At 25.3% G+C, this 57,671-nt stretch carries 44 protein-coding genes and 1 CRISPR repeat array (1 of these 45 running past the window's edge); of the genes, 9 read left to right on the forward strand and 35 right to left on the reverse strand.

All coding sequences use genetic code 11. From position 1 onward, the window contains the following. The 5 genes from KYD98_RS05615 to KYD98_RS05635 all read right to left on the reverse strand — a co-directional run. On the reverse strand, nucleotides 1-416 hold the beginning of the coding sequence (locus tag KYD98_RS05615) for a lipase family alpha/beta hydrolase (RefSeq protein ID WP_219778617.1). The gene continues 1,030 nt to the left of window position 1, outside the view; the window shows 416 of its 1,446 coding nt (coding positions 1-416); it begins with the start codon at nucleotides 414-416; its stop codon lies beyond the left edge, outside the window. A gap of 313 nt (nucleotides 417-729) precedes the next feature. Further along, nucleotides 730-2,385: a family 14 glycosylhydrolase gene (locus KYD98_RS05620; RefSeq protein WP_219778618.1), complete on the reverse strand. Its 1,656-nt coding sequence runs from the start codon at nucleotides 2,383-2,385 to the stop codon at nucleotides 730-732. 435 nt (nucleotides 2,386-2,820) lie between these two features. Beyond that, the gene (gene fliB / locus KYD98_RS05625; protein ID WP_219778619.1) at nucleotides 2,821-3,963 is read right to left on the reverse strand and encodes a flagellin lysine-N-methylase; all 1,143 of its coding nucleotides are present in this window, start codon (nucleotides 3,961-3,963) and stop codon (nucleotides 2,821-2,823) included. Between the two features lie 296 nt (nucleotides 3,964-4,259). After that, nucleotides 4,260-6,290, reverse strand: a complete 2,031-nt coding sequence (locus KYD98_RS05630) for a thioredoxin domain-containing protein (protein WP_219778734.1) — start codon at nucleotides 6,288-6,290, stop codon at nucleotides 4,260-4,262. Nucleotides 6,291-6,476: 186 nt separating this feature from the next. After that, nucleotides 6,477-6,866 (reverse strand): zinc ribbon domain-containing protein, encoded by a 390-nt coding sequence (locus KYD98_RS05635; RefSeq protein WP_219778620.1) that lies wholly within the window; start codon nucleotides 6,864-6,866, stop codon nucleotides 6,477-6,479. A gap of 150 nt (nucleotides 6,867-7,016) precedes the next feature. Here KYD98_RS05635 and KYD98_RS05640 point away from each other — a divergent pair, with 150 nt between their 5' ends. The 3 genes from KYD98_RS05640 to KYD98_RS05650 all read left to right on the forward strand — a co-directional run bounded on the left by KYD98_RS05640 (nucleotide 7,017) and on the right by KYD98_RS05650 (nucleotide 11,777). Further along, entirely contained in the window at nucleotides 7,017-8,015 is a 999-nt protein-coding gene (locus KYD98_RS05640; RefSeq protein ID WP_219778621.1) for a hypothetical protein, read from the forward strand. Between the two features lie 230 nt (nucleotides 8,016-8,245). Beyond that, nucleotides 8,246-10,081 carry a S8 family peptidase gene (locus KYD98_RS05645; RefSeq protein ID WP_219778622.1) on the forward strand — a complete coding sequence of 612 codons (1,836 nt, stop codon included), beginning with the start codon at nucleotides 8,246-8,248 and terminating at the stop codon, nucleotides 10,079-10,081. Then, complete coding sequence (locus tag KYD98_RS05650; protein WP_219778623.1) at nucleotides 10,065-11,777, forward strand: S8 family peptidase; 1,713 nt, start codon at nucleotides 10,065-10,067, stop codon at nucleotides 11,775-11,777. Before KYD98_RS05645 ends, KYD98_RS05650 begins: the two co-directional genes overlap by 17 nt. Nucleotides 11,778-11,851: 74 nt before the next feature. On the opposite strand, the gene KYD98_RS18495 is transcribed toward KYD98_RS05650, so the two are convergent. Then, nucleotides 11,852-12,364, reverse strand: a complete 513-nt coding sequence (locus KYD98_RS18495; RefSeq protein WP_219778624.1) for a choline-binding protein — start codon at nucleotides 12,362-12,364, stop codon at nucleotides 11,852-11,854. A 99-nt stretch (nucleotides 12,365-12,463) separates the two neighbouring features. Beyond that, the gene (locus tag KYD98_RS05660; protein WP_219778625.1) at nucleotides 12,464-12,940 is read right to left on the reverse strand and encodes a metal-dependent transcriptional regulator; all 477 of its coding nucleotides are present in this window, start codon (nucleotides 12,938-12,940) and stop codon (nucleotides 12,464-12,466) included. A gap of 228 nt (nucleotides 12,941-13,168) precedes the next feature. Here KYD98_RS05660 and KYD98_RS05665 point away from each other — a divergent pair, with 228 nt between their 5' ends. Both KYD98_RS05665 and feoB read left to right on the forward strand, forming a co-directional pair. Next, a complete protein-coding gene (locus KYD98_RS05665; RefSeq protein WP_219778626.1) occupies nucleotides 13,169-13,420 on the forward strand; it encodes a FeoA family protein in 252 nt (83 codons plus the stop codon). 85 nt (nucleotides 13,421-13,505) lie between these two features. Then, nucleotides 13,506-15,656, forward strand: coding sequence for a ferrous iron transport protein B (gene feoB / locus KYD98_RS05670; RefSeq protein ID WP_219778627.1), 2,151 nt, complete (start codon nucleotides 13,506-13,508; stop codon nucleotides 15,654-15,656). Between the two features lie 157 nt (nucleotides 15,657-15,813). Here feoB and KYD98_RS05675 read toward each other — a convergent pair whose 3' ends face one another. The 8 genes from KYD98_RS05675 to KYD98_RS05710 form a co-directional block, all read right to left on the reverse strand. After that, nucleotides 15,814-16,632 (reverse strand): TraX family protein, encoded by an 819-nt coding sequence (locus KYD98_RS05675; protein ID WP_219778628.1) that lies wholly within the window; start codon nucleotides 16,630-16,632, stop codon nucleotides 15,814-15,816. A gap of 44 nt (nucleotides 16,633-16,676) precedes the next feature. After that, the gene (locus tag KYD98_RS05680; protein WP_219778629.1) at nucleotides 16,677-18,074 is read right to left on the reverse strand and encodes a sensor histidine kinase; all 1,398 of its coding nucleotides are present in this window, start codon (nucleotides 18,072-18,074) and stop codon (nucleotides 16,677-16,679) included. Between the two features lie 2 nt (nucleotides 18,075-18,076). Then, on the reverse strand, nucleotides 18,077-18,787 hold the full coding sequence (locus KYD98_RS05685; RefSeq protein WP_219778630.1) for a response regulator transcription factor: 711 nt from the start codon (nucleotides 18,785-18,787) through the stop codon (nucleotides 18,077-18,079). Nucleotides 18,788-18,996: 209 nt separating this feature from the next. Beyond that, nucleotides 18,997-19,770, reverse strand: coding sequence for an ABC transporter permease (locus tag KYD98_RS05690; protein ID WP_219778631.1), 774 nt, complete (start codon nucleotides 19,768-19,770; stop codon nucleotides 18,997-18,999). A 3-nt stretch (nucleotides 19,771-19,773) separates the two neighbouring features. Beyond that, nucleotides 19,774-20,661 (reverse strand): ABC transporter ATP-binding protein, encoded by an 888-nt coding sequence (locus KYD98_RS05695; protein ID WP_219778632.1) that lies wholly within the window; start codon nucleotides 20,659-20,661, stop codon nucleotides 19,774-19,776. Between the two features lie 15 nt (nucleotides 20,662-20,676). Continuing rightward, entirely contained in the window at nucleotides 20,677-21,702 is a 1,026-nt protein-coding gene (locus KYD98_RS05700) for a hypothetical protein (protein WP_219778633.1), read from the reverse strand. A gap of 280 nt (nucleotides 21,703-21,982) precedes the next feature. Then, nucleotides 21,983-22,597, reverse strand: coding sequence for a superoxide dismutase (locus tag KYD98_RS05705; RefSeq protein WP_219778634.1), 615 nt, complete (start codon nucleotides 22,595-22,597; stop codon nucleotides 21,983-21,985). 472 nt (nucleotides 22,598-23,069) lie between these two features. After that, complete coding sequence (locus KYD98_RS05710; RefSeq protein WP_219778635.1) at nucleotides 23,070-23,630, reverse strand: NUDIX hydrolase; 561 nt, start codon at nucleotides 23,628-23,630, stop codon at nucleotides 23,070-23,072. 367 nt (nucleotides 23,631-23,997) lie between these two features. Here KYD98_RS05710 and KYD98_RS05715 point away from each other — a divergent pair, with 367 nt between their 5' ends. Beyond that, nucleotides 23,998-24,708 (forward strand): DUF434 domain-containing protein, encoded by a 711-nt coding sequence (locus KYD98_RS05715; protein ID WP_219778636.1) that lies wholly within the window; start codon nucleotides 23,998-24,000, stop codon nucleotides 24,706-24,708. Nucleotides 24,709-24,764: 56 nt separating this feature from the next. On the opposite strand, the gene KYD98_RS05720 is transcribed toward KYD98_RS05715, so the two are convergent. The 10 genes from KYD98_RS05720 to KYD98_RS05765 form a co-directional block, all read right to left on the reverse strand. Continuing rightward, nucleotides 24,765-26,399, reverse strand: a complete 1,635-nt coding sequence (locus KYD98_RS05720; RefSeq protein WP_219778637.1) for a bifunctional metallophosphatase/5'-nucleotidase — start codon at nucleotides 26,397-26,399, stop codon at nucleotides 24,765-24,767. A 301-nt stretch (nucleotides 26,400-26,700) separates the two neighbouring features. Next, complete coding sequence (locus tag KYD98_RS05725; RefSeq protein ID WP_219778638.1) at nucleotides 26,701-26,841, reverse strand: hypothetical protein; 141 nt, start codon at nucleotides 26,839-26,841, stop codon at nucleotides 26,701-26,703. Nucleotides 26,842-27,034: 193 nt separating this feature from the next. Further along, nucleotides 27,035-27,967: a glycyl-radical enzyme activating protein gene (locus tag KYD98_RS05730; RefSeq protein ID WP_219778639.1), complete on the reverse strand. Its 933-nt coding sequence runs from the start codon at nucleotides 27,965-27,967 to the stop codon at nucleotides 27,035-27,037. 189 nt (nucleotides 27,968-28,156) lie between these two features. After that, complete coding sequence (locus tag KYD98_RS05735) at nucleotides 28,157-30,568, reverse strand: glycyl radical protein (RefSeq protein WP_219778640.1); 2,412 nt, start codon at nucleotides 30,566-30,568, stop codon at nucleotides 28,157-28,159. A gap of 251 nt (nucleotides 30,569-30,819) precedes the next feature. Further along, nucleotides 30,820-31,548 carry a response regulator transcription factor gene (locus tag KYD98_RS05740; RefSeq protein WP_219778641.1) on the reverse strand — a complete coding sequence of 243 codons (729 nt, stop codon included), beginning with the start codon at nucleotides 31,546-31,548 and terminating at the stop codon, nucleotides 30,820-30,822. A gap of 45 nt (nucleotides 31,549-31,593) precedes the next feature. Further along, nucleotides 31,594-32,880, reverse strand: coding sequence for a PocR ligand-binding domain-containing protein (locus tag KYD98_RS05745; protein ID WP_258049654.1), 1,287 nt, complete (start codon nucleotides 32,878-32,880; stop codon nucleotides 31,594-31,596). Between the two features lie 232 nt (nucleotides 32,881-33,112). Then, nucleotides 33,113-33,742, reverse strand: a complete 630-nt coding sequence (locus tag KYD98_RS05750; RefSeq protein WP_219778642.1) for a DUF305 domain-containing protein — start codon at nucleotides 33,740-33,742, stop codon at nucleotides 33,113-33,115. A 131-nt stretch (nucleotides 33,743-33,873) separates the two neighbouring features. Then, nucleotides 33,874-34,710 (reverse strand): aldo/keto reductase, encoded by an 837-nt coding sequence (locus KYD98_RS05755; protein ID WP_373368725.1) that lies wholly within the window; start codon nucleotides 34,708-34,710, stop codon nucleotides 33,874-33,876. Nucleotides 34,711-35,238: 528 nt separating this feature from the next. Then, nucleotides 35,239-35,676, reverse strand: coding sequence for an Hsp20/alpha crystallin family protein (locus KYD98_RS05760; RefSeq protein WP_219778643.1), 438 nt, complete (start codon nucleotides 35,674-35,676; stop codon nucleotides 35,239-35,241). A 240-nt stretch (nucleotides 35,677-35,916) separates the two neighbouring features. Beyond that, entirely contained in the window at nucleotides 35,917-37,692 is a 1,776-nt protein-coding gene (locus tag KYD98_RS05765; RefSeq protein ID WP_219778644.1) for a M3 family oligoendopeptidase, read from the reverse strand. A gap of 336 nt (nucleotides 37,693-38,028) precedes the next feature. Here KYD98_RS05765 and KYD98_RS05770 point away from each other — a divergent pair, with 336 nt between their 5' ends. Further along, nucleotides 38,029-38,937 (forward strand): DMT family transporter, encoded by a 909-nt coding sequence (locus KYD98_RS05770; protein WP_219778645.1) that lies wholly within the window; start codon nucleotides 38,029-38,031, stop codon nucleotides 38,935-38,937. A 170-nt stretch (nucleotides 38,938-39,107) separates the two neighbouring features. Here KYD98_RS05770 and KYD98_RS05775 read toward each other — a convergent pair whose 3' ends face one another. The 4 genes from KYD98_RS05775 to KYD98_RS05790 form a co-directional block, all read right to left on the reverse strand. Continuing rightward, nucleotides 39,108-39,884, reverse strand: a complete 777-nt coding sequence (locus tag KYD98_RS05775; RefSeq protein WP_219778646.1) for an endonuclease/exonuclease/phosphatase family protein — start codon at nucleotides 39,882-39,884, stop codon at nucleotides 39,108-39,110. 27 nt (nucleotides 39,885-39,911) lie between these two features. Further along, complete coding sequence (locus KYD98_RS05780) at nucleotides 39,912-40,709, reverse strand: tetratricopeptide repeat protein (protein ID WP_258049656.1); 798 nt, start codon at nucleotides 40,707-40,709, stop codon at nucleotides 39,912-39,914. A gap of 439 nt (nucleotides 40,710-41,148) precedes the next feature. Beyond that, entirely contained in the window at nucleotides 41,149-42,024 is an 876-nt protein-coding gene (locus KYD98_RS05785) for a DegV family protein (RefSeq protein WP_219778647.1), read from the reverse strand. A gap of 243 nt (nucleotides 42,025-42,267) precedes the next feature. Further along, nucleotides 42,268-43,874: a CRISPR direct-repeat array (repeat unit 30 nt; unit sequence ATTTAAATACATCTCATGTTAATGTTAATC). 181 nt (nucleotides 43,875-44,055) lie between these two features. Continuing rightward, a complete protein-coding gene (locus tag KYD98_RS05790; RefSeq protein WP_219778648.1) occupies nucleotides 44,056-45,282 on the reverse strand; it encodes an MFS transporter in 1,227 nt (408 codons plus the stop codon). A gap of 173 nt (nucleotides 45,283-45,455) precedes the next feature. Here KYD98_RS05790 and KYD98_RS05795 point away from each other — a divergent pair, with 173 nt between their 5' ends. Next, the gene (locus KYD98_RS05795) at nucleotides 45,456-46,346 is read left to right on the forward strand and encodes a LysR family transcriptional regulator (RefSeq protein ID WP_219778649.1); all 891 of its coding nucleotides are present in this window, start codon (nucleotides 45,456-45,458) and stop codon (nucleotides 46,344-46,346) included. Between the two features lie 39 nt (nucleotides 46,347-46,385). Here KYD98_RS05795 and KYD98_RS05800 read toward each other — a convergent pair whose 3' ends face one another. The 6 genes from KYD98_RS05800 to KYD98_RS05825 all read right to left on the reverse strand — a co-directional run bounded on the left by KYD98_RS05800 (nucleotide 46,386) and on the right by KYD98_RS05825 (nucleotide 55,899). Continuing rightward, nucleotides 46,386-46,847, reverse strand: a complete 462-nt coding sequence (locus tag KYD98_RS05800; protein WP_219778650.1) for a hypothetical protein — start codon at nucleotides 46,845-46,847, stop codon at nucleotides 46,386-46,388. A gap of 140 nt (nucleotides 46,848-46,987) precedes the next feature. Continuing rightward, nucleotides 46,988-48,028: an alpha/beta hydrolase gene (locus tag KYD98_RS05805; RefSeq protein WP_219778651.1), complete on the reverse strand. Its 1,041-nt coding sequence runs from the start codon at nucleotides 48,026-48,028 to the stop codon at nucleotides 46,988-46,990. Nucleotides 48,029-48,287: 259 nt separating this feature from the next. Further along, the gene (locus KYD98_RS05810; protein WP_219778652.1) at nucleotides 48,288-48,938 is read right to left on the reverse strand and encodes an SGNH/GDSL hydrolase family protein; all 651 of its coding nucleotides are present in this window, start codon (nucleotides 48,936-48,938) and stop codon (nucleotides 48,288-48,290) included. Between the two features lie 661 nt (nucleotides 48,939-49,599). Continuing rightward, nucleotides 49,600-51,087 carry a reverse transcriptase family protein gene (locus KYD98_RS05815; protein WP_219778653.1) on the reverse strand — a complete coding sequence of 496 codons (1,488 nt, stop codon included), beginning with the start codon at nucleotides 51,085-51,087 and terminating at the stop codon, nucleotides 49,600-49,602. After that, nucleotides 51,084-52,892, reverse strand: a complete 1,809-nt coding sequence (locus tag KYD98_RS05820) for an SWIM zinc finger family protein (RefSeq protein WP_219778654.1) — start codon at nucleotides 52,890-52,892, stop codon at nucleotides 51,084-51,086. The genes KYD98_RS05815 and KYD98_RS05820 overlap by 4 nt, the downstream gene beginning before the upstream one ends. Further along, nucleotides 52,882-55,899 carry a hypothetical protein gene (locus KYD98_RS05825; RefSeq protein ID WP_219778655.1) on the reverse strand — a complete coding sequence of 1,006 codons (3,018 nt, stop codon included), beginning with the start codon at nucleotides 55,897-55,899 and terminating at the stop codon, nucleotides 52,882-52,884. The genes KYD98_RS05820 and KYD98_RS05825 overlap by 11 nt, the downstream gene beginning before the upstream one ends. A 901-nt stretch (nucleotides 55,900-56,800) precedes the next feature. Here KYD98_RS05825 and zupT point away from each other — a divergent pair. Then, nucleotides 56,801-57,604: a zinc transporter ZupT gene (gene zupT, locus KYD98_RS05830; protein ID WP_219778656.1), complete on the forward strand. Its 804-nt coding sequence runs from the start codon at nucleotides 56,801-56,803 to the stop codon at nucleotides 57,602-57,604. Nucleotides 57,605-57,671: the final 67 nt, after the last annotated feature.

Consider the following 57,671-nt stretch of genomic DNA (forward strand, 5'->3'; position numbering starts at 1 on the left):
AAAATATTATTAGGAATATTTATGTCTTTTATTTCCTTAAAGGCAATTATGTATATTATAGTTTGAATAAACCCTATATATAATCCATAAAAAACAAGACTTCTTCCACTTAACATTATTCTTAGTCTAATACTTATGTCTTTTCTTTTATAATTAGTAATTATGTTTAATTTTAGCCAAATATAAAAAATAAAAAAAATTATCTCAATTAAAATAATCCATTTACATATAAATTTATCTTGTCCAAATTTAGTACGTTCACTAAAAATATATCCTAAAAAAACAATATGTGGTGCAAAAATTAAATATATTATTATTAAATATTTATGTAACAAATATATTTTTTTGATAAGATCTAAGAATATGATGCTAAGTATTATTGTCGTTATAATAAGAGTTATTATAAATCCTGTCATTATTTCAATCAATCCTTTTATTCTTTAGTTATTAAAAAATAGAAAATCTACTTTAATTAAATATAGTATTTTAATTATTACATTCCATACAAACATATCCTATTATAACATATTATTCTATATTAAATCTTCCTCTTTATATAAGTTTAGTATCTTTTTGATCTACATAAATATAATGCACTTTTATATCTATTAATTACTTTTGAGTTTTTACATTACTATTTTCAATAGACATTAAAAAAAGAACCTATTAAAATAGTCTTTTTTAATGTCTATTTCATAGGTTCAATTTTAGTTATTTTTTATTCTATTATTAATTATTCCAGCTCCAGTTATAATTTCCACCATCTTCTGGAACAGTATATGAATGATTATCTCCACTCTCCCAAGTTACATTTCCACTTTTATCTTTCTTTATTGCTTTAAATTCATAATTTTGTCCTTCTCCAAGATATACAGTTACTGTAGCTTTTCCATCTTTACAAGTGAATTCTGAAGGATATAATCCTGTAGTCCAGTTAGCCATTTCCCAATTACTACCTGTTAAATATAATTTTTCTCCATTATTTAAATTAACATTATCTATTGTAAAAGTTACTGGTACTGGTTTTCTTACTAAAGTATCTATAAAAGGTTCAAAATCTGAAGTAAATTTTCCATTATCTGATAAAATATGATTTATTCTTAAAAGTGTAAATCCTGAAAGATCATAATTAAATAATGCTTCAGCTGAATTTTGATATCCTTGATTATTGTTTACAATAGCTAATGCATTTTCACCACACATTGTTATACCTTTAGATTTTGCAAGATTTGCAATCTCTATAACAAGACTTTTTGGTGCTGAATAATAATTATCCTTATAAGCATCTGAATCATTCATTTCAAGACATGTAAAAGTCAAATCTAAGTCTGATTTTTTAAATTGATCAAGTAAATCACTATAATTGTAAAGACCTGCACAATACTCTGCTGCATGTGGCATTGTAGGGCTATTCATTAACCAGTGTATACCTGCCATTTTGGCTCCAATTCTAACATTAAAAACTGAATCAAAATTTTCATGTGCTAAAGATCCTATTTTAGCTAAATGTTTTTCAAGAGTTTCTTGATACCAAGTTAAAAAATCGTTTCCATAAGTTGTTTTATAACCATTTATAAAGAAATTATCACCATCAGTTGGAGGTTGTATTTGTGTAAAATCTGTTAAATTTGTTCCCCATGCAGTATTAACTTCAGAAATACTATTATATTTATTTTGCATAGCATCTTGGAAATCCTTTACAGCAGCTTCACTATAACAATATAATTGTCCACGTTCAGGATAAGTCCAACCTGCTATATTGCTATTGTAAGAAGGATATCTTAATTCACCTGAAGGACCAGCTGAAAGATAAATCTTAGCTATAATATCCTTATAGTCACTGAAATTTTCTGCAAATGAAGCATAAAGTTCATCATATTGTTGTTCAATACCTGACCACCAAGGGCTAAGATATTCATCAATATATTGTCCTTCTTCATTTTTAAATTGCATATTTTCTTTACTATCCTTTGTCCATAACCAGCTTGGTAATGAAACTGTTGTTTCCCCATTTCCAACGTTTCCACCACATTGATGAGTTGATAAAATAGGAACCCATTTTAATCCAGAAGAACGAACAACATCAGCATACTTTTTATAATAACTCCAATCAAACTGATTATCTCCATTTTTTTCTACAGATCCCCACCAAATATCAGTTGTAATTGCATATACACCATTATTTTTAAGAGTTATTAATTTTTCTTTAAATGTGTTCCATTCATTATCTTTTATATCTTCAAGTGGAGCCATAACATAAGTTTTATAATCCTTTTTTATAGTTGACGCAAAAGTTGTAATGCTAGAAGATAGCATTATAGCAAAAGTTAATATTAACGATAATGCAACTTTTGCATATTTCTTAAATAAATTATTATATTTCATAATTTTTATCCCCCTTATTTCTCTTATTATAGTTAAAAAATATATTTATTAATACTAATTAATATAAAATCACCCCTTTGTATAGTTTTAATTGTATTAATTACTTTCTATGATTTAATTTTTTAGTAGATTGTTTATTTAAATTTTCAATACTTGACGCAATCGTTTGCATTAAATTCAAAAAAATAATACTTATTTTTAAAAAACGATTACATTTAAACCAAAAACAAATTTAAATAATTTTATAATCCATAATAATACTATAATGTATTTTTTGAATATCAATACCACTATTTTACTTAAATTAATAATATATTAAAATATATTATTTTTCAAGACAAAATATAAAATTTTTTCAAAAAATTTCTTAACTAAATATTTTTGAAAAAATAATATTTAGTTAAGAATATAAATACAGTTTTAAATTTAATTTCTTTATTCTTCTAAAATACTCACAAATACTTTATTATGCTCCATATCTTTACCTAATGCTTGAATAACCCTTACAATTTCTTTATCAGTTATTTTTTTATTAGAATTTATAGAAATTCCAATAACATATGCTTTAATTAACCTATAAATATTAATTAACACATTAATACTTTTAATTAAACTTTTTCCTTTATTAAAAGGAATTAAATCCTTAAAAATTTGATTTACTATATAATTTTCAAATATATAATCATATTCTTTTAGATCGTTAAAGTATTTAGATTCTTTAGTTAAATATTGGCATATGTTTTTTTTATTTAGAATTCCTTCTCTATACTCATTAACACATTGTTTTAATCTTAAACTTCTTATACTTTTTATAAGATCTTCATCACAAATTTTTATATAAAATTCATTGTTTTCATTAAATGCTAATCCTTTTAATAAATTATAATTCATTGATTCTTCATTAAAATTTTCTAAAATTTCTTCTATCTCAATAAATTTATATTCATTATATGCTTTTTCAATTTGATTATAAAAATTCTTAAGAATACTTAATCTCTCTTCTATAGAAAATTCTCTTAATTGCATAATATTTATAGAAATTACTCTTATATCCCAAAAATATTGAAGAATACTTTCAGTACCTTCAAATGCTTCACTGTCAATAATTCTTCTTATTTCAATATTATCTTCTTCTAACTCTTCTTCAAGTTCAATAAATTCCATTTTGTCTTTATTTAAAAATGCTCTAATACATATTTCTTCACATGAAGATAATCCACTTTTTTCATATATATTATCTATAAGGTTAAATACTCTAGGATAACTTTTACAAGTTATGCAAAGATTTTCTTCTCCTAATTCTCCATGTATATCACAAAGCATATTAGAATTTAAAAATGGACATCTACGTTCATCTTTAAGTATCATGAATCCATGATTAAATGATTCATGTTCATTATTATTTTTAACAAACTTTCCATCTATTAACTCTTTAAAAATCCCATCACTATTAATGTACTTATTATATGTTGCTTCATCTATATTAATATCCCACCCTGCACAGCATGTATCTGTACATTTTGAGTTTATACATTTAAAATCTAACATATATTTAGGCATAAAAATATTTACTTTCATAATTAACTCCCATCTATTTAATTAAATAAAAAAGTAGAAGCTGTATAATTAAAGCTTCTACTTTTTTCAATATAGTAATCAGATCATTCTTAACTTCATATTAAGCTTATTTATTATCTTTCCAAGAATTTATTATACTTTTAATTTTTTCTAAAGTCCAATTAAATTTTATATATTTATTAAAATATTTTTTATATTTTATATAAAGTTAAAGTATAATTTAAGTTGCTTTTAAGGATTAAAAGGATTAAAAAGTAATTTTAATCTAATTCTCAGCATATATTTTAACACTATACTTATAAAAACTCTTTAAGTTCATTAATATCATATACTGGAGTTAGACATGATTTACCCTCACATAAGTAATAACTTGATTTATTGTTTATTAAATTATAATTTTCTATAAATGGAATTATGTCTTCTAAGTCTTTTTTATTTTGTTCGGTTTTAACTACTATAGTTAAATTAAAATCATATTTTTTCTTCAAAAAATTTTTCAGATTATTTATTTCAGATTCATCTTTAACAATACATATTAATTCTTTTGATGAATTTAATGCAAAAGAAGCTGCTATTAAATAAAATGAATGATTTATTTCTTCACTAAATAAAGAGCCTGTTATAAAATCAAGCTGTTTTTCTGCCATACCCTCTAGCTTTGTATCTCCAGTTATTCTAGCAAGTCTTATTAAATTATATGCAGCAACAGAATTTCCAGAAGGTACTGCCCCATCAAATAATTCTTTAGGTCTAGCTATTAGATTTTCTCCATCTTCTCCATAAATGAAAAATCCATTTTGTTCTTTATCATAGAAAAGGTCAATCATATCATTAGTAAGTTTAATAGCTTTTTTTAGATAATCTGTATCAAAAGTGCTTTGATAAATTTCTATAAGTCCAAAACATAAAAATGCATAATCATCTAAGTATGCCTTATGTAATGCTTCACCTTCTCTGTATCTTGCAAGCAACCTTCCCTTACGATCTATTAAATTATTGAATATAAATTCTTCTGATTTTTTAGCATAATTCAAATATTTTTCATCTTCAAATACCATATATGCTTTTCCAAGTGCAGCTATCATAAGACCATTCCATGAAGTTAAAATTTTATCGTCTTTATGAAGCTTCATTCTAGAAGATCTATAATTTAATAGTTTTTTAGTTATATCATTTATTCTTATATTTGTATTATTAAACTTATTGTTTTTTAACAAATTAGGAATACTATTGCCTTCAAAGTTTCCGCTAGAAGTTATATTAAAATATTCATTAAAATATTTTCCATCCTCTTCTCCTAAAACTTCAATAATTTCTGATGGATTAAATACATAAAATTTTCCTTCTTCTCCTTCACTATCTGCATCCTCTGCACAATAAAATCCACCATTTTCATTAGTTAATTCTCTAAATACATAATCTAATGTTTTTTCTGCTACAGTTTTATACAATTCTTTCTTTGTAACTTGATAAGCTTCTAAATATGTAATTATAAGAAGTGCATTATCATAAAGCATTTTTTCAAAATGTGGAACTAACCATTTATTATCTGTAGAGTATCTTGAAAAACCATATCCTATATGATCAAATATTCCTCCTCTATACATAGAATCTAATGTTTTTTCTGCCATATATAAAGCTTCTTTATTATTTTTTAATTGATAATATCTAAGTAAAAACATTATTTTATGTGGAGTTGGAAATTTAGGTGCAGTCCCAAACCCTCCATAAAGTTCATCAAAACTATTTAAAAGTTGATTATATCCATTATCTAAATTCTTAAAACTTAATTTAGAAACATAAGCTTTATTAACAAAATATCTATCAAGTTCAGAAAGTATACTTTCACTTGAAGATACTATTTTGTCTTTATTTTTTTCCCATTCATTAGATACAGCTGTTAAAATATCCATAAGTCCTGGCATATTATATCTTGAATGTTTAGGAAAATAAGTACCTGCATAAAATGGTTTCTGATCTGGAGTCATTAAAATGGTTAAAGGCCATCCTCCATGACCATTAAGAGCCTGACATACTGTCATATACACACTATCAACATCTGGTCTTTCTTCTCTATCTACTTTAATTGCTATAAAATTTTCGTTCATATATTTAGCTACTTCATCATCTTCAAAAGACTCTTTTTCCATTACATGACACCAGTGACATGTGCTATATCCTATACTTAAAAAAATAGGTTTATTTTCTTTTTTAGCTTTATCAAAAGCTTCTTCACTCCATGCATACCAATTGATTGGATTATAAGCATGTTGAAGAAGATATGGACTTTTTTCTTTTATTAAGTTATTTGATTTTCTATTATTGATAAAATCACCTCATTAATTTTATTTTCTTATATATAGTTTTTTCTTAACTTTAATTTATTATGTAAAAAAATAATTAAATCCTATTTATTTTCATATGTTAAATATAAATAAAATCGATGTAGTTAATACTTAATTTAACTACATCGATTTCATTTTATATATCTTATATTTATTTTACTATAATAATTATTTGATTTTTTCTCCGCAATATGGACAATATTGAAAGTTATACTCTAATCTTTTACCACAATTACAACATACCTTTGGTTCATAATAATCATCATAATATATATTATTTGTTTTCTTAAAATCCCAATAAGTTAATTCGATATCTTCTCCATTTTCAATAGCTTTACCTTTCTCCTTTGGTATACTATATATTGAAGCACAATTATTACATACTACATAATAGCTTTCATTCCATTTTAAAAAAGGAATAAAAAAGAAATGAAAATAATCATAATTCTTTACTAATCTTCCTATAACAGTTGTATTACATTTTTCACAAACTATATTATTTAAAACTTTTATTTCTATATCTTTATTTTCTATTCCAAATATACCTATAAAAAACATATTTTCACAATCCTCAATATATATTATTTTTAGCTATTCACTTTCATATATAACCATTAACTTCTATAAAGCGAATTCATTTATATTATAACATATTAAGAATTTATACATATACTATTTTATAATTAATTATTTAGGAGACAAATGTAAATGTTAAATGAAAATGATGATACTTATAAAGATGATAATGAATCTTTAAATTATGAATTTTCCTCTATTCCATATGAATATTTTAGTAATCAAAGAACCCCATTTATTCCTGGAGGCAAATTTCCAGGTGGAGGAAATATGCCTCCAGGAATGCCACAATCACCGCCTCCAAATTATATTCCTAGTAAAAAAGATAATGGAGTACAAAAATTAAGTAAATCTCAAGATAGTCCTCAAGCTAAAGCTGTTAGTCCAAACTCAATACGATTTTGTCTTTTTAAATATACTTATATTTGGGAAACAAATGGTAAAAGCTATTGGGCATTCTTATTTAATGTTGATAAACGTTCTATATCTGGATTTAGATGGTTGGGAAGATATTGGGTTTATTTTGGATTAGATTTAAAAAGAATCGATTCTTTCATATGTTACAGATCTGATTTAATATCTAATTGTGAGAATTGTAGAAATTCTATAAATAATGACATACAATTTCAAAATAATAAGCAAGAATATTCTTTAAATGAAATTAGGCATGTATATACTAAAACTTTAGCTTCTATTGATATCCCTGAAGTTAAAGAGGATTTTAAAAATCAAACTATAGGTTATATAGATGATACCCCAATTACTACAGAAGTACCATGTGTAAAGTTTAGAAATATTAGTTATAGAATTACATTAGAATTATCATATCCTAGTAACTATGATGATGATTTAAAAACTAAAATAAATTTATTAGCTAATGAGGCTAGTAATAATACTTATGAAACAATTTTTTCAACTCGAAATAATGATGAGAGCTCTAATCCACTTGAAGTATTTAATTCATCTATAGGACTAATTCCAGAAGCTCTTAAATCTTTTTCTGATTCATTTAATTCTAAATTTAGAGAATTGAATTTATCTAAAGATCGTTCTAGTGAAATATCTTATTATATTAGAGAAGAAAAAATTAATGATAATTGGAAATATTATTATAAAGATTCTTTCTTTTAATATCATTTGTTAAAAATTAAAATTCAAAAATCTCATGTTAAATTAAAAATATTATGACATGAGATTTTTAATTTAAAATTGAGTATAAACGATGTTTTTCTAAATTATATATTTTATATCATTAACTACATATTATTAAAATATAATAAAATAACTATATTTTAACAAATATCGATATTTTAATATCAATAAAAGTTTAAACTATTATGAATAATTTTTAGGAGTTAAATATGAATAATATACGTGATTGTAATTTATACTATGATCCAACTCCAGCTAACTATTTAATTGAATATAGAGGTAACTTCAAAGAAAAAATTGATAAGATATCATATGCTTGTGGTGATATAATTAATGAAACTCTTGGAGTTATAGCAGTTAATCCTTCTGATTTAACTCGACTTTTAAATGAGGTACCTGAAATTATATTTGTTGATTTTAGATCTATGTTTATACTTCAAGATATTTCTCCAAGTGCTGTTGATAATATAAGTACTATTAAAGTCAATCCTTATTTAAATTTAACTGGTAAAAATGTATTAGTTGGAATTATTGATACCGGTATAGACTATTTAAATCAAGAATTTATTAGAGAGGATGGGACATCAAGAATTGTTAGCATTTGGGATCAGACTATTAGAAGCTCTTCTCAGAATTCTGCTCCACTTTATATTGGCACAGAATATTCTAATGAACAAATAAATAATGCACTTAATGCTCGTACCAACAATCAGGACCCTTATCAGATTGTCCCTTCAAAAGATGATATTGGGCATGGAACTCAAATTGCAGGAATTATTGGTGCTAGAGGGTATAATCCTCAATTTCAAGGAATAGCTCAAGATTGTGAATTTGTTATTGTAAAACTATTGGAATCTGCAAATTTTAAGCAAAAATTAATTGAAAATAGAGTTAAACCTGTACCTATTTATAATACTTCAGAAGTTTTATCTGCAATAGAATATATAAAAAATTTCGCTATAAAATCTAAAAAACCTATAGTTATATGTTTAGGGGTTGGAAGTACTGAAGGTAGTCATGATGGTATGAATTTAATTTCTAGATATGTATCATCTATTGCAAGTCTAAGAGGAATAGCTGTAATAACTGGTGTAGGAAATGAAGGGGATTCACAAGGACATGCAACAGGTTATATAAAAAACGTAAATGATGTAAAAACTGTAGAACTAAAAATACCTAAAGAACTTAAAGCATTTTCATTTAATATTTGGGTACGAAGGCCAAATAGAGCTTCTTTAACTGTAATTTCTCCAACTGGCGAATCATCTAAATTAATAGAATCAAAGATAGATAAATTTCAAACGTTTAATTTTGTCTTTGTAAATACAGCCTTAAGTGTTAGATACTATACGCCTGACTATTATACTGGTCATGAAGTTATAAATGTTAATTTTAATAATATAAAACCTGGTATATGGAAATTTGAATTATTAGGAGAATATATAACTGATGGTAGATATGACATTTGGTTACAACCTAAAATTACTTTACCAGAAAATACAATATTTCTTGAATCAAATCCATTTAATACATTAACAATACCTTCAACAGCTTTTAATACTGTTACTGTAGCTTATTATGGTTCTGATAATTCTTTAATTGCTTCTTCAGGAAAAGGATTTAATACTAATGTTAATACTACAATAAATCCTGATATTGCCACTATAGGAATTAATATTTTAACAACTCAGGTTTCAGGTGGAACTACTTTAATATCTGGAAGTTCTGCTGCTACAGCAATAGTAGCAGGTGCTTGTGTACTTTTATTAGAATGGGCAATTATAAATGGAAATGATCCAACTATGTATTCAAAAAAAATTAGGAGTTATTTTATGCATGGAGCTTATAGAAATAAAATATTTACTTTTCCAAATCAAGAAATTGGTTACGGAGATTTTGATTTATTAGGAACATTTGATTTTATTAGTAGATCCTATAGAACTTCTAGAAATACATATGATAAATTTATTGAATATTATTCAAATAACTTATTTATAAGAATTCCAAAAAAAATTATGGAGGGATTTTATGAAAAGAGACGATAATATCACTAAAAATATTTTTAGTGATATAAATTTTGATAATTATATCATCCAATATGAAGGAGATATAATTCAAGAGGTTTCAAAAGAACCTAATTATTATGTATTATTAATTAATGATAAATATGCAATAATATCTGTACCCAAAAATGTAGAACCATTTGATATTGCCGCTAAATTTTCTTCTGTTGTATATGTAAAACCTGCTGAAATGTATACTCTTGAAGAGATTTCACCACTTGAAGCTTCTCAAGCTAATTTTTTACAATTAGAGTTACCCTTAAATTTAACAGGAAAAGGTGTTAATATAGGAATAATAGATACTGGAATTGATTATTTATGTGAAGAATTTATGGATTCAAATGGTCAAACAAGAATTGAATACATTTGGGATCAGACAATAAATAGCAATAATGTAGACGATAGTATACCTTTTGGTAGTGTCTATACAAAAGCACAAATAGATGAAGCTATAAAGGCATATAAGGAAGGAAAATCTCCATATGAAATAGTTCCTTCAAAAGATGAAATAGGACATGGAACAAATATGTCCGGAATAATAGGCAGTACTGGAAAAAACCCTAATTTAAAAGGTGTTGTTCCAGAATGTAATTTTGTAGTTGTAAAATTGATACAAGATGATTCTTTTAAAAAACAATTTAATGTAGATATACCCGTATATAATATAACTTCTATTTTTGCGGCAATAGAATTTTTGTATAGATATTCTCTACGTATTGCTAAACCAATAGTTATGTATCTACCACTAGGTAGTAGTTTAGGGAGTCATACTGGAAATGATATTTTAGGAAAATATTTAGAATCAATTTCATCAAATAGTGGAATTGCTATTGTTACTGGTACAGGAAATGAAAGAAATAAGAGAGGCCATGCTTCTGGTATAATTCCTGTTGCTGGTGGATTAAATGTAATGGAGATAGATGTAGACCCTACTCAAAAAAATTTATGGCTTGAAGTTTGGGTACCATCTCCAAATGTAATGTCTATAGATATAATCTCTCCTTCTGGAGAAAATAGTGGTGTAATGAATGCTTTAATTAATTCTACTGAACTTTATACTTTTATATTTGAAAAAACATCGATAAAAGTTAATTATTATTTACCTGAAGAATTTACTGGTGATGAATTAATTCGTATTAGATTTTATAACATACAAGCAGGCATATGGAAAATTAGGTTAATAGGAAATTATGTTTTAGATGGAAAATTTGATGCTTGGTTACCACAAGATGGTATTAAACATAGAAACACTGGCTTTGGAGGTTCAGATCCATATAATACAATCACAAATCCGGGTAATTCAGAATATTTGCTTACTGCTGCTGCTTACAATCAGAATAATAATAATATTGTAAATTATTCTGGAATGGCACCTATAGATGATTTCGTAGGTAAGATTGATGTTGCAGCAGGAGGAGTAAATGCTTTAACTGTAGCTCCAAATAATAATGTTGCAACTGTTAATGGTACAAGTGTATCAGCAGCTATATTGGCTGGAGCTTCTGCAATGTTACTTGAATGGGGAATTGTTAATGGTAATTATCCTTATATGTATTCTCAAGGTATGAAAGCTTTTATTGCTAGAGGTACTCTTAAAAGAATGGGAGATATATATCCTAACCAACAATGGGGATATGGAATCTTAAATATATTAACAATGTTCCAAAATATGACATAATAATTAAATAAAAGGAATATCTTTTTAAGACATTCCTTTTATTTATATGAATTCGTACATATAATATTAATAATTTAATTATATAATGGTGATTCATCTTTATCAGATTGAGACATTCGTTCCGCATAATCATCAATACGTTGTATAATTTCTTCTGTAGTATAATTAGATGAATCATTTTTATTTTTAATTTCTTCTACAATTACTGGTTGTTGAGAAGAATAATTTTTTAAAGATTCTTCTTCTGCAAGTTGTTTCATTGTATTATAATAGCTTGAAGAGATTAATTTTCCGTCATTACCTAAATTAAATCCGTCTATTACTCCATTCACAACCATAGTTCCATTGCTGTTTAAATAATACCATGATCCATTTATTAATTGCCATCCAGTCTTCATATAACCATAAAAATCAAAATAATACCAATTATTATCTATTAATTGCCATCCAGTTAAATAAGAATTTCCCTGTGCATACCACCAACCAGTAGAATCTTCTTTCCATTCTGCATTTGTTGCTGTTGGATTTATTCCTAATATTGTTACAGATACTAATAATCCAGCAAATATTTTTTTAAAATTTATCATTTACTTTCCCCCTTAAAGTATATAGTTATTTAATTATACATCCGAAGGATATATTTTACAAGTAATACAATTGTATACACAAAAACAATTAATTCTTGCTCATTTTAACTTTATATTTTCTTTAAATTGTATAAAGTCATTTAAAATATCTTTATTATTTTCTAAAAACATATTTAATAAATTTATATTTTCAACAGTTTCAAATCCTATTACATGTTCTATTAATTCAGTCTCTATAAGTACTTCTTCTTTACCACCTAAAAAGGTTAGAAAATCTTCTATAATTTTATGCCTATCTAAAAGATATTTTCCTAAGCTTGCTCCATCTTTTGTAAGCTCTATAGCACCATATTTTTCATAGTTTATAAGTGATAATCCTTTAAGTTTTTTCATCATTTTAGATGCTGAGGAATCTCTTACATTTAACATTTCAGCTATTTTCTTTAATCTTATAGTTTTATCTTCTATACTACATCTATATATCATTTCTAGATAATCTTCCATTGCTGGAGTAAGCAATTTTCTTGTTAAATTTATATTTTCATATCCTCTTACTGTGTGAAAACCACGTTGCATTTTATCACCGCCAATATTTTTTATATTTATTTTAATTTATGAGTATCACTTCTTAATTATTTCTCATATGTTAGTTTAGAGAAAGATTTTTTTCTTTAAACTAACTCTTTATAATATTGAAAATTTAGTCATAATTTTTCTTCTGATGTTGGCTTAGAGAAAAATTGTTTCCTTAAACTAAATTTTTACGCTTAATATAATTTTTTATTTAAAAAGGAGGTAATTATCATGAATGATAATTATTTAAATAATATAATTCCACTTAACTCTCTTCCTATAGGAGAAAAATGCAAAGTAAACCATCTTGTTGCTAATGGAATAATTAGAAGAAGATTTTTAGACCTTGGTTTAATAAATGGTACAGAAGTAGAATCTCTAGGGCAAAGTCCATCTGGAGATCCTATAGCTTATTTAATAAGAGGTGCTGTTATTGCTATAAGATCTGAAGATGCTTCAAAAATTCTTGTTGAAACAATTTAGTTATATATCTGATAACTATTAAATTTTTTTATAAAATAACTAAATTTAATAATAAATTTAATCAATACTATAAAGGAGCTTTTTAATGGGTTTGACTAATCAATCTACTGGTACTAATGCTTTAGATAAAGAACTTAAGATTAATAGAACGTCTAAAGATAATAAAGTAATTGCACTTGCTGGAAACCCTAATGTTGGTAAAAGTACAGTTTTTAATAATTTAACAGGATTAAATCAGCATACTGGAAATTGGCCTGGCAAAACAGTAACTAATGCAACTGGTAAATATGTTTATAATAAAAAAGAGTTTACTTTAGTAGACATTCCAGGAACATATTCACTTATGGCTAATTCAGTTGAAGAAGAGGTTGCCAGAGATTTTATATGCTTTGGCAACCCTGATGCTACAGTAGTTATTGTTGATGCTACTTGTCTTGAAAGAAATTTAAATCTTGTTCTGCAAACACTTGAAATTACAAATAATGTTATTGTTTGTGTAAATTTAATGAATGAAGCTAAAAGAAAGGGTGTTATTATAAATATACAAAATTTATCTTCATTATTAGGAGTTCCAGTGGTTGCCACAAGTGCAAATATTGGAGAAGGTTTAGATGAACTTAAAAAATCAATTTATGATTTAACTTTTAACAAAGTAACTAAAACTCCAATAAAAATTAAATACAGTGATACTATAGAAAAAGCTATTTATTTAATAGAAGATAAACTAAATCCAATATTACAAGATAAAATAAATACTAGATGGGTTTCTTTAAAATTACTAGAAAACGATGAAAATTTATTAAACTCGATAAATAATTATTTAGGATTTAATATATCCAAAAATAAAGAGATTTTAAAAACTATTTCTGATGCAAGAGACGTTTTAAAATCTAATGGATTAGATAATCAAACTTTTAGAGATGAAATAGTAACAACACTAATAATCAAAGCTGAAAACATAAGTAAAAATGTAGTATCATTCAGTTTAGAAAAATATAATGATTTTGATAGAAAAATAGATAAGATATTAACTTCAAAAAAATTTGGAATTCCTATAATGATATTACTATTAACAATTATTTTTTGGATAACAATAGAAGGAGCAAATGTTCCATCAGAAATATTAGCTAATTTTTTATTTAAAATACAAGATAAACTAACAGCATTTTTTATTTCAATTGGTGCTCCAGTTTGGATTGAAGGAATTTTAATTCAGGGCATGTATAGAACACTAGCTTGGGTAGTCTCTGTTATGCTTCCTCCAATGGCCATTTTCTTTCCTCTTTTTACATTGCTTGAAGATTTAGGATATTTACCTAGAGTTGCTTATAATTTAGATAACTTTTTTAAGAAATCTTGTGCTTGTGGAAAACAGGCTCTTACAATGTGCATGGGGTTTGGATGTAATGCTGCTGGAATAATAGGTTGTAGAATTATAGATTCTCCTAGAGAAAGACTTATTGCAATAATTACCAATAATTTTGTTCCTTGTAATGGTAGATTTCCGACCCTTATTGCAATAATCACAATGTTTTTTGCTGGAATGTTTATAGGACCTTTTCAATCAATAGCATCTACTATAATATTAACTTGTGTAATAATTTTAGGTGTATTTATGACTCTTACTATATCTAAAATACTTTCAAAAACTATTTTAAAAGGCGTTCCTTCTTCATTTACTCTAGAATTACCACCTTATAGAAAGCCCCAAGTTGGTAAAATTATAGTTAGATCAATATTTGATAGAACTTTATTTGTTCTTGGTAGAGCTATAGTTATTGCTGCTCCTGCTGGAATTGTTATATGGATAATGGCAAACATAAATATAAATGATATTAGTATTTTAACTCATTGTGCAACATTTCTTAACCCTTTTGCAGATCTTATTGGTTTAGATGGATATATATTAATGGCATTTATATTAGGATTTCCTGCAAATGAAATAGTGATTCCAATAATTATTATGAGTTATATGTCTACAGGTAGTATGCTAGAATTAGAAAGTACATCTGAACTTTATAATTTACTTACTAATAATGGATGGACATGGCTTACTGCTGTATGTGTTATGCTTTTTTCTCTTATGCATTGGCCTTGTAGCACTACATGTCTAACAATAAAGAAAGAAACTCAAAGTTTAAAATGGACCGCAATATCTTTTTTAGTTCCTACAATTACTGGTATAGTTATTTGTTTCATATTCACTACTACAGTTCGCTTACTTGGACTTGCTTAATAAAGTAAATATATATGTTGAAAGTTTAAATCTTTAACAAAAAATATACAATTATTTAATAAAGCTATATATGAAAAAATCCAATGTGAAAAATTTCACTTTGGATTTTTTGATTTTTAACTATTCTTTAATTTAAAGCATAGCTTTATATTTAATTTTATTTTATTAACAAAATCCCTAATATATATAATATATAAACATGTAGAGGGTAATATAAATAGAATAAATATTTCATTCCTCTACCCTTTTTATCATTGTATAATAACATAAATGGTAATGCTCCTATCATAATCCATTGATAGTTTGATAAAAAGCTATTACTTAAGCTATAATCTCCATGAGCATTAACTATATATATAAATAATGTAAATAATGTATATGCTATGAATAAAGCTACTTTTTTATCTCTACATAGGTATAAAATTACTCCTAGAGCAACCCATGCTATGCCACCTTCAACTAAAAATGGTGTAGGAACTAATAAGAAAACTAATTGAACTATACTTGGTGGTAAAACAAATAATATAGATACTACTACTATTCCTAATAATGATGGAATAATAATTAATGACAATCCCAAAGCCATATGTTTAGACGATTTTTCATCCTTAAATCTTTTTATAAATTCTATTCCTTGTAAATAAAGTGTAGTTAAAAATAATGTAGCAAACATATTATTAATTATAGGCATTCCAGTTGGATGAGGTACAACTTTTTGTACTAAAGAATTCCCTAATCCCATAATTATAGACCATAAATATAATCTTATAATATATTTCTTTCTATTACTTGTATGATAAAATCCTTCTACTACCATAAATATAAATAAAGGTGCTACTATTCTTCCTATCCAGTGAAACCATATTGGAACATTCATTGTAGTTGGCATAAAGTATGCAATATGGTCAAATGTCATTAATATAAGAGCTAATATTTTAATGGTAAATCCATCAAATCCTTCTTTAAAAAGTTTCATAATAATTCCCCTAACATTTTCAATTTCTATTTAGTCTTATAGTCTTATAGTGTTATAATAATTTCAGTTCCTCTTCCTAATTTACTTTCAATTTCTATATCTCCATCATGATTATTTATTATCTCTTTTGATATAGCCATCCCTAGGCCAGAACCTTTATGAGCTTCTCCAGTATTAGTTCCTCTATAATATCTATCAAAAATATGATTTAAATCTTTCTTACTTATTCCATTTCCATTATCTTTTATTACAATTGTTATCTTATCTATTTTGGTTAATTCTATTTTGATAGAAACATCTTCTTTATTATGAACTATTGCATTAAAAATTAAGTTAGTTAAAGCTCTTTTTAAGAGTATGGCATCTACTTCTTTCTCTATAACATCTATATTAGTTGTAAAATCTATATCTCTATTTTCATATCTACTATCATTTAATATATCAATTATTATTTCTCTAACTAATGCTACTAAATTAGTATTTTGTTTATTTAAGGTTACAGCATTATTTTTTAATCTTGTTGATAAATTAAGTTCATCTACAAGCTCTTTTATATATTTAGATTTACTATATATTATTTCTGTATAATCTTGAATTTCCTCTTTTGAAAATTCATAATCTTTGTCACTAATAATTTCTGCATACCCTTGAATAGATGCTAATGGTGTTTTTATATCATGTGTTATATTAGCTAGCCATTCTTCTCTCATTAATTCAAGCTCTTTTCTTTCTATTTCATTTCTTCTTAATGTATCAGATAAATCATTTATATTTTCAAATACCTCTTTATATATGCCGTTATTTTTTGTATATAAAGTATAATTTCCATTTGATAGTATATCTATATTTCCGATTATTTCTGATATAGGTTTAGTTAATTTTCTGCTAAATAAATATCCAAATATTAAAGCAATTAAAGCATCTATAATGAGTGTCACAATTACTATTATTTTTATTTGATATATGGCTGCATTTAAAGAGTAATTTATTGTTACCCTATCTGCATATGAACTAGGTAAGGCCAAAATTATATTTATATGACTATTAGTTAAATCTTTTTCTAAAACAAAATTTACATAAGGTCTTTCTTTATATTTATAGGTATTAACTATATCAAAAGGAGTGTACTTCTTAGGTACTCCTTCTGGCATATTTATACTATATATTTCTTCACCATAATCATTTAAGACTTGTATCCAAGCACCTAGCTTTTCTAATAAATTAATTCCATCTTCTGATACAATTAAATTTCCATCTTTTTCGTACATATATTGCTCAAAATCTCTTGCAAATGTTTCTGGACTATTTAAATTTTTATTGTTTTTTATATTTTGAAAACCAGATAAATAAAGGCCTAATATAGTCATAATGTTTAGTATTACTACTAATATAACAACTGCAACAATAGTGAATATAAATTTTCCAGTCACCTTCCACTTCATTTTTAATCTTCCTTTACAGATAATTTATATCCAAGACCTTTAACTGTAATAATATATTTAGGCTTAGACGGATCATCTTCTATCTTTTCTCTTATCTTTCTTATATGAACCATTATAGTATTGTCAAAACCTATATAATCTTCTCCCCATACTTTATCACATAATTTTTCTTTACTTATAATTTGATTCTGATTATGTGCTAATAAAGATAATATTTTAAATTCCTTAGCTGTTAATTCTATCGTTTTTTCACCTTTTGTTATTTCTGCTCTATTTTCATTTAATATATATGGGCCAAATTTTATTATTTTTTCTTTGTTCTCTATATCATTAGTTTTATTAGTATAATTTGCTCTCCTTAAATGAGCCTTTATTCTAAAAGCAACTTCTTTTGGACTAAATGGTTTAGTTATATAATCATCTCCACCAATAGCAAATCCTAATATCTTATCTAGTTCCTCTGTTTTAGCTGATAGAAATAATATAGGTACATTAGAATTATTTCTTATATTTTTACATATTTCATAACCTTCCCCGTCCGGAAGCATTATGTCTAATATAACTAAATCAGGTTTTACTCTTTCAAATTCATCTATTCCTTCTTTCATAGTCTTTGCTGTATATATTTCACTAAAACCCTCTTTTTTCAATACTGTTTCTAATAATTTTAAAATTTCAATTTCATCATCTACTATTAATATTTTCTTATCCATATTTAACTCCTGTTCTTTATTTATCTAAATTTATAATATTACTTATATTTTTTATAGGTAATATTATAATATCGGATAAACTCTTTTATTTCTTAAATTAATAAAGTATTTATTTAAATTAAAGTCTAATTAACTTTAAAAATTAATTAATACTATGTAAACTATTATCATTTTACACTAATAGTAGATATTATAAAATGCATTTACAATTAAAGTCTCTTACTATTTGTGAAATTTTTACAAGCTATTAAAGGTAATGTAATTATTAATATTATTGATATAATAACTGATAATATTCTATACATAAATGGAATTTGATTACTAACCATTAATTGACTCATCATAGCCCAATTAGGAGTTAGTGCTATAAAGTTTAATAATGATTTTGATGCCCATCCTTGAAGAAAGAATGGAATTGCCATAATTGCTCCCCCTAATATAAAAGGCATTACCGATGATTTAAATGCTGATGATAAAGTTAATCCTATTTGTGCAAATAAGAATGAACCTAGTATTATAGATGCTATAACAATTAAATACATTTGCAATATTGTAATATCTGATCCAGTATTTTTAAAATACCATAAGCTTTTAATTGGCTCATTTAAATTTTTAAATCCTTCAAGTACAAATGCTCTTAAACCTATAATTAATGCAAATGAACCATTAATTAAAGATAAAGCTATTCCACCTGCTATACCTTTTGCTATAGCTATATATTTTTTACCATTCTTTGTTGTATTTATTAAACCAACCATGTTAGATTCATATTCTTTTGTATAATTTCCCGATATAACTATAAACATTACTAATCCAATAAGTGGAATTGATCCTTCTATCTTATAAAATATATCTGCATAAGTTTCTAATATTTCAAATTTTCTTATTAAAATAAATCCAAAAGCTAATAAAAATCCCCAAAGTATTAAAACACTTTTTTTACTTAATATTTTTCTTAATTCTGCTTTTACTAAATTTGTCATATATTACACCTCTTTTGCATTTTCTAAGTCAAAATAAAACATATAAACATCTTCAAATCTTGCACATGTTGGCTCTACATTTCTTTCATTTGGCGCTGTATCTGATACCACTCTTAATATAGTTGAATTAATATCTCTTTGAATGCTTACAACCTTATATTTATCTTGAATTCTATTAAATTCATCTTCATCATTAACTATTATGTTATACACTTTATTATTCATATCTGATAATATTTCTTTATGAGTACCTTTCATAAGAAGTTCACCTTTTTTTATCATTATAGTTTCTTTGGCTACTGATTCTATATCTGATATTATATGAGTTGAAAGTATTATTATTTTATCTCTTGATATCTTAGCTATTAGATTTCTAAACCTAGTTCTTTCTTGTGGATCTAGTCCTGCTGTGGGTTCATCCAAAACTATTATTTTAGGATCATTTAATAAAACTTGTGCTATACCAACTCTTCTTTTCATTCCACCTGAAAATTTACCAATAGCCTTATTTCTTACATCATAAAGACCAACTAATTCTAATAATTCATCTACTCTACTATTTAAATTTCTTCCACGCATTCCTTTTAATGCACCAACATATTTTAAAAACTGTTTTGCTGTAAAATTTTTATATACTCCAAATTCTTGTGGCAAATAACCAATAATATCTCTATATTTATCATCTAGTTCAAATATGTTCTTACCGTTATAACATATTTCTCCTTTATCTGGTTTTATAAGAGTTGTTATTTGCTTCATTAAAGTTGTTTTACCAGCACCATTTGGTCCTAATAATCCATAAACTCCATTTTCTAATGTTACTGTTATACCATAATTAGCTTTTTTTCTTCCATATATTTTTGTTAAATCTTTTATTTCTAATTTATTCATAATTAATTCCTCCAATTATCTATTTATATATTTTGTTCTGCTTATTCCAAAGCATAATGTAGTTGAAACTATAAAAATTACTATTAATACAATTATTATTAGATTTACAATACTAACTCCGTGCCCAAGTATACTAACTTCTCCCATATAACTTGCAATTATATTTTTAAAACTAAATATCAAATCATAATAGTTACCATATAAAAATACTGAAAGTATTATTGACGGCATAAATTTTATCGTTGTTATCACCTTTCCTAAAACGATAAACAATCCAAAAACGCTTATTGAACTTATAGATGATGTGCTTATGAATGAACAGAACATTGATACCATAGCCCATCCCTCAAACATTAACAATGCTATTATAATGTTTGTTAATACGTATTGATTTATTGTTGGATTTCCATTTAGCATTGCTATATTATCAACTATTCTAAATGCTTCTAAATTTCCATTGATAGGTGAACCATACTCAATATAAGTTATAATAAATGCTACTGATAAATATATACTATAAATTACTATAGGAATTAAAAATGAAACTATTATCTTAGCATTTAATGCTTTCTTTTTTTGTTTTGATGAAAGTATAATATCTTTTACTGATGATATTATTTCATCAGTATATAGATTAGATATTATTATCATTATGATAACAAGCATTGCTATATTTATAAGTGGATTTGTTGCTCTATAGCTAAACACTTGCCAAAATCCTATATCTTCATATTTTGAACTTTTTAAATTATCAATTTTTTCTTTAGCGATTGAAGTTAATGTTTTTGAAAATTCATCTCCATCATTTTTCTGATTAACCATATCCTCTAAAACTGATAATTTAATATCGAATTTTTCATTAGCTATTTCTAACTTGTCCTTATTATCTTGAATATATCCTTTTTGTTCATCTATATAAGAATTTTCTATTTCTAACGTTGGTTTAATAAATGACATTATTAATAATGTAAAAGTTAATATTACTAATGAAATTATCATTCCTTTAGATTTAATTAATTTTTTAATTTCCCAGCTTATCATTTTTTGTCCTCCATTTCTGTTTTCCTTTCCTGTCTATGTTTATATATTAATATCTTAAGCTTATATAAATATAACCTTAACCTTAAATCATCCTTAATTAATGGTTACTAGCATATTATTAGTAAAAAAATCTCTATAATCTTAGATTTTATCAGACTTTTATGATTTGAAAACTCCATAATTTATCTAAAAAAAAATCGAGTAGGTGGCAGATAAAATAACTATCTACCTCCTACTCGATTAGGCATAGTGCTAATTTTTTAAAATTTCTATATATTCATTAAATTGAAAAATTCATATATAATCCTTCTACTTTTCCCCAATCAATAACGTTCCAAATATTTTTAACATAATCTGCTCTTAAGTTTTGATATTTTAAGTAGTACGCATGTTCCCAAACATCAATACATAATATAGGGATAAAGCCATTACTTAAAGGATTGTTTTGATTTAATACACTTGTTACAGATAATTTTCCATCTTTATCTTTAACTAAAAATCCATATCCTGATCCAAATTGTCCTATTGCAGCATTGCTTATTTCAGTTTTTAAATTTTCTAAATTTCCAAAAGTTTTATTTATTTCATCTAATAATTCTCCTTCTGGAGCTTTTTTAGGGGTTGGAGAAAGAACAGAAAAATATAAATTATGATTAAATACTCCTCCACCTTGATTTATTACTCCTTGTCTAATTCCTTCAGGTATAGATTCTGTATCGGATAATATTCTTCCTAATGATTTTCCATTAGTAAAATCTTCATGACCTTCTAAAATCTTATTTAAATTAGTTACATATGTTTGAAGATGTTTATTATAATGTATATTTATTGTCTCCTTATCTATATATGGTTCTAAAGCATCATAAGCATATGGTAAATCAATTTTATTAAACATAAATATCTCTCCTTCAATTAAAATATTTTATTTCTTTTTAATATAGTATGGATAAATAATCTCTTTTTTATAATATAATATTTTTAATTTATAGGATAATTATAACATAAATTTAAAATAATCAATAGTATTTATTAATTAATTTTAATTGTTTATTGATAAATATAATATAATTATATTTATCAATAAAATATACAAATAAATTTTATAGTCTAAATTACGATTAGCTTAAAGCTAAAAGTGTAGAGTAACTAATATTAAACTATATTAGTTACTCTACACCGTTATTTAATAGTATTTAATTATTCTAATCATATTGTTTTACTACTTTGTTGTCTTTAATTAATTTTGCTATACTGCCTTATCCTACATTACTTGAAACTCTATATACATTCCCAGTATTAATTCTGCTAGAACACAATCTGATTCAATATAAAACCCATAAATTTCTTCTGATATAGCATAATATCTTTTAATACATATATTTAATTTTTTTATTAAATTTATTATAAAGATTTATCATATCTGGTTCATTAGAATAAAGATGTATTTTATTTATAGGAATCCATTTAACTCCACTATTTTCATCTTCTTTAACAATAAGTTCTTCACTTTCATCACATTCTAAAAGATAAGCGATCGATAAATGTAAGTGAGGTGAAACATACTTTCCATTTTTAAAATGTCCTATGACAGGTAAAACATCTAAAGATAATATATCAGAAGTAACTGATGTTACATTCTTAATTCCAGTTTCTTCTTTAGCTTCCTTTATTGCAACATAAAGTAAATCATTATCACCATCAGCGTGTCCACCGGTCCAAGCCCAAGTTTTATAAATATTATGATGAATCATTAATACCTTATCTCTATTTTTATTTACTATATATCCAGAACTTGTGATATGTGCTAGAGGATTTTCTCTTGTAAGTATATTATTATATGCTTTAATACACTGTAAAATTAATTCTTTATCTTTTAATTCTTGTTCATTATATGGTATATAACTTTCTATTTGTTTAACCCAGTTCATAACTGCTCTCCTTATATATTGTATCTTAGTATTATAATTAATACTTTATTATTACTTCTTAATATTAATTATAAAAAGATTTTTTATTTAAATATTTAATAAGTTCTCCATTAGAAGAGGTTTTCCATAATAAATAATCAACTATAAATGTTTAAATTATAGTTTCCCAATTAACATATTTTCACTCCATTCATAGGTATATAAGTTTATTTTATTATAAAGTACTTATATTAATTAATAATACAACTTAATCTTTTATATTTAAATAGCACTATACTATTTAAATATAAAAACTTCAATAAATTCTACCAAATATAACAAATAAAAGTTATAATATTATTTATTATAACTTTAGGAGGTAAAATTTATGACACAAGTAGTGCAAAGAGGTTTTGTTTCTTCAGATAAAATTGAATTTAATGATAAAAATTTAGGACTTTTAAAAGAAGCACAAACTGATATATGTTTTTTATTAAACCGTGGATATGGATTAGATAAAACAATTGAATTTATAGGTAATCATTTTCTATTTTCAGCAAGACAAAGATTAGCATTAAAAAGAGTTATATCTTCACAAGAAAATATTAAAATAAGAGAAAAGAGTGAAGTTAAAAACTCATATAAAGATAGCATAGTACATATTGATGGATTAAATCTAATTATAACATTAGAAGTTGCTTTATCTAATTCTATTATCTTTCGTTCTATGGATGGAACAATAAGAGATTTAGCAGGACTTCGTGGAACTTATAAGCTAATTGATAAAACAGATATTGCTATTAAATTAATTGGTGAAAAATTAAATCAAATGAAAATTAAAAAGGCTATATTTTATCTAGATTCACCTGTTTCTAATACTGGTAGATTAAAAATGAGAATACTAGAGTTACTTTCTAATTTTAATTTTGATTTAGAGGTTTTTCTTGTACCTAATGCAGATGTTATATTAAGTAAATTAGATTATGTTATAACTAGTGATGCAATTATATTAAATACATGTAAAAATTGGATTAACCTAGCTTATAAAATTATAAGTGAAGATTTATGTAATGTTTCATATATTGATTTTTATAGCTAAAAATAGACTATCTCAAAAAACATAGAAAGTTTTTTGAGATAGTCTTTAATTAATTTTTATGCTGCTGTTTTAGTTGCTAATGTATTTGATATATTATTTATTCTTGAAATACTTGCATTTGGTATTGTGTTTTTATTATCATTCTTATTATTTTCTTTACACCAATCTATAAATGCATCTCTTACAATAATATGAGTATCATTTGCTGGATTTGATCCTCCACAGTTTTTAAATGCTGTGAATCCATCTCCACCTGTAGCTAAGAAATCTGGAACTGCTGTTGTTAAAACTTCAGTATCACTTATTGCAGTTCCATCTTCTTTAGTTATATTAGTAATTCTATTTCCAGATGGTAATTTAGAATCATAAGTAAACTTAATTCCTGATACTTGTATACCTTTACCACCATCACAAACTGCTTGTTCTAAAACTGCCTTTAAATCAGATTTTTTCATATTTAATTTATAAATTGTATTATCAAAAGGCATAAATTTCCACATAGTTCCGACTGTAATATCACCAGTTGGAATGTCTATTCTTAATCCACCATTATTTTGAAATCCTACTTGTGCATTAACAGCTTCTCTAGTAACATCAGTTGACCAATTTCCTAATATAGATGATCCGTATGGAGAAAATTCTTGTACTCTAGTAAGATCTTTATCAGTATTTCTTCCAATCACTTCATTAGTTATTGGAGCTGTTCTTTCATTAGAATCTTTTACTATCTTGTCTATATCATTATCAATGTTTGGATTTTTACTCTTATATCCATTTTCATTATCTAAAGCAACATATGATTTTTCATAAGATGGTGTTTCAAACTTAACTTTTTTATCGTTAGTTACTGTTAATTTAGCATTTACATAACCTTTTCCATAAGAATTAGCTATATAAACTGGTATATTAGTCTTTGTAGCAACTGCAGATACTTTTGAGTGAGTATGTCCTCCAAATACTGCATCTACATTTTTAAGGTTATTAGCCATATCAAATACTGGTCCTGTAGCATTATCCCTATTATCACCCTCATGAACTAATACTAAAGTTACATCTGCTAGCTTCTTTTCTTTAATTTCTTGTGCAACTGAATTTATTTCAGTTGTAAGATCTTTAAATTCATAATTTTTTACAAAATCAGGTAAGACAATTGATGGAGTTTCTGTTGTAATACCACCTATAACTGCAATTTTAATTTTGTCTTTAGTTATAATTTTATATGGTTCAAATACTCTTTTCCCTGTTGTTTTATCATAAAGATTACTACAAATTATTGAGTATCCTGCACCTTTCATTGTAGTATTGATTATAGTATCTAGTCCCCAATCAAATTCATGATTTCCAAGAGTAGTTACTTCCATTCCTATTTTAGTCATAACTTCTTGAACTGGAACCCCTTTCATAATGTTAGACGTAGCAGATCCTTGATATAAATCTCCCCCACCAAGAATTAATGTTCTATCTGGATTAGATTTTTTTATATTGTTTAACCTTTCAGCTAAAACTGCTGCTGCTGGATTTCCAGATGAATCTGTTAATGCACCATGAAAATCTGTTATTTCAACAATGTCAAAATTCTTTACATTATCCTGAGCATATGTTATTAATGGAAATCCTGTTAGTAATGTAATTGATAAAGATAATGTAGTTAAAAATGAAATTACTTTTTTAGATTTTAGTAAATTTTTCAAAATAAAATCCCCCTTTTACGTATATTTTGTATTTTTACATAAAAATCCATCAAAGTAATTATATACTATTTTATTCCTATTTTCCATTAAGAAATGTTTAACTAAAACATAGATTTTTTAATTTTATATTTATTCTATTACTTTATTTAAACATATCATTATTAATAACTTGACAAATAATTATTTTAGTACTAATATGCTTTATTTATTATGAAATTATTATTTGTATATGTTTTCTTGTATTTTTTTTATATCTTTTTTATTGTTTAACATATCATTTAATAATCACCTTCATGTAAAGTTATTCTAGTTTATTTTTAACCTTTTCCAAATAATTCTTTTGCTCTACTATATTTTCTTCAAAATTTTCTACTGCATTTTTAGTAAAATTCCCTACTCGTGACATATTTAAAAATTTTTCTTCATTAGTCTTTTTATTCATAATAGATACCTCCTATTTAAATTAGTTTGTTTTTGCTATATTTTAAATATTATTATTCCAAATGATATGAAAATTTATTTCTATATATTTAAAATTTTCAACTTAAATATAGGATATAAATTTTTAGATAAATATAAAACTCCCTCAAAATACAAACATATTTTGAGGGAGCCATTTTATTTTAATTATTGGTTTAATGGGCACCTATATTACATTTTAGTCCTATATTTTCTACTATTTTTTTAAATTTTAACATTGTTTCTTCACTTGGTGTATTAATATCATCTCTTACCATGTAATTTCTTCCTAAACATTCATATTTATTTAAACCAAGTCTATGATAAGGTAATAGATGAATCTCTTTTATATTATTTAAACTTTTAGTAAACTTAGCTATATTTTCTATGCTTTTAATATCACAATTAAATTCTGGAATAATAGGAACTCTAACTATAATATTAGCTCCTAAATCAGACATTAATTTTGCATTTTCTAAAATTAATTTACTACTTGCACCTATATATTTTAAATGCTTATTTTCATCAGTTGTTTTAATGTCTAATAGTATCAAATCAAGCCAAGGCATTACTTTTTCTACTATATTTTTATTTATATAGCCAGTAGTTTCTATAGCAGTATTAATACCTCTGCTTTTACATCCTTTTAATATTTCTAAAGCAAAGTCATCTTGAAGAAGTGGTTCTCCACCTGAAAGGGTTACTCCTCCATTTGATCTTCTAAATTGAACAGACTCCTTATTTAATTCATCTAAAACCTCTTTAACACTCATTTCTTTTCCTGAAATAACAAGTGCTCCTGGATAGCAACTCTCTACACATTCTCCACAATTAATACACTTATCTCTATCTATTCTATTATCAGTATTAAAATTAATAGCATTCATCTTGCATATAGTTTCGCATTTATGACATCCTGTGCAATTTTTTATATTAAAAAGTAATTCCTTATTTTTATTTTGAGATTCTGGATTGCTACACCAAGCACAAGATAATGGACATCCTTTTAAAAATATTATAGTACGTATACCTGGGCCATCATTAACTGAAAATCTTTGTATATTAAAAACTGTTCCTATTTTATTTAAATCCACTTCATTTTTTAGCATAGCTTTTTCCTTTCATTTTATATTTTGGTTCTGTTTTAAAGAAAATTCAAATTATATTTTTATGCTATTTAAAAATTTATTGAATTAGGTGAAAATAAAATTATTTATAAATGTAATTGTAAAAAGTATTATTCTTCCTTAAACTTTCTAACAAAACAGAACCATATTTAAAATTATTTATATAGGCAATTATAAATTTTGTTCTGTTCTTTTTATAATATCCTCTTGTACACCTTTATCTAAACAAATAAATTGAGCACTATATCCTGCAACACGCACTATTAAGTCTCTATATTGTTCTGGATGTTTTTGAGCTTCAAGAAGAACTTTTTTATCAACCACATTAAATTGGATATGCATACCTTTTTTATCAAAATAACTTCTTATTAAAGATCCTAAATTTTTCAATCCATTATCTCCTTGTAAAGAGCCTGGATTAAACTTTTGATTAAATAATGTTCCACTTGGTGCTAAAAAATGTTCTAATTTTGCCACAGAATTTGCAGCAGCAGTTGGCCCATTTATATCTGCGCCTCTAGTAGGAGATACCCCATCTGCTAATGGCTCATATGCATTTCTACCATCTGGAGTTGCACCAACTAAGCTTCCTAAATATACATTATTTGAAACTGGGTATAATCCTGGTATAAATTTTCCACCACGTTGATTTGTATATTTTTCTACTTCTTTACAGTAAATAATTGCTCCTTCACGTGTAAATTCATCTACTTCATCTATATCATTTCCAAACTTAGGAACTCTATTTAAAACTAATTGTTTTATATCTTCATATTCAGATTTTTTAACTGAATCACTCTCATTTTTTCCAAAATTACTATCAACAGCTTCTTTTAATTTTGATAATGTAATTTTATTCTCATCAAATATAAGCTTTTTAATAACCATAAATGAATCACCTACATTTGCAATTCCGACACCTAATGGACCTGAGAAGCGATAATGTCCTCCACCATCTTGAATTGATTTGCCTTTTCCTATACAATCATCAAGCATAGATGATAAAAATGGTAATGGTGCTCTTTCTGCATGTGCAATATCAACACAATTATCTGCTGCAACCATATGGAATACAAAATATTCAGTTTGTTTTTTATAAGCTTCTATAAAATCATCTATATTAGTAAACGAAGTAAATTCTCCTGTTTTAGGTCCAACTTGTTTTCCGTTAATTTTACCATTATTTAAAGCAAGTTCTAATACTTTTGCGAAATTAAAGAATGCTGCATCATACCATCCATCAGTTTTTCCAGGTTTTTGTGGTTCAACACATCCTACAATTGCATAATCTCTAGCATCTTCTATAGTTAAACCTTGATTAATTAAAGTCGGAATTATAACCTCATCATTATAAAATGCTGGAAGTCCAGTTCCTAAACGAGTTAACTCACAAGTTCTAATTAAAAATTCTTCTGGAGCGTTACTCCAAATTCTAACTGAAAGTGATGGTTGAGGTAATTTTAGACTTCCTGTAGCTTCAAGACACATGTAAGATAATTCATTTGTTGCATCTTTTCCTTCTGGGGTTTGTCCTCCAACAATTAAATTTTGGAACATTGAGTATCCACTAAATGCTTTAGTAGTTGTTTCATCACGAACTTTAGTAAGATCATTAAATTTAACCCATAAACAATGAAGAATTTCTGTATTTTCTTCTTTAGTTGCAACTTTATTCTCTATATCTTTTTTATAATAAGGATACATATATTGATCAAAACGAGCTGGTGATATAGCATGTCCGTTTGATTCTAAACTGATAATAGCTTGTACAAGCCAAAAAGATTGACATGCTTCATAAAATGTCTCCGCAGGATTTTCCGGAACTTTATCACATATTTTTGAGATATTTAATAATTCATTTTTTCTATCAACATCGGTTGTTTCTTCTGCTAATTTTTTAGCCAATTTTGAATATCTTTTCGCATAATTTATTGCTGCATTACAAGAAATTATTACTGCATCCCAAAATGCTTTCTTTTTAACATATTCAGGATTACTTTTATCTGCATTATTTATAGCATCTTCAGTCTCTTTAATGATTCCTAAAAAACCTTTTTCTAATACTTTAGCATAATCTACAGATATATGACCTAAACCATTGAAATGATAATTTGCAACTGTAAACACTTTGGTGTTCATTGCATTAATAGTTTCAGCAGACATATAAGAAGAAGCCAATTCACTAACAGTTTTACCTTGCCAATATTTAAATACTTCTTTGAGTTTAGATTTTGTTTCTTCTGGAATTTTAAAAAAGTCTGATGTTCTTTTTTCAAGTTTGTCAAACTCATCAACTAACCATTGATTCGAAAATTCAGGGAAAACTTGACATGATCTAGGATTTTTAGTTAAGCTACCTACAATAAGTTCTCCATCTCTAATCACTATAGGAATTTCATTTAAAATCTTTTCAAGCGCTTTAGCTTTTCTAATAATTATAGGTTGATTTTCTGTTTCCTTAAAAGACTCAGTTAATATTATTGCTCTTTCCGGTTCTATGCATGGAACAGCTGACAGTATTTCTTCTTTTAACTTTTCCACTCTTTTAGTCGGTTTAATAAATCCTTTTGATAAAATATCCATTTTTCTCCCCCTTTATTAGAGCATATTTAAAAATCACTATATTTTTAAATAGTCAATTATGTAGGTTATTCAAAAGAATACGTTTACTACATTTGTTATGTTTAGTAATTTACCTACTTCTTATATACTATAATACAGGTTAATTAGAATATTTTTTAATACTTATATGTCTATTATTATTATAATTTTTTTCCAAATACTATAATAATAAGTATTTTTATGATTTATTATGGTATTTTTTTAACCATCAACTATACTTTTATGCTATATTTATCTCTATATTCTGAAGGTGTAATTCCTGCAATTTTTTTAAACACTTTACAAAAATAATTTGGTTCATTATATCCAAGATTAAATGCTAAATCATTTATAGTAACATTAGTTTTTTTTAAGACACTTTTTGCTTCTTTTATTTTTAAGTTAGTTAGATATTTATTAAAATTAACACCTACATATTTCTTAAAACTTTTACTAAAATATGTAGTGCTATAATTCATATAATCTGCCACTTCTTGCAAAGTTAGATCTGTTTTAAAGTTTTTTTCTATATAATTCAAAGATAATTTTAATTTATCCTCATTAGATAAATTTTTATCTAACAATTGCTTTTCATTATTTTTAATGTAATCACTTAATATTTCTATAACTTTTTCTGGTTTTATAGGTTTTAATAAATAATCATCAGCCTTTATCTGTAAAGCCTTTTGTAAAAACTCAAAATTATCATAAACACTCATTAATATAATTTTTCTATCTTTGTTTTTTTGTTTTATTATCTTAGTTGCTTCAAACCCATCTATTCCTGGCATTAAAGTATCCATAAAAATTATATCTGGATTTAAATCATCATCCATTTTAATAACTTCATCTCCATTATGCGCTAAACCAATAATATTAATATTTTCAATTTTTTTGTATATGATTATTTTTAAAGCTTCAAGTTCTAGAGCTTCATCAGAAGCTAGTAATACCTTACACATAATAGTTTTCTCCTCTCATTAATTAAACTACTGATCAATAAATATCTAAGCTAATGGTAATTTAAAACTTACTGTAGTGCCTATGTTAACTTCACTTTTTATTATAGCTTTATACTCTTCACCATAATATTCAATTAATACATTATTAGCATTATATAGATTTGATTCTAAAGAACCATTAATACACTTTCCATTTAAGATTGAAAATAATACATCTTCTTCAATACCAATACCATTATCTTTAATAAAGATAACTGCATCTTTTTGATCATAATATCCTTTAATTTTAATTAATCCACCCTCTTTTTTAGGACATAATCCATTTAATATAGAATATTCTATAAAAGGTAGTAAAATCATAGTAGGTATTTTTACTTTATTAACTCTTTCATCTATATCAATCTCATATTTTATTCTTTCACCAAATCTTGTTGATTGTATTTTCAAATATATTTTAATATTTTCTATAGCCTTTTCTAATGAAACTAAAGTTCCAATATTTTTAGAGTTATATCTAAATAATTCCGACAATGAATAAATCATATCCTGAGTTTTAGCAGCATCTTCTATCAATGCAAGACTTGATATTGTACTTAAAGTATTAAGCATAAAATCAAGACTTATAGGCATTTGTAATGAATTCAATTCATAAAGTTTAATCTTTTCTTCTAATCTTTTCTTTTCTTCTTTCTCTTTAAATAATTTAATATTATTAAAACTTAATTCTTCTTGTACTGATATTAACTCTGATTTTTCAACTAATAACTTTACTATTATCTCAACCAAAGAATATATTGATTTTATCTTAGAATAATCAATATATTTTGTCTTGTTAAAATCCTGTAATAAGTCGTAATTATTCTTACACATTTTAGAATGATAGTTTGATTTTTTAATTGGATCTACTTTATCTTCATTAGTTCTAACTTGTCCAAAAAAAATTGCACCAAGATAATTATTATTTACAATAATAGGGGTAGCAACATCTACTAATCCTGCTGGACATTTAAATACATATGGTTGTTGTCTTATAGCCGCTTCTAATCCAGCATGTGCATTTGTTTGATAACATATTTTCATTCCTTCTTCTGTACTCCTAACTTTACTACAAAAATCACAAAAATTTGAATAGTTATTAATAGGATTTCCTTTAAAATCAACTATGTTATAAGCAAGACCTGTAATTTCTGCTAACTTATCTTGTATAGCTTGTAATAAATTCACATCTATTATCTCATTTAAATTTCTACTATTATTAAGCATTGAAAAATCAACTACTTTCTTTATCTCTATATTATGTAAAATTCTAATAATATTATCCCATAATGCCAATACTTGTCAAGTTACTCTTATTTTTTTTTTGTGTTTTTTATTCTTTTATTTTTTCTTTTATTTTATTGTGTTATTTGTTTTCAAAGGTATGTTACATTAACGTTTTATTTAATAAATATACTTATATTTATTAGTTCCTAAAAAAATATAAGTTACCCTAACATTAAGTTGATTAATAAACATTTTTATAAAATGTAATCTACTTAAGTTTAGAATAACTTATATTTATATCTTATACTGATTTAAAAATTTTTTTCATCTTTTCTATTTGCTTACTTTTTATATTTTTTATATTTGTTGCTACCTCTTCTACTTCATTATTGTTTGTATATTTCAATATATTATCACACATTTTAATTACCCCTTCATTATGTGCTATAAAACTTTTTAAGAATGACTTATTGATATTTTTTCTATCTTTATATTTTTCCATTTCATTTTCAGCTTTAATATAAATTTCATTGTTAAGTTTATTGTAATTTTGCTGTTTATCTAAATCGAAAATAGAATCCTCACCTAAATTAGCTATAATATATTCAATTCTCTCGTTAGATAGAAGTTCTTCTTTGAGTGATGATTTAGCAAAACTCTTAATATTAGAATTTTCCCCAAATTTTATTATATTTTCTAACATTGATACAGATACCTTATTATTTATTATCATTGTATATAAAAAATCACTGTTTAAATCATTAGATTTACTTAAATTATTAGTATCCTCTTTCATAATTTCAATAATCTTCTCATAAGATTTAAAATAACTTAATTCATTTGTTTCTGCCAATGTATGTATACTTATAAATGATACAAATGTAATAAAAGATAGTAATACAATAAAAATATTTTTAATTAGTTTTTTCATATTTTCCTCCTAAGATAGTAGATTTATATTTTATTATTAGAATAATTTGTTGTTTTTATACAAAAAAAGAGAAATAAATTAACATTATTTTCTTAATGCTAATTTATTTCTTTTAATTATATCTATATATTCTATTTATGACCTTGAGAATAAATAATATCAGGATTAGATCCACACCTAAGTTTTTCATTTAATTCATTAATTCTCTTCATGTCTTCATTTGTTAATTCAAAATCAAATATATCTGCATTTTCCTTTATTCTAGATGGTTTTATTGATTTTGGAATAGTAACTACTCCCATTTGTAAATCCCATCTTAACACAATTTGAGAAATGGTTTTTTTATATTTTTTTGATAATTCATCTAGAAGTTTAATTTTAAAAATACCACCCCTCATTAGCGGTGACCAAGCTTCTATTTGTATATTGTTTTTATTACAAAAATCCATTAACTCAGGTTGAATTAGTTTTGGATGAAATTCTATTTGATTTACCATTGGAGAAATCTCTGAGTCTTTTAATAAATCCTTTAAATGATTTACAGTGTAATTACTTACCCCTATAGCTTTAACTCTGCCTTCATTATAAAGCTTCTCTAAAGCTTTCCATGTCTCTTTGTGTAGTGGTTGAGGCCAATGAATTAAAAATAAATCTAAGTAATCTGTTCCTAGCCTTTTTAATGAATCTTCAAACGATTTTATAGTCTTTTCATAACCTTGTTCAGTATTCCAAACCTTACTTACTAAAAATATATCTTCTCTTTTAATACCACTTTCTTTTATAGCAATACCAACACCTTCTTCATTCCCATAAAAAGCAGCCGTGTCTATATGTCTATATCCAATCTTTAAAGCCTCTTTTACAGAATTAATTACACTTTCTCCAGACTCCACCTTATAAGTACCAAAACCAAGTAAAGGCATTTTTATTCCATTGCTTAGTTGAACACAACTTGTTATATCCATAATTTTAAATTTTCCTTTCTAATAATGTATTTACACCGTAGCTTGTTTATAGAATTAATATATAAATGTAAGCATATAAATCAAGCTTTTAAGATAACGTTTTCCAAAAATTAATAATAGTTCTTTATTTATATCTTTATTATACAATATCATTAATAAAATTTCCTTATATAAGTTAAAAATGTATTTAACACAAAAGAAACTATAGATATGATTATCCATTTAATCAATCATATCTATAGTTATTATGTTTTTCTTAATGTTTTAGTATAAGAACGAACTGGCATTGGAATTTGTTTTTTAGAAATCTTAAGTGAAAGCCAAAATTTTATATTTTGTTACTTGAACTTACTCAGCGAATGTACATGAGTCGAGTTTCCTTTTAGTTTTACAATTAATTGCTTGTCAGCAATCTTTAATTGGGAACATGCATTAATTGGACTAAGATTTATTTTAGAGTTCTTAAAGTAAATTCTCCTGTCCATGAGTTTTATACTAAAACATTAATATTCACTAAAAGTAACATCAATATTATTCTATTTCTATTCTACTTCCTGAATCTATAATTTTATTGATTTTTGGTAATGTTACATATAACTCACCATTTTCAAATTTAGCTCTAATTAAATTTCTATCAATATTATCTACATAAAAACTCCTTGAAACTTCTCCATAATGACGTTCTCTTCTAATATAATTATTGTGATCTTCATTTATTACTTCATTTCTTTTTGCAGATATAGTTAAATAATTATTTCTATATTCTATATTTATATCTTCCTTATTTACACCTGGTAAATCAGCTTGTAATATATATTCGTTTGAGGTTTCTTTAATATCAGCTGTAAAATTACCTATTGCAGTTGTTTTACTAAAGAAATCATCATTGAAAAATCCTGTTATAAAATCTTCAAATGAATCTCCTGTAGATTTTACTCCATATTTTTTAAATGGTATTAATCCAAACATACTAAAGTCCTCCTTTTAGATATTTAATATTTATTTTCTTTACAACTTTATTATATATTTAAGGTCAAAGAAGGTCAAAGTTAGTTTCTTTTTATTATTTTATATTATATTTAATTTAGGGTTAAATAATAAAAATATCTTCATTTTTATAGAGATTTCTTTAAATTACTTATTTTATAACAATGCCCAAATCAAAACATAAACTATGTTTTGATTTGGGCATTAAACATTATATAAGATTTATTTATAACTTAATTCTATAAATCTTTCTATATCATCTTGAACACTCTTCAAAGAATTCTTCCAAAATTCCTTATCATGAATATCAATTCCCATAACTTTTGTTACATCTGCAATTTTATTTTTTCCAGTAATTGAAAGAAGTTTCTCATAATCCTTAGAGAAAGATTTTCCTCTTCTTATATATTCAGCATATAAACCTTTAGCAAATAACAAACCAAATGCATAAGGGAAATTATAAAAGTTACTGTCTGCGTAATAATAATGTGGTTTCCAAGTCCACATATATGGATGTAAATAATTAGGATCTAATCCATCTCCATAAGCTTCCCTTTGGGCATTTAACATAAGTTCTTTAATTTCATCTACACTTAAAGCACTTTCTTTTCTTGCTTCAAAAAATGCCTTCTCAAATAAAAATCTAGAATATATATCAACAATTACTTGAGTACAATCACTTATTTCTGTTTCTAATATTGATAATGCTTCTTCTTCTGTAGCCTCATTAATTGCAGCTTTTTTTATTATTGTTTCACAAAAAGTTGATGCTGTCTCAGCTATTGGCATTGGATAATCTGAATTTAATATAGTTTCATTCTTCAGACATTCACCATGAAATCCATGGCCTAATTCATGGGCAAGTGTTACAACATCACCAAAACTATTCCCATAATTAAGTAAAAATCTGCTTTCTCCAATAAAGTGAAGATTTTCGCAGAATGCTCCCCCAACTTTTCCTGATTTAGGTTTAACATCTATCCATGAATTATAAATAGCTTTCTTTGCAAAATCTGCTAAATTATCACTAAACGTTCTAAAGTTCTTTTCAACAAATTTAGTTGCATCTTCATAAGAAAATTTCATATCTGCATTATTAATTGGAGCATATAAATCATAAAATGGTAAACCATTTTTATGTCCTAACATTTCACCTTTTCTTCTTAAATACTTTCTAAATATAGGAAGACTTTCTTTCATTGCAGAAATCATAGAATTTAATGATTCTTCATCCATTCTTGATTCTAAAATTGTTTGTTCAAGTGGAGATTTATATCCTCTTAAATCACAAACTGTTAATACTTCCCCTTTTATTCCATTAAGTGCTGCCGCTACCCCATCTTCTACCTTAGAATAAGATTTTATTTCAGCTTCATATGCTTTTTTTCTTATCTTCTCTTCTTTATCATAAACCATATTTAAAACAACAGTTAATGGTAATTCTTTATTTTCTCCATCTTTATCTATATCTACTTTTAGTGTAGATATTAAATTATCCTTAAGTTTAAGCCAAGCATTAGATCCAGTGTTTTTCATACTAGCTAATATTGTTTCCTCTTTATCACTAAGTAAATACTTACTTGATTCAACTAAACTATTTAATACAAATTCATGTTCTTTAAGTAAATCTGATTTTTTTATAACACCATCTATATCCTCTATTTTACTTATCCATCTTTGAAGTTTAGTTGAAGGTTCTACAATTGATGTTAACTTATTTTCTATTATATCAGAATACTTTAAGGCATCTTTATCCTTTGTATTTACACTTAAACTAAGATTTATATATATAGAAAGTTTATTCGCTAATTCTGTGAAACTTGTAAAATAATTTATATATTCTTCAAGCTTAGACACTAAATTTTCATTATTACCTATAACTTTTTCTGTCCAAAACTTAATATCTTCTATTGTTTTAGTAAGTTTTTCAACATCGTCCTTAAACTCCTCACTATCAAATGATGTATATATTTCTTTTAAGCTCCAATTTAATTCCATTATTACTTCCTCCTCATACTGTACTTTCATATATTTATGCTATATTTTATACAACATAAATACTGCTTTAAAAATACAGTTATATTATACCATTAATACTTAATTTTAATTATATAGTAATTAAATTAAATATTTAGTAATTATTTTTTTTATTTTTATTGCTTATAAAAATAAAATTAACTATAATCTATAATGAAACTTTTTTAACATTTACTGTGTATAAGCATACTATAAACAAATTTAAAATTCATAGATAAAATTTAAATTTGTTTATGTGAATTACTTAATATTATATAAATTTATTTCTATTAAATATAAAAAAGGAGGAAGATTTTATTGAATTCTTATAAAGGCATAGTATACGCAATTTTATCATCTGCAGCATTTGGACTTCTGCCTATATTTGCATCAGTATCTTATAATAATGGCTCTAATCCAACAACAGTATTAATATTTAGATTTTTATTATCAGCACTAATTCTATTTATATATCTTTTTTATAAAAAGGTAAAAATCACTCTAGAAAGTAAGCAACTTTTACTTTTATTATTAATTGGAATTATAGGTTATACTGTTATAACTCAAGCTTTATTTATTTCTTATAAATATTTGGGTGGTGGACTAGCTACTACTCTTCATTTTATATATCCAACAGCTGTTTGCATTTTTGGATTTATATTTTTTAAAGAAAAAATCAGTAAGAAAAAGGTTTTATCATTGTTACTTTCAGGTATTGGTGTTTATTCACTTATTGCATTTGAAAATCAAACATTAAATGCATTTGGAATATTTTTAGCATTATTTTCGGGAGTTGCATATGCTGGTAATGTTATTATTTTAGGTCTTGATTGTATAAAATCAATAGATAATAAAATTTCAACTATGTATATGTGTATAGGTGCCACTTTAGGCATGACTGTATATGGACTATTTACAAAATCTATAGTATTAGAATTCAACTCAAAAATAATTGGTTCATATCTAGGGATATCAATTATTTCAACAATAATTTCTGTAATATTATTCCTTAAAGCTATAGAATTAATTGGTACATCATCTACATCTATATTAGGTACTTTTGAACCTATAGTTAGTATAATACTAGGGGTAATATTTTTAAGTGAAAAATTATCTATTGAATTACTAATGGGTACTGCACTAATATTAGCTGCCACTATTATATTATCTAAAGATACGGAAACAGTTTCAAAAGAAGTTATTTCAAAAGAACCTGTTTCTCAATAAATACACTTATCTTAAAAATATTATTTCTACTTATGTACAAATAATAGTAAAAGACTATCTCAAATTTTTTATAAATTTGAGATAGTCTTTTACTATCCTAATAAATTTTCTATATAAGTTCCTCATTTTATTAGTTAATTAATAAATAAACCTTATTTCTATTTATACAATTAATTTATATTTACCTCAGCCATTAAAGGATAGTGATCTGATGGATACTTTCCATCAATATTATATTTTATTATTTCTACATCAACTATTTCAAATTCCTCTGATACAAAAATATAATCAATATGTGTTCCATTTTCCTTTCCTTTAAAATGTCCCATGGTTGCCTTATTATATAAATCTTTATTTACTTCTTGTACTGCTACAAGTCTTTTATTACAAATTTTATTACTTGTAAAATTCTTAATTAATTTACTATTAGGATTAGAATTAAAATCGCCCATAATTATTAATGGAAGTTCTTCTCTTTGTTGCTCTTTTTTAATGAACTCTAACAGTTTATTTAATTCATAAGTTCTTGCCTTAGAAAAAAAACAATCTAAATGAGAATTACAAACCCTAATTTTTTTGCCATTTTTTAATTCCAATATAGCTGTTGTGCATATTCTTGGGAAAACTGAGTACCATTTAGAACTTCCTACTTTTTCTGGAGTTTCTGATAACCAAAAAGTTTTATAATCTATAATTTTATTCTCTTTAGATATTAACAGATCATTTCTTTCTGAAAATAATTTTTTACTTCTAGGATTACCAATAATATTATATTCAGAAATATTATTGGATATATCCTCAAACATTTTATTTGTATCCTCTTGAGTGCCAATAATATCACAATTATAATTATGTATTATATCAAAAACTAAGTTTTTTCTTATATCCCACCTATTATTAAAATCTAGAAAAAAATCACACCTTAGATTAAATGTCATTATTTTCATAGTAATATCCTCTTTCTAAACTTCTTTTTAAAACTTTTCTTTTAAAGCATTTATACCCTCTTGTAATCCTAATTCAGCAGCTCTTTTATACCAATGATACGCTTTTTTATAATCTTGCTTAACTCCTTTACCTCTATAGTACATTCCTGCTAAATTATATTGTGCATAAGGGTAATCTTCATATGATGCTTCCTCATACAATTTTATTGCCTCTTTATAATTTTGTTCTACTCCAATACCCTCTTCATACATATATCCTAATATATTTTGTGCTTTTACATACCCTTGTTTAGCACATTGTTCATATAAGTTAAATGCTTCTTTATAATTATTATCTACACCTTTGCCATACATATACATGTTTCCTAAGTTATACTGCGCATAAAAATCATTTTGATCAGCTGCTTTTTTATACCATTTAATTGCATCCTTATAATCAATATCAACACCTTGTCCTTCTTCATACATGCATCCTAAATTACATTGAGCATTAGAGTTACCTTGCTTAGCTGCTTTTTTAAACCATTTAATAGTTTGGTTATAATCTTGCTCTATTCCGTAGCCATTATAGTACATATCTCCAAGATTATATTGTGCTACATCATATCCCTGATCAGCTGATTTTTTATACCATCTAACAGCTTCTTCATAATTTTGTTTTATATCATCTCCATTATAATATCTATCTCCTAAAGCATTTTCAGCTTTTTTATTACCTCTTTCTGCATATTTTTTTAAAGTTTCTAAACTCATATTTTCAAAATCTATATCAGCATTTTTATAATTTTCTATTATTTTATTAATAGGTACTACTACTCCATTCAATTATATATTCCCCCATCAAAATCAATTTAACTATATTTTATGTTTCTAAACAAATTAATCTTACTTAAAACTAACTAATTTTTAATTTTATTAAAAACATATTATGTTACCTTTATATCATAAATATATGTTAATTAGAAATGTTTTATTTCTACCAATTTTAAAATTAACTTTTCTTCTTTTCATTTCTTACCTAATATTTATATATTTTTTGACTAAAGATATATAATTAACTTTATAAATATGCAGTTAGGATATACATATATATCTATTTTTTTAAAAACATTTTAATAATTTTTTTAATTTTTACATAACTTATTTATACATAATAAAAAAAGATACTTCTCTATAAACTGTCCTTAACAAAAGGTAGAGTTTACTAAATTGTATCTCTTTTTATTATTTTATATTTATTTTAGTTCTAATATAATTAATTTTATTATAGTTTTCTATTTTCTCCCATAAAGAACACTGCAACTGTTCCTGGACCAGAATGCGATCCAATAATAGGACCTATATTGTTAATTAAAAAAGTTTCAAAACCAAATCTCTCTTTAATTTTATCAGCTACAATTTCAGCTTCTTCTTTTGCATCACCATGACTTATAAATACTATGTCATTTTGAGATTTATAATTTCCCATTAATTTTTCCATACTATCAAGTAATTTATTTAAAGATTGTTTACGTCCTCTTGTTTTTGATATAGGCACAAGTTTTCCTTCATCATTTACATGAATAATTGGCTTTATACCAATAGCAGTTCCAAGAATTGCTGTAGTTTTTGATACACGTCCTCCTCTATATAAATGATTAAGATCATCTACAGTAAAGTATTGACATACATTAAGCTTATTTTTCTCTAACCAATTAAATGTTTCTTCAATACTTTTACCTTCTTTCTTTAATTTCACAGCTTTATCAACTAAAAGACCTTCACCTAATGAAACACTTAAAGAATCTACAACTATAACTTTGTTATCTTTATATTCTTCCTCTAATTCAATAGCTGCAAGTCTAGTATTGTTATAACTTCCACTAAGTGCTGAAGAAAATGAAATATGTAGAACATCATATCCTTCTTTTAAATATCCTTCAAACTTTATTCTTGCTTGCTCAGGATTAACTTGTGCTGTTGTTGGCATTAATCCCGAACGCATTTTATCATAAAAATCTTTTATATCTAAGTCTTCATCTCCTGAGTATTCCTTACCTTCCATTTGAAAAGACATTGCTAATAGTCCTATATTATTCTCTTGTAAATAGCTCTTCGGTAAATCTGCTGTTGTATCAGTTGTTATAATAAATTTATTCATATATCATACATCCTTACTGTTTTTTTATTTAATATAATGCCTTGGTATTTATTAATAAAATAAATCTCTAACAAAAATATTTCCTATAAAACTATATATTAATAAAATTAACTACATATAGCTTTATAGGAAATATTATAACCATGCTAATTATATCACAATTTTACTAAATTTTAAAGTTTAGCTTAATTCTTTTCTAAAATATCTTTTATACTTATTATAGTTAACTTTTCATATAGGAAAATTTAAATACATCTCATGTTAATGTTAACCTTAAGATTTAAACAAAATAAAAAGTATTAATTCTAATTTAAATACATCTCATGTTAATGTTAATCCTAACATATAATAGAAGTAAGGAGGTTGGAAAAAAAATTTAAATACATCTCATGTTAATGTTAATCTTAAAACATATTGTTATGAAACACCTTTAACTGTAATATTTAAATACATCTCATGTTAATGTTAATCTTGATGCCTGTTCTAACATATCATCAATTATATTATTTAAATACATCTCATGTTAATGTTAATCATCTAAAGTTTAAAAAGCTACTACAGGATGAAGAACATTTAAATACATCTCATGTTAATGTTAATCTTAAAGGAGTATATAAGGCTTATGGGGTTGGGTAAATTTAAATACATCTCATGTTAATGTTAATCGTAATGGTTTGTCCTCCAGTAACAAAACCATTAAGCATTTAAATACATCTCATGTTAATGTTAATCTAATCTCACCTTTTTTATTTTTATAGTCATACTCTAATTTAAATACATCTCATGTTAATGTTAATCAAAGGGTGGTTATTTGCAATATGACAAGGATAAAAAATTTAAATACATCTCATGTTAATGTTAATCAAGGGTACAAGTTATATTCTTAATATTTATCAAGGATTTAAATACATCTCATGTTAATGTTAATCTTTTTTTGAATAAGTAAAAAACTTTTTACCAGTAACTATTTAAATACATCTCATGTTAATGTTAATCAAATACTTTAACAGCAACATCTATCTTAGGATAATCATTTAAATACATCTCATGTTAATGTTAATCCTTGAGTCGCTTCAGCAATTATTGCATCAATATCTATTTAAATACATCTCATGTTAATGTTAATCTTATAGTTATATTCTTTTTTAGCTTTACAATCACCATTTAAATACATCTCATGTTAATGTTAATCTGCAAAACATAATGCATGTTAAAAATAAAAAAGATAATTTAAATACATCTCATGTTAATGTTAATCTATAGCTGCTATAGCAACAACTGCTAAACCAATCGGATTTAAATACATCTCATGTTAATGTTAATCTATTGTTTCACCATTAGTTTGCCAAGCTTTGTCAAAATTTAAATACATCTCATGTTAATGTTAATCAGAAGTTAAGAATAATTAATAAAGAAAAAATAAGCCATTTAAATACATCTCATGTTAATGTTAATCTAACATAAGGACGATAAGTAGGAGATGAATTTGTCTCATTTAAATACATCTCATGTTAATGTTAATCCAATAGTTTTTTTCCACATTCGGTTATATAACTTCTATTTAAATACATCTCATGTTAATGTTAATCTTACCACTACTATCAGTAAATGTTCTAAAAAAATTATTTAAATACATCTCATGTTAATGTTAATCCAAGTTTGCAAATGCAGAAGTTTCAGTAGATGAAAAATTTAAATACATCTCATGTTAATGTTAATCAGAAGCAAGAACTTTACAAGAACCATGTTGGAATTGATTTAAATACATCTCATGTTAATGTTAATCGAATTGTGTCTGTAGATATAGCTATGGTAAATAAATTTAAATACATCTCATGTTAATGTTAATCCATTGAAAATAAGCCATTCTTAAAATGTTAAAATTTCTCTAATACAGTAATACTAACACATTACAAAAATTTTACCAAGTGATTTTAAACTATTGACTTAATTGTTTTAAAACTCAACTAAACCGTTTATTTACCTAGTTTTAGAGTACTTCTATTGAATCAATCACCTGGTAAAAATATATTATAAGCTTTCGTTTGATATCTTTTTAATATTTACTATTCTTTTCCCTTCTTTTCCTTTATTGTTTATATCCTCATTAGGTATAGGTAACTTTCTTGCTAAGACTACTGCAAATATTGGCATTATTATTAAAGCACTTAACGCAGTATGTATTCCATAATTATCTGAAACCCATCCAAGTATTGGAGATATAATTCCACCCATTGTTACTCCTAACCCCATTGTTACTCCTGAAGCTAGTCCAACATGATTTGGAAGATACTTTTGTCCAAGTGCTACCATAGGACTATATGGCATATATAAGAAAAATCCTAATGGAATTAAGATAATACTTACTATTATAGGGTTTTTAATATTTAAAAATGCTATTAATAATGGAAATAATCCAGAATATCCAAGAATTATTATTTTCTTATTTCCAACTTTATCAGCAAGTTTTCCTGAAAATAATGTTCCAACCGCACCTACAACAATTAATGTAGATAATGCTATACTTCCATATACTTCTGATTGTTTTAACACATGTACAAAATAAAGAGCTAAAAATGTATTAATTCCAAAGAATACTGTAGATCTACAAAGAAGTGTAACTGTAAGCCTTCCAAATCCTCTCCAATCATCAACTTTTACTTCTTTTTTATAATTTATAGAATTATCTTCACTAACTTTTTCATGTTCACTATGTGAAAAGTGTCTTGATTGATATAAAAGAATTATTCCCATAATTATTGCTGGAATGCATAATATTATTGTTCCATTTAAACCACAAAATGATAAAACAATTGTTGTTATTATTGGACCTAATGCAAATCCAATATTTCCGCCTGCTGCAAATTCACTAACAGCTGTCGTTTTATTTTCTCCTGAAAATTTATTTGTAAGTCTTGCACCTTCAGGATGATATAATGCTATTCCTATTCCACTTAAAGCTACTAAAGCAAATATTACATTATAACTACTAATGATTCCTGACAATCCAATTCCAATGCCTCCTAACAATACTCCTGTTCCTAGTGCCCATGGAAGTGAAATTTTATCTGCATAAACTCCAAATAATGGTTGTATTATTGATGAGCTTGCATTAGCTGCAAAAATTAAAAAAGCTGCTGCTGCATAACTTAGATTTTTTTCTGATATTAGAAATGGTAACATTGCTGGTAATGCTCCTTGATAAATATCTGTCACTAAATGTCCAGCTGCAAATAGCCTTATAAATTTTTTGTTCATATTAACCCTTCTTTTCATGTAAATTTACACTTTTAAGTAATTTTTAATTATTTATCTTTACTTGTAAAAATATAATTTATTCTTTATTATTATATCAATAGAACATCTATATTTAAAATACATATTAGGAATAGATTTATACTTAAAAGATATAAATAAATAGGTGAATGATAATGGATATAAGGCAACTTAAATACTTTCTAACTATAGCTGAAGAAGGTCATATAACTTCAGCAGCTAAAAAATTAAACATTTCTCAACCTCCGTTAAGTAAACAACTTAAATTATTAGAAGAAGAACTTGGAGTAATTTTATTTAATAGAACAAGTAGAAGTTTAGAATTAACAGAAGCTGGCATTTTACTCCAAAATAAATCTGAACAATTACTTGAATTATATAAATCAACTGTAAATGAAATGAAAAATTTTAATGATGGTCTTAAAGGGACATTAGGTATAGGAACAGTTTGCTCTTCTGGAATTAATGTATTACCACAAAAAATAAAGGAATTTAGTAAAAAATATCCTAAAATAGAGTATGAAATATATGAAGGTAATAGTTTTAAAATAATGGAACTATTAAATAATGGATTAATTGATGTTGGATTTGTTAGAGAACCTTTTAATACTTCTTTATACAATTCTTTTATAATTAAAGATAATCTTAAAAACAGCATAAATGACTACTTTGTCGCAATTGCAAAAGCTGAATTCTATCATGACACTAAAAGTAGTACAATTTTTCTTAAAGATTTAAAAGATAAACCCTTAATAATTAACCGAAGGTATGAGGAAATTATAAAAAATACTTGTAATAAAGCTGGATTTGAACCACAGATAATATGCAGAAATGATGATATTATTACTTCATTAAGTTGGGCTAAAGCTGGAATAGGCATTTCCATTTTACCTCTTACTGCATCTAATATATTACCTAATGTTAATCTAAAAATAAAAAAGATATTAGAGCCTTCTATTGAATCCTACTTAAGATTAATATGGCCTAAAAATAAAACTTTATCAAATATTTCCCGTAATTTTATAGAAATGTTTGAACTTATATAAAAAAATCTAGGAAAATATTTTTTCCTAGATTTTTTGATTTTAAAACATTGATTTAACATTTCCATTAGATTTGTCTACATAATACCATCCACTTGTTACTGCATGCCCTTTAACTATATCATAACAATGAATTACATAAGACTTTTCATCCATATGATCATATTCAATTCTACTTGCAATACGTTTTCCGTTGTTTGCAAGATATTCTTTTACTTTTTGTTCTGCCTTAAAAAAGTCTCTATTACTAACACCGTTAGTCCATGCTCCACTAGAATTTAAATAATATCCGTCAATAATTGTGTCATGTGCCATATATCCATCTGGATAAAAATAATACCAATTTCCATTAATTAATTTCCAACCAGTTGAGCAAGAATTACCTTCTGTATACCACCACCCAGTTGAGTTCTGTCTCCAAGCTGCATTAGCTTTTACTGGATTTAACAGTGCTATTCCATAAAATACAAACAAAGCTAAAATTAATTTTTTAAAGCTTTTCATTGGTTCTTCCCCCTAATTAATAGTATATTCTATATTTTCCTGTACAATTATACTATTAGGGTATATTTTAGACAATATATTTTAATTATATTTTAACATTTTTAATAAAATTAACGTTTAAATTACTGTTTAAGCTATAATTATTCTTTATTTTTATCAAATTCCTTCTTTAAATATAAAGAAACCTGCTTTAATGCTTCATCTGCTTTCGGTGTTATCTTATCCATTGTAATAAATCCATGAGTAACACCATTAAATCTTATCATCTCTACATCAATTCCCATTTCTTTCAACTTGTTACCATAAGCTTCTCCTTCATCCCTAAGTGGATCAATTTCTGCTGTTATTACAAGAGTATTTGGTAAACCTTCAGAATTTTCATCTAAAAGTGGTGATACATATGGTTTTTTTCTCTCCTCTTTTCTTGGTACATATAACGAAATATATTTTTCCATTTCTTGTTTAGACGTGGAAAATTTATCAGCAAAATATGACCATGATTTAGTATTTAATTCAAATATATTTGTAGATGGATATATAAGTACTTGACAAGCTATATTATAAATTTTTCTATCTCTTGTCATTAAAGAAACTACTGCTGTGATATTCCCTCCTGCACTATCTCCTACAAGAGCTATATTTTTTTCATCTCCATTTATACTTGCTGCATTTTTATATACCCATTCCATTGTATTATAAACATCAGTAACACCCTTTGGAAAAGGATGCTCTGGTGCAAGACCATAATCTACAGATATTACAATAGCTTTTGTATTTTGGGAAATCTTTCTACAAACATTATCATGTGTATCAATATTACCTGCAATCCAACTTCCTCCATGAGAATAAATAATTATAGGAAGTTTTGTATCTGATTCTGGTTTATATATACGTACTGGTATCTTATTAGAATTTACTTCTATATTTTTATCTTCAATTACATTAAACTGTATAGACTTTTTTGAAAACTTCTTAGAATTCATATTTAAATAACTTCTAATTTCTTCAATTGACTTTTCTTCAATTGACTTAGGATTAATCAATTTATCTATCTGTAAGTTTAATGCCACATACATATCAATTTTACCATTATTGGTTTCAGTTAAATTTCTTATAACCAAAAACAATCCTATAATAAAAACAAATATAAATCCTACTATAAACTTGATGCTTCTTTTCATATTCTTTACCTCAATTAATTTTATATATAAAAAATCACTAAGAGACTGTGGAAAATCGATTTTTTACACATCTAAATTTTCAAACATATGTAAGAAAAATCTGACTGATTTATCTGTTGACCTATACCATATTATTATTCAAGATAAAAATATTATACAATAATTAAGCATTTTGTTTATTTTTATATTTATAAAAAGAGAATTTAAATTCTAACATTGCAAATATAAAATGTTATCTTAAAAATATATTTATTTAAATTTAAGATAATATTTCAATACAACGTTTTGCAAGTGCTTCTCCTAGTAATTTATGTCCTTCTTCTGAAAGATGAAGTGAATCAATTTCAGAAGCTTTAGTAATTAATGAAGCGTCAATAAATTCTACTTTTAGTTCCTTGGCAACTATTTCATAATTCTTTGCAAGATTCCTAGAAAGTTCATAGCTTCTCATATAACCAAACTCTTCTCCAGATTGAGATGTATTAATTCCTTCACCAATATGTATAGGAGATACTAATAAAACTTTTGATGGAATATTAGTTAAACTTTTTTCTGCTGTAATATCAAGAGCCATTTTTGTAAGAATAGCTGCTCCTTTTGCTACATCACAAGGTGATACATGAAATTTTTCTTTTAAATCATTTGTTCCAAGCATTATAATAATTAAATCTAATGGATAATGAGATTTAATGCATGCTGGAAAATATGTTTTACCATTTTTTATATCATCATAATATGGATCATCTAAAACAGTTGTACGACTATTCAATCCTTCCTCAATAACTCTATACTTATTTCCTAATATATTTTGCATTATACCAGTCCAACGTTTATCATAATCATATCGTCCATTATTTTCAGGATTAAATCCATATGTATTTGAATCTCCATAACAAAGTATATCTTTCATTTAAAAACTTCCTTCCTTAAATATTTTGTGTAGACTACGTTATAATCTCCAATTAACTACTATAATTTATTATGTTCATTCATAAATTTTATTATATGCAAAGATTTTGAAATCTTTAACTTTATTTAAATTATCACAAAAAAAGATTACCTTCAATATTAAAAATAGAAGGTAATCTTATAATCTCATAGATTTCTTGCTAACAATTCTTATATTTGGTTGTGACACTTCAGCGTAGCACCAATACTGTGGCATAACCGAAGGCTCGATTTTTAATGCCCACAGTATTGGTAGCGTAGCGAATTGCGCGCAACCTAATGATGTGTATTTGACAAATCTCCACCGTGGCGCAACACCACAGCATAAAGGCCAAGAAATCTATGTTTAATTTTCATTTTTCTTACTTTTTAAAGTATACCATATTAAAAACTAAATTTCAACATTTTTTGACTATTTTTATATATTATTTTTCATTTTAAATAATATTTATTAATGCACTCTAAATAAGTAAACTCGTAAACAATATATATTTCCAATTATATACTATTAATTCAATACACCATTTTCTATAAAAATATTATAAATTAATTAGAATATAGTAGTTTCTTAATAGTAATTTAAAACTCATTTTTCTAATTAAACATTTTACTATAAAAAATAACTAATTATTTATTAAATTCATAGCGTCATTAATAATATCTTTATATCTCTCTTCATTAACACTTTTTACCCATGATGTCATTCCTGATATTTCATTTATAACTTTATTTGATAATATTTCTCCACTATTTTTAACTTTATTAGCATTATAAATTGCAGCTCTTAAGATTTTAATCCACTTTTTAGGTACTCCAATTTCTTCATTATTTATTACAATACCTGTTATGCATTGACGATTATTTTTTCTTAAAAACTTTGTTTTATCTTTATTTATATTAAAACCCTCTTCTTTAACTATCTTTGATACTAATCCCATAAAGCTTCCAACACTAAGTTCATTAATATCTCCTGTAAAACTAAAGCTCATATCATCTGCATATCTTGTATAAATAAAATCATATTTAGTCGATAATCCATTTAATCTTTTATCTAATTTTACACAAATAATATTTGTAATCATAGGACTTGCAGGTGAACCTTGTGGAAGAATTCTATCTGATATTTTAACATACTTTTCTTCTCCTCTAACTTCTACCTTCATACGCTCACAATATGTACAAATCATAGCTAACATAGATGCCACATACCCAGAATATCCAAAAGATTTAAACATTCCTCTCACTCTTTCAAATGTAATAGTTGGGAAGAAATCTTCAAGATCAATATTAATAAGTAAATCTGGCTTTTTAACATGGACTTTTGCTGCTGAAACTACAGATTTCCCTTTTAAAAATCCATGTGAATAATTACTTGTAGGAATTTTTGATAAAATTTCTTCTAAAATTATTCTTTGTGAGTTTTTTAATATTGATTTAGGAGCTGCGATATTACGAACTCCCCCCTTTTTCTTAGGAATAGTATATCTATGATAATTATCAACTGAAATAACGTCTCTATGATAAACTAAAAATCTTAATTTCTTATATTCTATTCCAAGGAAATTAGCCAATTCTTTATCGTCTTTTATAATAGGTAATTCCTGTAATAACAACTTATTTTCATCAGTTTCTTTATCATAAAGTAAAGAAGAATAACCTTTTCCTATAAATACAATTTTATTTTCTTTTTCTTTTTTCCATTCTTCAGAACGCTGTTCTTTTTCAAGTTCTCTTTGTCTTTTTCTTTCAGCACGTCTCTCAATAGACTCTTGCATTATAGTTTTAGATACATCTAATCTAATTCTTTCATAATCCCAAGTCTCATCATATTTTTTTTGAAGCTCTCTTAATTTTAAATTGATCTTATCCTTTTCCTCATATAATTTAGAAATCTCATCAATTACTTTTTCATATTTTTCTAATAAACATTTTCTTTCCTTATATTGTTCTTCTGTTTCACTTTCTTGTCTTTCATAAGGTGTAGGTAAATTTTTAGGCCAAAACCCATACTCTTGCATCTTTATAAGGGTAAATTCCTTTTTACCCATTGTATTTACAGCTTCTCTATAGTTTTTTCTGTTATTCATATTATTTTCTTGGTTCTCCATCATAGTACCGTCTCCATAATATCATTAATTTTGTATTCTTTATTTGGTTCTAATTTTAATTTCAAAAATTTTGTAGACATCATATATAAAGCTAAAATATGTGAACAAGGAGCTGAAATGTTTCTAGGTCCCTTATTAAAATCTCTACAATTACATTTAACTTTTGAAATTTGACCTTCTTCATCTATTGTCAATAAAGTTTCTGTCAAATCAAACTCTCTATTAAAATCATCTGTTCTATAATATTTCCATTTTTTATATTTAGGATTTGGTGTTTTTAGTGAATGTTTAAAAATAAATTGATTATCTTCTGTCATTTGAGCACTAAACTTGTCCATTCCCTCTTCTATATGTTCCTGAACTTTTAGTTCCATACTCGTTGTCTCATATAATTCATTTGGAAGCTCTTCATTGCATAATCTTCTAAATCTTATAGTATCATTTATTGGATCATAATATCCTTCACCACGCCTTAAAACCATACCAATTCCAGCTTTATTAATGCTCTTTGAATCTTCATTTAAGTTTTCATAAATATTTTCTATTGAAGCAAAACGTTTTTCTTTTAATAGTCTATAAACTTTTTCATAGTTTCCGTCTCCAATAAATCCACCTAAAATATTAAATGCTGTTCCTTTTACCCAATCATTAGAAGACCATGATGAAAGTCCAATAGTCATCTTCATAGTTCCCATATCTCCTATAATGAATTGTGGCATTCCAAATCCAAGAAGTCTTACCTTAAAAGATTTAACTAAAGGAATTATCTTTTCTAAAACTAACCAACGTCTTCTTCCCCATATCTTCTCTTCTCTTTTCTTTTCACCATTATATATTGATTTAAGTGTAAGAGTAGTTCCAAATGGCTCAAAAACAATTTTTACTGGTTTATTAGGTTCTAATACCCATTTCATATATCTTGGGCTTTTTTTAGCTTTATGTCTTCTTAAAAATGAACATATATCATACATATCTATTGGTGATAATTCAATATCTATTCCTCCTAAACTTGAAGCAGAAGAAACTTGATTAAAACCTTTTATCCATGTTTCAGGAAGATCTATTTTCTTTTCCATATGTTCAGGCATTACTCCACTTTCTACTCCAAATCCCTCTGGATTAACTGAAAGTTTAACATCACTATATGTTCTAAATCTTTCAATTTCTTTTGCTAACTTAGCTGAAAAATCTATATTAGTTGTTCCTAAAGATGGTTTTTGAAGTAATTCAAATTCTTCCATATCAATTGATAAACAACCATATGTAGACTCATCTACAGAAAATGCTTCAAAAGATACTTGATCTGGATGTACTGTTATTACAGGATCTAAAACAAACCAAAGATCCAAATCTCTGTCTTTTATAAATTTCCAAAAGTCTTTTTCAATCTTATAATAATCTTTCCATATATCATGTTTATCAATTTCTTTTTTTAGATTATTTTTAATATCAATTAACTTAAATATATCGGAATTTTTATCTTCTATTTCATCTAATAATGCATTCATATCCTTATTAAGATTTTCTCTAACTTCAGGTAAATATTGTTGATGTTTTAAAATTCTTCGTTCAATTTCTCCATCAAGCCATTCAAAAAATTCAACTCTCTCTTTCTTTTTTTGAGTCATATCTGAAACGACAATTTCACGTAGCATAAGCATTGCATCTCTAAAAATAAGAGGATGCTTTAATTTACCTAAAAAAGATACCTTTTCATCTCTAGAAAGATCCGGGCTTAATCCTAAAACTGTTTCTTCTCCTTGATTTATACACATTGATGGACTTGCATATTCATAATTAACCTTCAAGAGACATATCCCCCTTTCTTATTTGTGCTAATGCAACAAGCGCACGCTCTGAATCTATAATTATATTAGAACCTCCAATATCTAATAAAATTTCCTCAAGTTCTTTTAATTTATTTTTATGTTTAACTGCAAATTTAGGAATAGCTTCATATATATTATTTTTACTCTTAGAAATCCTATTAGGAAGGAATATTAAAGTCTTTATATAATACATGAAAAGTTTTTCATCTCCATTACCTAAATTATTAAGTATTTCATTTGTTTTGTTAGAAATATAAGCTTTTACATCACTAGAGGTATGCTCTAACATTTGAATAATAAATTCTTTAGGAAATAAATCCCCATAAATTTCATCTAATTTTCTAAGTCCAAATAAGTAAACTTTATTTACTGGAGAATCAATTATCATACCATGTAATTTCTTTTGTTCTTCCTTTTCCATACTCTCAAAAATTTCTTCTGCTTTTTTATTAAGTATAGTTACATCAGATTCAAACATAATTAATAATGTAGAAAATCTTTTGCTTAACTCTTCACTATTCTCCATAATAATTTCAAATACTATTTTAATCATTTGAGATGTACCAGATTCTAATATACTTATAAATTGAGCATCAGAAAGTAATTTATTATTTTTTATAGCTTCTAAAATAGAAATAACTTGTCTATTTCTCATTGAAATTGCTTTTTGTTTACTTTCTATATTAATTTCTTTAAGTAAATTTTCTAACTCTTCATATGAAATTGAAAAAATCACTTCTTCTATAAATAATTCAATCCATTCTGGCATATTAGATTTTTCAAAAATTGATGAAATAACATATAATATTAAATCTACTTTTTCATTAAATAAAATATTTTCAACTTTATTTGTAGAAAGTGATAATATGTCTTTAATATCTTTAGATAAATTAATATTATGCTGTTTAAATTTATCACTATTGTCTATAATAGATTTTATAAAGTTTGAATATCCATTTCTATCTAAAGAAAGAAGGTTATTCTTAAATAAACTTATCCATTTATCAAGATCATCTAAGAACATTAAATCTAATATATCACTAGATTTAAATAATCCATTAGTCCTTTTGAAGAAACTCATTGCAAGATCATTAATAAATTCACTATTACTATTAATCAAATCTATCATTAATCTTGAATCAAATTTATTAATTTTATTTATCTTGTCTGTAAGAATTTCTTTAAACATATTTCCAAGTGGTTCATAAGAAACCTGAGTTAAATCAATTAACTCTTTATAGCACATATTGTTTATAAGTTCATTAGTTTTTTCTGAATCCTTTAATATGTAATAACATGCTTTAAATACATGATCAATATTTGAATTAACAGCAATGTATAATACATCTTCTAAATGGTTGTCCCATATTTCTTTCATGAACTCGTATCTTCCTTGAAGTTTAATTAATTGGTCATTTGACATCCATTCATGCCTAGCATACCAATTATCCCAACCAACAGGAGGTTTTTCTTTAAAGTCATAATATAAATAATGTTTTATAAAATCATTAAATTGGAAATTACCTTTAAATTTACACACATAATCATATTTTGTATAACTTGTTAAAAGTGATTTCATGGCCTCTATAAATTTTTTCGGATCATTCTTTGCATAAGAATCAATAATTCTTCTTACATATCTTTTAAAATATTTTAATTCTTTACTTTTACCATTGCCTTTAAAATAATAAGTTAATCTTGGAGCATCTAAATAATAAGCTATCTTCCCAATTACATCCGCTAAACCATAAGCTTCTGCTTCTTCTATTGTATTTTTAAGAGTAATAGTATTCAACATTACTCCATCAGTATAAAGTCCTTTTTTATAACGCTGAGGAGCTCTATTTTCTACCCACTCACCTTTTTCATAATCATATCTTCCATAGTATTCTCTTAAAAGTTCTTGAGCAGCATATTTTCTATACTTAGCACCTTCAAGTATTTTATTTTTAGGAATATCTTTACCATTAATATGAATAAGGTGTAAATCCATTTCATGCAGGTGTTCACGTATTAAATTTTCTCTATTTTCTCTTAATTCTTTATTTAATGAATTTATATAAATATCTATACATCTTTTTACACCCTTATTATAACTTTCAGCAGCCCAATTTATATCAGATAAAATAATGTTTCTTGCTTCTTCTATTAATAATGCATTGTTTTGTTTTGCAAGTTCTAAAAATAAACCTGATATTACCTCAGTACTTCCAACATTTAAAATCAAATCATATATCTCTTTTGGTGGATTACTTTCAATTAATTGTTTTAGATTCTTCTTTCTCATGTACAGATTTTTATGACTTAGCATATTATAAATATTTGAATAATACTTATAATATTCCGTATCTAATTTAAGAATTTCGTTAGGATGTTTAGCTAATTTAAAACCAGAAAAATTTATATTTAATGCTTCTATCTTTTCTACACATTCTTCATATGTTATTTCTGTAAAATAATCTAATATGATTTTATTCTCTTCTTCTAAATTCTTAAATTCTTTAACAACATAGTTTTCATCTCTGTTCCAGTACCAACTATATTTAATACCAGTTTTATAATACATTTTAGGAAATTCTTCATCTTTATTTCTATTATAATATCCATCTTCTTCAATAATCCTTACTGCTTGGAAAGACGGTAAATGCCCTTCACTACCTTTAAAAAAGGCATAACTTGTATATTTAACTTCATCTTCAAGAATATTATTTATTGATTCTCCATCACTTTCAGTACTTTTAAACTCATGTTTTCCATAAAGTATAAGAAAACTTGGATTATTGTCACTATCCCATCCCCATAAAACTATAGTTCTTAAAGGATTATATTCTTTTTTCCACGTTTTAGTTTGTAAATTATTGTTTCCTATTAAACAGTTTATACTTTTTTCATTATCATTTAATTTATCTTGTTTAATTAAATCTTCTTTCGGTTTCAAGAAAGAAAAAACTGTTTTTAAAAAGTTATTTTCTTTAGAGTTTGACATAACAGTAAAACCACCTTACTCTTTTAATATTGTAAAAAAAGTTCTTAATATCAAATGAATTTTTATTTCATCTAAAATTCAGAAATCGTTATCCGTAAACATTCATATACCAATTCCAAATTCAAATAAATATATTATAAACATTATCGAACATTTTTTATTAATGTGATATTATAATTTATTATAAAATATTTTCTCCTTATAGTTCTTTATACATTATTCTATCATATTTTTGTTTAATTTTGAACTTTTTTGTCTAATTTAGTTATTAATGGTTTTATATACTCTTTCAAAATATTATTTGTAATTGCATCATTTGAATTAATAATTAAGAAATGATTAAACTTTATAATATATAGAATTCAAATATTATAAAAAATTAATAAACTAAGTATATTGTTACGGTCTTAAATATTAAAACTATTTATAATATAAAAAAATGCAAAAAAATAAGACTTTTACATGAATGATAATAAACAAAACACACTTAAGAAATATATTAATACTTCTTGGTGTTTTCTCTATTATATAACCATGTAAAAATCTTGCTAAAGATTCTCACTATATGTCACTATTATATAATTCAAATTATATAATTCAATATGCTAAATATTATTAGCATTATGTGTTTCTTACTTCTCCTTTATCTTACTATATATTACATAATATTGCAACATATTTTGCGAATTTTTTTAAACTTTTATTATAAATTAGTACAATGATTATGATTAATATTACTCTAAACCTACATTTGTTAAAACTACATTTAATATCTTATTGATTAAAATCTTTTAAGACGTTATAATATAAAACATAAACAGTATTGATATTGAGTATCAATTGACATAATATGAAATTAATTATTTTAACATTATATTATCTTTACAAAGGAGGAATTATATTGAATAATATTCTATTTGCTTTTTCATTAACTCTTTTTTCTGGATTGTGTACAGGCATAGGAAGTGCTTTTGCTTTTTTTGCTAAAAAAACTAATACAAAATTTCTTTCTATAAGTCTTGGTTTTTCAGCTGGTGTTATGATTTATGTATCAATGATCGAAATATTTTTTAAAGCTAAAGATGCTCTTACATCTGAATTTGGACTAAAGATAGGTTCTTGGCTTACAGTAATATCGTTTTTCTCTGGAATGCTTATTATTGCACTTATTGATAAAGTTATTCCAGTTGGAGAAAATCCACATGATATATATAAGGTTGAAGATTTGAGTTCAAATAAAGTTAATTCAAACAATAAACTTTTGAGAACAGGAATATTTACTGCAATAGCTATTGCAATTCATAATTTTCCTGAGGGATTAGCAACATTTATTTCTGGCCTTCAAGCTCCATCTATAGCAATACCAATAGCCATAGCAATTGCAATTCATAATATACCTGAAGGCATAGCAGTATCAGTTCCTGTTTATTATGCTACTGGTGATAAGAAAAAAGCTTTTGTATACTCATTCCTTTCTGGTCTATCTGAGCCATTAGGAGCCATTATAGGATATTTAATTCTAATGCCTTTTATTAACAATACCGCATTAGGTATTATTTTTGGAGCAGTAGCTGGAATAATGGTTTTTATATCACTTGATGAACTTCTTCCTTCCGCTAGAGAATATGGAGAACATCATCTTTCAATATATGGCTTAGTAGGTGGTATGATTGTAATGGCAGTTAGCTTATTATTATTTTTGTAATATATTAAAGCTTATATCACTTTTAATTTAAACACATGAAATAGAATAATAGTTCAAAAACATATTA

Origin of the sequence: Clostridium weizhouense (assembly GCF_019431045.1) — a bacterium.
In the GTDB taxonomy this organism is placed as follows: Bacteria; Bacillota; Clostridia; order Clostridiales; family Clostridiaceae; genus Clostridium; species Clostridium weizhouense.

Coding starts and splice junctions, on each gene's coding strand:
- KYD98_RS05620 (WP_219778618.1), bottom strand. CDS start 2,385: ATGAAATATAATAATTTATTTAAGAAATATGCAAAAGTTGCATTATCG.
- fliB (WP_219778619.1), bottom strand. CDS start 3,963: ATGAAAGTAAATATTTTTATGCCTAAATATATGTTAGATTTTAAATGT.
- KYD98_RS05635 (WP_219778620.1), bottom strand. CDS start 6,866: ATGTTTTTTATAGGTATATTTGGAATAGAAAATAAAGATATAGAAATA.
- KYD98_RS05640 (WP_219778621.1), top strand. CDS start 7,017: ATGTTAAATGAAAATGATGATACTTATAAAGATGATAATGAATCTTTA.
- KYD98_RS05645 (WP_219778622.1), top strand. CDS start 8,246: ATGAATAATATACGTGATTGTAATTTATACTATGATCCAACTCCAGCT.
- KYD98_RS05650 (WP_219778623.1), top strand. CDS start 10,065: ATGAAAAGAGACGATAATATCACTAAAAATATTTTTAGTGATATAAAT.
- KYD98_RS18495 (WP_219778624.1), bottom strand. CDS start 12,364: ATGATAAATTTTAAAAAAATATTTGCTGGATTATTAGTATCTGTAACA.
- KYD98_RS05660 (WP_219778625.1), bottom strand. CDS start 12,940: ATGCAACGTGGTTTTCACACAGTAAGAGGATATGAAAATATAAATTTA.
- KYD98_RS05665 (WP_219778626.1), top strand. CDS start 13,169: ATGAATGATAATTATTTAAATAATATAATTCCACTTAACTCTCTTCCT.
- feoB (WP_219778627.1), top strand. CDS start 13,506: ATGGGTTTGACTAATCAATCTACTGGTACTAATGCTTTAGATAAAGAA.
- KYD98_RS05675 (WP_219778628.1), bottom strand. CDS start 16,632: ATGAAACTTTTTAAAGAAGGATTTGATGGATTTACCATTAAAATATTA.
- KYD98_RS05680 (WP_219778629.1), bottom strand. CDS start 18,074: ATGAAGTGGAAGGTGACTGGAAAATTTATATTCACTATTGTTGCAGTT.
- KYD98_RS05685 (WP_219778630.1), bottom strand. CDS start 18,787: ATGGATAAGAAAATATTAATAGTAGATGATGAAATTGAAATTTTAAAA.
- KYD98_RS05690 (WP_219778631.1), bottom strand. CDS start 19,770: ATGACAAATTTAGTAAAAGCAGAATTAAGAAAAATATTAAGTAAAAAA.
- KYD98_RS05695 (WP_219778632.1), bottom strand. CDS start 20,661: ATGAATAAATTAGAAATAAAAGATTTAACAAAAATATATGGAAGAAAA.
- KYD98_RS05700 (WP_219778633.1), bottom strand. CDS start 21,702: ATGATAAGCTGGGAAATTAAAAAATTAATTAAATCTAAAGGAATGATA.
- KYD98_RS05705 (WP_219778634.1), bottom strand. CDS start 22,597: ATGTTTAATAAAATTGATTTACCATATGCTTATGATGCTTTAGAACCA.
- KYD98_RS05710 (WP_219778635.1), bottom strand. CDS start 23,630: ATGAACTGGGTTAAACAAATAGAAAGTTATATACCATATAATGAACAA.
- KYD98_RS05715 (WP_219778636.1), top strand. CDS start 23,998: ATGACACAAGTAGTGCAAAGAGGTTTTGTTTCTTCAGATAAAATTGAA.
- KYD98_RS05725 (WP_219778638.1), bottom strand. CDS start 26,841: ATGAATAAAAAGACTAATGAAGAAAAATTTTTAAATATGTCACGAGTA.
- KYD98_RS05730 (WP_219778639.1), bottom strand. CDS start 27,967: ATGCTAAAAAATGAAGTGGATTTAAATAAAATAGGAACAGTTTTTAAT.
- KYD98_RS05735 (WP_219778640.1), bottom strand. CDS start 30,568: ATGGATATTTTATCAAAAGGATTTATTAAACCGACTAAAAGAGTGGAA.
- KYD98_RS05740 (WP_219778641.1), bottom strand. CDS start 31,548: ATGTGTAAGGTATTACTAGCTTCTGATGAAGCTCTAGAACTTGAAGCT.
- KYD98_RS05750 (WP_219778642.1), bottom strand. CDS start 33,742: ATGAAAAAACTAATTAAAAATATTTTTATTGTATTACTATCTTTTATT.
- KYD98_RS05760 (WP_219778643.1), bottom strand. CDS start 35,676: ATGTTTGGATTAATACCATTTAAAAAATATGGAGTAAAATCTACAGGA.
- KYD98_RS05765 (WP_219778644.1), bottom strand. CDS start 37,692: ATGGAATTAAATTGGAGCTTAAAAGAAATATATACATCATTTGATAGT.
- KYD98_RS05775 (WP_219778646.1), bottom strand. CDS start 39,884: ATGAAAATAATGACATTTAATCTAAGGTGTGATTTTTTTCTAGATTTT.
- KYD98_RS05785 (WP_219778647.1), bottom strand. CDS start 42,024: ATGAATAAATTTATTATAACAACTGATACAACAGCAGATTTACCGAAG.
- KYD98_RS05790 (WP_219778648.1), bottom strand. CDS start 45,282: ATGAACAAAAAATTTATAAGGCTATTTGCAGCTGGACATTTAGTGACA.
- KYD98_RS05795 (WP_219778649.1), top strand. CDS start 45,456: ATGGATATAAGGCAACTTAAATACTTTCTAACTATAGCTGAAGAAGGT.
- KYD98_RS05800 (WP_219778650.1), bottom strand. CDS start 46,847: ATGAAAAGCTTTAAAAAATTAATTTTAGCTTTGTTTGTATTTTATGGA.
- KYD98_RS05805 (WP_219778651.1), bottom strand. CDS start 48,028: ATGAAAAGAAGCATCAAGTTTATAGTAGGATTTATATTTGTTTTTATT.
- KYD98_RS05810 (WP_219778652.1), bottom strand. CDS start 48,938: ATGAAAGATATACTTTGTTATGGAGATTCAAATACATATGGATTTAAT.
- KYD98_RS05815 (WP_219778653.1), bottom strand. CDS start 51,087: ATGATGGAGAACCAAGAAAATAATATGAATAACAGAAAAAACTATAGA.
- KYD98_RS05825 (WP_219778655.1), bottom strand. CDS start 55,899: ATGTCAAACTCTAAAGAAAATAACTTTTTAAAAACAGTTTTTTCTTTC.